Source organism: Candidatus Blastococcus massiliensis AP3, from assembly GCF_000582785.1.
Classification (GTDB): Bacteria; Actinomycetota; Actinomycetes; order Mycobacteriales; family Geodermatophilaceae; genus Blastococcus; species Blastococcus massiliensis.
Map to the genome: position 1 here is coordinate 1,646,719 of NZ_HG931173.1, position 55,421 is coordinate 1,702,139.

The 55,421-nt window shown below is 74.4% G+C and carries 55 protein-coding genes (2 of these 55 only partly in view); 34 read left to right on the forward strand and 21 right to left on the reverse strand.

Annotated features, from left to right (window positions below):
- The 4 genes in view from BN344_RS08115 to BN344_RS08130 are tightly spaced (at most 22 nt apart) and all read left to right on the forward strand, a layout consistent with a single transcriptional unit that may run on beyond the window.
- Window positions 1–624: the final stretch of a GuaB1 family IMP dehydrogenase-related protein gene (locus BN344_RS08115; protein WP_040338155.1), read on the forward strand. 804 nt of this gene lie to the left of the window's left edge; only the last 624 of its 1,428 coding nucleotides appear in the window; its start codon lies beyond the left edge, outside the window; it ends in the stop codon at window positions 622–624.
- The gene (locus BN344_RS08120; RefSeq protein WP_040337641.1) at window positions 621–968 is read left to right on the forward strand and encodes a metallopeptidase family protein; all 348 of its coding nucleotides are present in this window, start codon (window positions 621–623) and stop codon (window positions 966–968) included. The genes BN344_RS08115 and BN344_RS08120 overlap by 4 nt, the downstream gene beginning before the upstream one ends.
- Before the next feature lie 22 nt (window positions 969–990).
- Complete coding sequence (locus BN344_RS08125) at window positions 991–1,446, forward strand: rhodanese-like domain-containing protein (protein WP_051515641.1); 456 nt, start codon at window positions 991–993, stop codon at window positions 1,444–1,446.
- 11 nt (window positions 1,447–1,457) lie between these two features.
- Complete coding sequence (locus BN344_RS08130; protein ID WP_231486587.1) at window positions 1,458–1,793, forward strand: GroES family chaperonin; 336 nt, start codon at window positions 1,458–1,460, stop codon at window positions 1,791–1,793.
- 8 nt (window positions 1,794–1,801) lie between these two features.
- On the opposite strand, the gene BN344_RS08135 is transcribed toward BN344_RS08130, so the two are convergent.
- Complete coding sequence (locus BN344_RS08135; RefSeq protein ID WP_040337642.1) at window positions 1,802–2,278, reverse strand: MarR family winged helix-turn-helix transcriptional regulator; 477 nt, start codon at window positions 2,276–2,278, stop codon at window positions 1,802–1,804.
- Between the two features lie 76 nt (window positions 2,279–2,354).
- On the opposite strand from BN344_RS08135, the gene BN344_RS08140 reads away from it, so the two are divergent.
- A complete protein-coding gene (locus BN344_RS08140) occupies window positions 2,355–4,493 on the forward strand; it encodes an MMPL family transporter (RefSeq protein WP_040337643.1) in 2,139 nt (712 codons plus the stop codon).
- On the opposite strand, the gene BN344_RS08145 is transcribed toward BN344_RS08140, so the two are convergent.
- Window positions 4,494–4,919, reverse strand: a complete 426-nt coding sequence (locus BN344_RS08145; RefSeq protein ID WP_040337644.1) for a hypothetical protein — start codon at window positions 4,917–4,919, stop codon at window positions 4,494–4,496.
- 67 nt (window positions 4,920–4,986) lie between these two features.
- On the opposite strand from BN344_RS08145, the gene BN344_RS08150 reads away from it, so the two are divergent.
- A complete protein-coding gene (locus BN344_RS08150) occupies window positions 4,987–5,865 on the forward strand; it encodes a ketopantoate reductase family protein (protein WP_040337645.1) in 879 nt (292 codons plus the stop codon).
- Between the two features lie 4 nt (window positions 5,866–5,869).
- Here the strand turns inward: BN344_RS08150 and BN344_RS08155 are convergent, their stop codons facing one another.
- Complete coding sequence (locus BN344_RS08155; RefSeq protein ID WP_155858787.1) at window positions 5,870–6,232, reverse strand: hypothetical protein; 363 nt, start codon at window positions 6,230–6,232, stop codon at window positions 5,870–5,872.
- Window positions 6,233–6,322: 90 nt separating this feature from the next.
- A complete protein-coding gene (pheA, locus tag BN344_RS08160; protein ID WP_231486589.1) occupies window positions 6,323–7,270 on the reverse strand; it encodes a prephenate dehydratase in 948 nt (315 codons plus the stop codon).
- 112 nt (window positions 7,271–7,382) lie between these two features.
- Here pheA and BN344_RS08165 point away from each other — a divergent pair, with 112 nt between their 5' ends.
- From BN344_RS08165 to yczE, 3 genes are read left to right on the forward strand one after another with little or no spacing between them, the layout of a single operon-like run.
- Window positions 7,383–9,107 carry a GGDEF domain-containing protein gene (locus BN344_RS08165; RefSeq protein ID WP_231486591.1) on the forward strand — a complete coding sequence of 575 codons (1,725 nt, stop codon included), beginning with the start codon at window positions 7,383–7,385 and terminating at the stop codon, window positions 9,105–9,107.
- On the forward strand, window positions 9,104–11,860 hold the full coding sequence (locus BN344_RS08170; protein ID WP_040337647.1) for a diguanylate cyclase domain-containing protein: 2,757 nt from the start codon (window positions 9,104–9,106) through the stop codon (window positions 11,858–11,860). The genes BN344_RS08165 and BN344_RS08170 overlap by 4 nt, the downstream gene beginning before the upstream one ends.
- A 20-nt stretch (window positions 11,861–11,880) precedes the next feature.
- Window positions 11,881–12,528, forward strand: coding sequence for a membrane protein YczE (yczE, locus tag BN344_RS08175; protein ID WP_197022255.1), 648 nt, complete (start codon window positions 11,881–11,883; stop codon window positions 12,526–12,528).
- A 60-nt stretch (window positions 12,529–12,588) separates the two neighbouring features.
- Here yczE and BN344_RS08180 read toward each other — a convergent pair whose 3' ends face one another.
- Window positions 12,589–13,746: an MFS transporter gene (locus BN344_RS08180; protein ID WP_081788439.1), complete on the reverse strand. Its 1,158-nt coding sequence runs from the start codon at window positions 13,744–13,746 to the stop codon at window positions 12,589–12,591.
- Window positions 13,747–14,051: 305 nt separating this feature from the next.
- Between BN344_RS08180 and BN344_RS08185 the strand changes: the two genes are divergently transcribed.
- The gene (locus BN344_RS08185; RefSeq protein ID WP_040337648.1) at window positions 14,052–14,648 is read left to right on the forward strand and encodes a TMEM165/GDT1 family protein; all 597 of its coding nucleotides are present in this window, start codon (window positions 14,052–14,054) and stop codon (window positions 14,646–14,648) included.
- Window positions 14,649–14,651: 3 nt separating this feature from the next.
- Here the strand turns inward: BN344_RS08185 and BN344_RS08190 are convergent, their stop codons facing one another.
- On the reverse strand, window positions 14,652–15,533 hold the full coding sequence (locus tag BN344_RS08190; RefSeq protein ID WP_040337649.1) for a haloalkane dehalogenase: 882 nt from the start codon (window positions 15,531–15,533) through the stop codon (window positions 14,652–14,654).
- A gap of 163 nt (window positions 15,534–15,696) precedes the next feature.
- Between BN344_RS08190 and BN344_RS08195 the strand changes: the two genes are divergently transcribed.
- Window positions 15,697–16,791 (forward strand): FUSC family protein, encoded by a 1,095-nt coding sequence (locus BN344_RS08195; RefSeq protein ID WP_040337650.1) that lies wholly within the window; start codon window positions 15,697–15,699, stop codon window positions 16,789–16,791.
- A 12-nt stretch (window positions 16,792–16,803) separates the two neighbouring features.
- On the opposite strand, the gene BN344_RS08200 is transcribed toward BN344_RS08195, so the two are convergent.
- On the reverse strand, window positions 16,804–18,351 hold the full coding sequence (locus BN344_RS08200; protein WP_040337651.1) for a glycerol-3-phosphate dehydrogenase/oxidase: 1,548 nt from the start codon (window positions 18,349–18,351) through the stop codon (window positions 16,804–16,806).
- A gap of 26 nt (window positions 18,352–18,377) precedes the next feature.
- Between BN344_RS08200 and BN344_RS08205 the strand changes: the two genes are divergently transcribed.
- On the forward strand, window positions 18,378–20,051 hold the full coding sequence (locus tag BN344_RS08205) for an FAD-binding oxidoreductase (protein ID WP_040337652.1): 1,674 nt from the start codon (window positions 18,378–18,380) through the stop codon (window positions 20,049–20,051).
- Window positions 20,052–20,155: 104 nt separating this feature from the next.
- Here BN344_RS08205 and BN344_RS08210 read toward each other — a convergent pair whose 3' ends face one another.
- Window positions 20,156–20,920, reverse strand: a complete 765-nt coding sequence (locus BN344_RS08210; protein ID WP_040337653.1) for an SDR family oxidoreductase — start codon at window positions 20,918–20,920, stop codon at window positions 20,156–20,158.
- A 117-nt stretch (window positions 20,921–21,037) separates the two neighbouring features.
- Between BN344_RS08210 and BN344_RS08215 the strand changes: the two genes are divergently transcribed.
- A complete protein-coding gene (locus tag BN344_RS08215) occupies window positions 21,038–22,261 on the forward strand; it encodes an arginine deiminase (RefSeq protein ID WP_197022256.1) in 1,224 nt (407 codons plus the stop codon).
- Window positions 22,262–22,281: 20 nt separating this feature from the next.
- The gene (locus BN344_RS08220) at window positions 22,282–23,724 is read left to right on the forward strand and encodes a M20/M25/M40 family metallo-hydrolase (protein WP_155858788.1); all 1,443 of its coding nucleotides are present in this window, start codon (window positions 22,282–22,284) and stop codon (window positions 23,722–23,724) included.
- 73 nt (window positions 23,725–23,797) lie between these two features.
- Here the strand turns inward: BN344_RS08220 and BN344_RS08225 are convergent, their stop codons facing one another.
- On the reverse strand, window positions 23,798–24,730 hold the full coding sequence (locus BN344_RS08225) for a DUF5926 family protein (protein WP_040337655.1): 933 nt from the start codon (window positions 24,728–24,730) through the stop codon (window positions 23,798–23,800).
- 194 nt (window positions 24,731–24,924) lie between these two features.
- On the opposite strand from BN344_RS08225, the gene BN344_RS08230 reads away from it, so the two are divergent.
- Both BN344_RS08230 and BN344_RS08235 read left to right on the forward strand, forming a co-directional pair.
- Complete coding sequence (locus BN344_RS08230; protein WP_040337656.1) at window positions 24,925–26,541, forward strand: long-chain fatty acid--CoA ligase; 1,617 nt, start codon at window positions 24,925–24,927, stop codon at window positions 26,539–26,541.
- A gap of 78 nt (window positions 26,542–26,619) precedes the next feature.
- Entirely contained in the window at window positions 26,620–26,958 is a 339-nt protein-coding gene (locus tag BN344_RS08235) for a TFIIB-type zinc ribbon-containing protein (protein WP_040337657.1), read from the forward strand.
- A 41-nt stretch (window positions 26,959–26,999) separates the two neighbouring features.
- Here the strand turns inward: BN344_RS08235 and BN344_RS08240 are convergent, their stop codons facing one another.
- Window positions 27,000–27,329, reverse strand: coding sequence for a rhodanese-like domain-containing protein (locus BN344_RS08240; RefSeq protein ID WP_231486638.1), 330 nt, complete (start codon window positions 27,327–27,329; stop codon window positions 27,000–27,002).
- 59 nt (window positions 27,330–27,388) lie between these two features.
- Between BN344_RS08240 and BN344_RS08245 the strand changes: the two genes are divergently transcribed.
- Both BN344_RS08245 and BN344_RS08250 read left to right on the forward strand, forming a co-directional pair.
- The gene (locus tag BN344_RS08245; RefSeq protein WP_040337659.1) at window positions 27,389–27,895 is read left to right on the forward strand and encodes a PH domain-containing protein; all 507 of its coding nucleotides are present in this window, start codon (window positions 27,389–27,391) and stop codon (window positions 27,893–27,895) included.
- A complete protein-coding gene (locus BN344_RS08250) occupies window positions 27,892–29,454 on the forward strand; it encodes a PH domain-containing protein (protein WP_051515642.1) in 1,563 nt (520 codons plus the stop codon). The genes BN344_RS08245 and BN344_RS08250 overlap by 4 nt, the downstream gene beginning before the upstream one ends.
- A gap of 58 nt (window positions 29,455–29,512) precedes the next feature.
- Here the strand turns inward: BN344_RS08250 and BN344_RS08255 are convergent, their stop codons facing one another.
- Window positions 29,513–30,235, reverse strand: a complete 723-nt coding sequence (locus BN344_RS08255; RefSeq protein ID WP_051515643.1) for a response regulator — start codon at window positions 30,233–30,235, stop codon at window positions 29,513–29,515.
- Window positions 30,236–30,288: 53 nt separating this feature from the next.
- Here BN344_RS08255 and BN344_RS08260 point away from each other — a divergent pair, with 53 nt between their 5' ends.
- The 3 genes from BN344_RS08260 to BN344_RS08270 all read left to right on the forward strand — a co-directional run bounded on the left by BN344_RS08260 (window position 30,289) and on the right by BN344_RS08270 (window position 32,365).
- Window positions 30,289–31,026: a sensor histidine kinase gene (locus tag BN344_RS08260; RefSeq protein WP_231486592.1), complete on the forward strand. Its 738-nt coding sequence runs from the start codon at window positions 30,289–30,291 to the stop codon at window positions 31,024–31,026.
- 107 nt (window positions 31,027–31,133) lie between these two features.
- On the forward strand, window positions 31,134–31,994 hold the full coding sequence (locus BN344_RS08265) for a manganese catalase (protein WP_040337661.1): 861 nt from the start codon (window positions 31,134–31,136) through the stop codon (window positions 31,992–31,994).
- Window positions 31,995–32,101: 107 nt separating this feature from the next.
- On the forward strand, window positions 32,102–32,365 hold the full coding sequence (locus tag BN344_RS08270) for a hypothetical protein (protein ID WP_231486593.1): 264 nt from the start codon (window positions 32,102–32,104) through the stop codon (window positions 32,363–32,365).
- Between the two features lie 214 nt (window positions 32,366–32,579).
- Here BN344_RS08270 and BN344_RS08275 read toward each other — a convergent pair whose 3' ends face one another.
- The 7 genes from BN344_RS08275 to BN344_RS21015 form a co-directional block, all read right to left on the reverse strand.
- The gene (locus BN344_RS08275; RefSeq protein ID WP_040337662.1) at window positions 32,580–34,193 is read right to left on the reverse strand and encodes a solute symporter family protein; all 1,614 of its coding nucleotides are present in this window, start codon (window positions 34,191–34,193) and stop codon (window positions 32,580–32,582) included.
- Window positions 34,186–34,575, reverse strand: coding sequence for a DUF485 domain-containing protein (locus BN344_RS08280; protein ID WP_051515644.1), 390 nt, complete (start codon window positions 34,573–34,575; stop codon window positions 34,186–34,188). The genes BN344_RS08275 and BN344_RS08280 overlap by 8 nt, the downstream gene beginning before the upstream one ends.
- Window positions 34,576–34,760: 185 nt before the next feature.
- A complete protein-coding gene (locus tag BN344_RS08285) occupies window positions 34,761–36,281 on the reverse strand; it encodes a sodium/solute symporter (RefSeq protein ID WP_040337663.1) in 1,521 nt (506 codons plus the stop codon).
- A 13-nt stretch (window positions 36,282–36,294) separates the two neighbouring features.
- Entirely contained in the window at window positions 36,295–36,669 is a 375-nt protein-coding gene (locus BN344_RS08290) for a hypothetical protein (RefSeq protein WP_040337664.1), read from the reverse strand.
- A gap of 3 nt (window positions 36,670–36,672) precedes the next feature.
- Window positions 36,673–37,413: a LytR/AlgR family response regulator transcription factor gene (locus BN344_RS08295; RefSeq protein ID WP_040337665.1), complete on the reverse strand. Its 741-nt coding sequence runs from the start codon at window positions 37,411–37,413 to the stop codon at window positions 36,673–36,675.
- Window positions 37,410–38,534: a sensor histidine kinase gene (locus tag BN344_RS08300; protein WP_040337666.1), complete on the reverse strand. Its 1,125-nt coding sequence runs from the start codon at window positions 38,532–38,534 to the stop codon at window positions 37,410–37,412. The genes BN344_RS08295 and BN344_RS08300 overlap by 4 nt, the downstream gene beginning before the upstream one ends.
- Before the next feature lie 137 nt (window positions 38,535–38,671).
- A complete protein-coding gene (locus tag BN344_RS21015; RefSeq protein ID WP_269319885.1) occupies window positions 38,672–38,806 on the reverse strand; it encodes a hypothetical protein in 135 nt (44 codons plus the stop codon).
- Window positions 38,807–38,899: 93 nt separating this feature from the next.
- On the opposite strand from BN344_RS21015, the gene BN344_RS08305 reads away from it, so the two are divergent.
- The 7 genes from BN344_RS08305 to BN344_RS21020 all read left to right on the forward strand — a co-directional run bounded on the left by BN344_RS08305 (window position 38,900) and on the right by BN344_RS21020 (window position 47,951).
- On the forward strand, window positions 38,900–40,090 hold the full coding sequence (locus BN344_RS08305; RefSeq protein ID WP_040337667.1) for a sensor histidine kinase: 1,191 nt from the start codon (window positions 38,900–38,902) through the stop codon (window positions 40,088–40,090).
- The gene (locus BN344_RS08310) at window positions 40,087–40,785 is read left to right on the forward strand and encodes a response regulator (RefSeq protein ID WP_040337668.1); all 699 of its coding nucleotides are present in this window, start codon (window positions 40,087–40,089) and stop codon (window positions 40,783–40,785) included. The genes BN344_RS08305 and BN344_RS08310 overlap by 4 nt, the downstream gene beginning before the upstream one ends.
- Before the next feature lie 44 nt (window positions 40,786–40,829).
- A complete protein-coding gene (locus tag BN344_RS08315) occupies window positions 40,830–41,387 on the forward strand; it encodes a GIY-YIG nuclease family protein (RefSeq protein WP_040337669.1) in 558 nt (185 codons plus the stop codon).
- 226 nt (window positions 41,388–41,613) lie between these two features.
- The gene (locus BN344_RS08320) at window positions 41,614–42,384 is read left to right on the forward strand and encodes an ABC transporter ATP-binding protein (protein WP_231486594.1); all 771 of its coding nucleotides are present in this window, start codon (window positions 41,614–41,616) and stop codon (window positions 42,382–42,384) included.
- Window positions 42,385–42,388: 4 nt separating this feature from the next.
- Window positions 42,389–44,860, forward strand: a complete 2,472-nt coding sequence (locus tag BN344_RS08325) for an ABC transporter permease (RefSeq protein ID WP_040337670.1) — start codon at window positions 42,389–42,391, stop codon at window positions 44,858–44,860.
- Between the two features lie 155 nt (window positions 44,861–45,015).
- Complete coding sequence (locus BN344_RS08330; protein WP_040337671.1) at window positions 45,016–46,230, forward strand: MBL fold metallo-hydrolase; 1,215 nt, start codon at window positions 45,016–45,018, stop codon at window positions 46,228–46,230.
- A 170-nt stretch (window positions 46,231–46,400) separates the two neighbouring features.
- On the forward strand, window positions 46,401–47,951 hold the full coding sequence (locus BN344_RS21020; protein ID WP_040337672.1) for a GAF domain-containing protein: 1,551 nt from the start codon (window positions 46,401–46,403) through the stop codon (window positions 47,949–47,951).
- Here BN344_RS21020 and BN344_RS08340 read toward each other — a convergent pair.
- Window positions 47,948–48,802, reverse strand: a complete 855-nt coding sequence (locus BN344_RS08340) for an Fpg/Nei family DNA glycosylase (protein ID WP_040337673.1) — start codon at window positions 48,800–48,802, stop codon at window positions 47,948–47,950. The genes BN344_RS21020 and BN344_RS08340 overlap by 4 nt on opposite strands.
- A gap of 110 nt (window positions 48,803–48,912) precedes the next feature.
- On the opposite strand from BN344_RS08340, the gene BN344_RS08345 reads away from it, so the two are divergent.
- Window positions 48,913–50,274 (forward strand): cryptochrome/photolyase family protein, encoded by a 1,362-nt coding sequence (locus tag BN344_RS08345; protein WP_040337674.1) that lies wholly within the window; start codon window positions 48,913–48,915, stop codon window positions 50,272–50,274.
- On the opposite strand, the gene BN344_RS08350 is transcribed toward BN344_RS08345, so the two are convergent.
- Window positions 50,275–51,069, reverse strand: a complete 795-nt coding sequence (locus tag BN344_RS08350) for a hypothetical protein (protein WP_040337675.1) — start codon at window positions 51,067–51,069, stop codon at window positions 50,275–50,277.
- Window positions 51,070–51,112: 43 nt separating this feature from the next.
- Window positions 51,113–51,580: a DUF309 domain-containing protein gene (locus BN344_RS08355; protein ID WP_155858789.1), complete on the reverse strand. Its 468-nt coding sequence runs from the start codon at window positions 51,578–51,580 to the stop codon at window positions 51,113–51,115.
- A gap of 120 nt (window positions 51,581–51,700) precedes the next feature.
- Here BN344_RS08355 and BN344_RS08360 point away from each other — a divergent pair, with 120 nt between their 5' ends.
- The 5 genes from BN344_RS08360 to egtE form a co-directional block, all read left to right on the forward strand.
- The gene (locus BN344_RS08360; protein ID WP_040337676.1) at window positions 51,701–52,519 is read left to right on the forward strand and encodes a DUF4397 domain-containing protein; all 819 of its coding nucleotides are present in this window, start codon (window positions 51,701–51,703) and stop codon (window positions 52,517–52,519) included.
- A gap of 13 nt (window positions 52,520–52,532) precedes the next feature.
- A complete protein-coding gene (locus BN344_RS08365) occupies window positions 52,533–53,186 on the forward strand; it encodes a class F sortase (RefSeq protein ID WP_051515646.1) in 654 nt (217 codons plus the stop codon).
- A gap of 47 nt (window positions 53,187–53,233) precedes the next feature.
- Entirely contained in the window at window positions 53,234–53,830 is a 597-nt protein-coding gene (locus BN344_RS08370; protein WP_231486596.1) for an RNA polymerase sigma factor, read from the forward strand.
- Window positions 53,811–54,575 (forward strand): anti-sigma factor, encoded by a 765-nt coding sequence (locus BN344_RS08375; RefSeq protein ID WP_040337678.1) that lies wholly within the window; start codon window positions 53,811–53,813, stop codon window positions 54,573–54,575. Before BN344_RS08370 ends, BN344_RS08375 begins: the two co-directional genes overlap by 20 nt.
- A 61-nt stretch (window positions 54,576–54,636) precedes the next feature.
- Window positions 54,637–55,421 carry the 5' portion of an ergothioneine biosynthesis PLP-dependent enzyme EgtE gene (gene egtE, locus BN344_RS08380; protein ID WP_040337679.1) on the forward strand. It continues 331 nt past the right edge of the window, so the window shows 785 of its 1,116 coding nt (coding positions 1–785); it begins with the start codon at window positions 54,637–54,639; its stop codon lies beyond the right edge, outside the window.

Consider the following 55,421-nt stretch of genomic DNA (forward strand, 5'->3'; position numbering starts at 1 on the left):
GCCGGCAACGTGGTGACGGCGCAGGGCACCCGCGACCTGATCGAGGCCGGTGCCGACGTCGTCAAGGTCGGTGTGGGCCCCGGCGCCATGTGCACCACCCGCATGATGACCGGCGTCGGCCGGCCGCAGTTCTCCGCGGTGGAGGAGTGCGCCGCCGAGGCGCGCACGCACGGCAAGCACGTGTGGGCCGACGGTGGAGTGCGGCACCCGCGCGACATCGCGCTGGCCCTGGCCGCCGGCGCGGCGAACGTGATGGTCGGGTCCTGGTTCGCCGGCACGTACGAGTCGGCCGGCGACATCCACGACGACGGTTCGGGCCGGCTCTACAAGGAGTCGTTCGGCATGGCCTCGGCCCGCGCGGTCAAGGCCCGGACGGCGACCCAGAGCGGGTTCGAGCGGGCGCGCGCGGGACTGTTCGAGGAGGGCATCTCGTCGTCCCGGATGTACCTGGACCCGCAGCGGCCCGGCGTCGAGGACCTGATCGACCAGATCGTGGCGGGCGTGCGGTCGTCGTGCACCTACGCGGGCGCACGCACGGTCGACGAGCTGCACAAGCGAGCCGTCCTCGGCGTGCAGAGCACGGCCGGCTACGAGGAGGGTCGGCCCCTGCCGACCAGCTGGTGAAGCCGCTCCCGCAACCGGTCTTCGAGGCGCTGGTCGCCGACGCCCTCGACCAGGTGCCGGCCGAGCTGATGAAGCTGATGGACAACGTCGTCGTCCTGGTCGAGGACCGGAACCCCGACGAGCCGGAGCTGCTCGGTCTCTACGAGGGGTTCGCCCTGACCGAGCGCGGCTGGGACTACGGCGGGGCGCTGCCGGACCGGATCATGATCTACCGCGAGGCGATCTGCGACATCTGCGAGACGGCCGAGGAGATCGTCGAGGAGGTCACGATCACCGTCGTCCACGAGATCGCGCACCACTTCGGCATCGAGGAGGACCGCCTCCACGAGCTCGGCTGGGGCTGACCGGGGGGCCTACGCTCGGCAGGTGCCCCGGACGACGACGCGACGCGGAGCCCTCGTCCTGCTCGCCACGGCACTGCTCACCACCGGCTGCGCGGGCGGCGGGACGCGGAGCACCGAGGCCGCCCCGTCGTCCGCCGCCGCGGTCCTGCTGGAGCCGGCCGCGTTCGCCGACGTGGTCGCCGACGACGAGGCGTTCGTCATCAACGTGCACGTGCCCGACGAGGGGTCGATCGAGGGCACGGACGCCGCCATCCCCTTCGACCGGATCGAGCAGCAGCAGGCGGATCTGCCGGAGGACCGCCGCACGCCACTGGCCGTGTACTGCCGCTCCGGCAGCATGAGCGCCGAAGCCGTGGCCGCGCTGACCGAGCTCGGCTACGCCGACATCGTGGACCTCGAGGGCGGCATGCTGGCCTGGACGGCGGAGGGGCGGCCCCTGCTGCCGCCGGGCGCCGGACCCGGGAGCGACCCCGGGTAGCGTCCGACGACGTGCCCGAGAACATCGCCGCCACCGGCAAGCTGCCGATCAAGATGCTGCACGACCGCATCCTGGTCGCGCTCCGCAAGGAGGACGGCGACCGGCGCTCCAGCGGCGGCATCCTGATCCCCGCGACCGCGCAGGTGGCCAAGCGGCTGGTGTGGGGCGAGGCCAAGGGCGTGGGCCCGAACGTGCGCCAGATCAAGATCGGCGACCAGGTGCTGTTCTCCCCCGAGGACCAGCACGAGGTCGAGGTGCACGGCGAGGACCTGATCATCCTGCGCGAGCGGGACGTGCACGCCGTCGCCGCCGAGCGGATCGAGGAATCGACCGGCCTGTACCTCTGAGGAAGCACTCACGGTGGGGGCGGGTCCGTGCGGGCGTGCCGGGTGACGACGTCGGTCATGTCCAGCAGGAACCGGTGGACGACGGCGAGCTGCTCGGGGGTGTAGTCCGCCATGGCGGCGGCGAGGTCCCGCGCCAGCCCGCCGAAGTGCTCGGCCCCGGCGGCCATCGTGGAGTCCGACATCTCCAGCACCACCCGCCGGCGGTCCTCGTCGTCCCTCGTCCGGCGCAGATGTCCGACCTTCTCCAGCCGGTCGACCAGCGCCGTCACCGACGCCGAGCGCAGGTCGACCGCCTCACCCAGCCGGCCGGCGGTCAGCGCCTCCCCGCGGCGGGCGGCGTCCATGATCGCGACCAGCGCACGCACGTCGGTGCGGTTCAGGCCGTGCATCTGGGCGAATCGCTGGCCGACTGCATCCAGTTCCACGGTCAGCCGGCGAAGGAGCAACGCCAGCTCCTGGCGCTCGCGGGCGGCGTCCTCGGACATGTCACCTCCGTTCGCGCGCCGCAGGGATCCCACCTAATCTCTCGATGATCGAGATTATCGACCGCCGAAGGACATCATGGCCCGCCGTACCCGCATCCTCCGCTGGCTGATCCCGGCGCTCATCGCCATCGCGTGGCTGGCGCTCGCCGGCCCGCTGGGCTCGTTCAGCGGCAAGCTCGGCGAGGTCTCGGAGAACGACTCCGCCGCCTTCCTGCCCGACAGCGCGGAGTCCACGCGGGTCACCGAGCTGAGCCGGGAGTTCCAGAGCGAGCGCACGCTCCCGGTGATCCTGCTGTGGGAGAGCGACGACGGGCCCCTCGACCCGGCCGCCCTCGGCGAGGCGCAGGAGCGGATCGACGAGGCGGTCGGCATCGCCGAGGACGCCGGCGCGCTGAAGGGCGAGGCGTCGCCGGCGATCCCCTCGGAGGACGGCGAGGCGGTCCAGGCGGTCCTGCCGTTCGACCCCGACCTGGGCGACACGCTCGGCGAGATCGTCGGCGAACTGCGCGGACTGGACGGCATCGACGGCACCACCGCCTTCGTCACCGGCCCCGGCGCGATCTTCTCGGACTTCGCCGAGGGCTTCTCGGGCATCGACGGTCTGCTGCTGGTGGCGGCGTTCGGCGTCGTCCTGCTGATCCTGCTCGTCGTCTACCGCAGCCCGCTGCTGCCGTTGCTCGTCATCGGCACCGCCGGCATGGCGCTGGTCGTCTCGCTCGCGGTCGCGTACTTCCTGGCCAAGCAGGGCTGGATCGACGTCAACGGCCAGAGCCAGGGCATCGCCTCCATCCTGGTCGTCGGAGCGGCCACCGACTACGGCCTGCTGCTGGTCGCCCGCTACCGCGAGGAGCTCCGGCGGGAGCAGTCGAAGTACACCGCGATGCGGGTGGCCCTGAAGCAGTCGTGGGAGCCGATCCTGGCCTCGGGCGGCACGGTGATCCTCGGCGTCCTCTGCCTGCTCTTCTCCGACCTGGGCTCCAACCGCGGCCTCGGCCCGATCTCCGCGGTCTGCATCGCGTTCGCCATGCTCGCCGCGCTCACCTTCCTGCCCGCCGTCCTGGTGCTGTTCGGCCGGGCCGCGTTCTGGCCCTTCCGCCCGAAGCACGGCCAGGAGACCGCACAGGGCAGGGGCTGGGAGCGGATCGCCACCTCCGTCGGCCGTCGGCCCCGCCGCTACCTGCTCGTCAGCGGCGGCGCGCTCGTCGCCCTCGCGCTGTTCGTGCCGGCCTTCGACTCCGACGGCATCCCGCTGTCCGAGGGGGTGCGCGGCGGCTCCGAGTCCGGCGAGGGCCAGGAGGCCATCGCCCGGCACTTCGAGGCCGGCGCCGCCAGCCCGGCGATCATCATCACCCCCGCCGACGGCTGGCAGGACGTCGCCGATGCCGCCGCCGGGACCGACGGCGTCGCCGAGGTGGAACCGTTCACCGGCGAGCAGGCCGGCCCGCCCGGGGCCGGGAACGGTGAACCGCTCGAGGTCGACGGCCTGGTGCGGCTGGAGGCGACCCTGGACGACGCCCCCGACAGCGAGGCCGCGCAGGGCACCGTCGAGGCGCTGCGGACGACGGTGAGCGGCGTCGACCCCGACGCGCTGGTCGGCGGCACGTCCGCACAGGACCTCGACACCCAGGACACCGCGGCTCGCGACCTGCTGGTCATCGTGCCGCTGGTGCTGCTGGTGATCACCGTCGTGCTGGCGCTGCTGCTGCGCGCGATCGTGGCCCCGATCCTGCTGGTCGCCACCACCGCGCTGAGCACCGCGGCGACCGTCGGCGTCGCCGCGCTGGTGTTCGACCACCTGTTCCAGTTCCCCGGCAGCGACCCGCAGGTGCTCCTGATCGGGTTCGTGTTCCTGGTGGCGCTGGGGATCGACTACAACATCTTCCTGATGACCCGTGCCCGGGAGGAGTCGATCCGGCTCGGGGCGAGGGAGGGCGTGCTGCGGTCGCTGGCGGTGACCGGCGGGGTGATCACGAGCGCCGGCCTGGTGCTGGCGGCCACCTTCGGCGCGCTGACCGTGCTACCGCTGGTCATCCTCATCCAGCTGGGCTTCCTGGTCGGCTTCGGCGTCCTGCTCGACACCTTCGTCGTCCGCACCCTGCTCGTGCCGGCCGCCGTCCACCTCATCGGCGACAAGGTCTGGTGGCCCAGCGTGCTGGCGGACGGGCCGACGGCGCCGGCGGAGGAACGGGAGCTCAGCGGGGCTTCGGCGAGGTGATCAGCACTCCACGCCGTCCTCGGTGACGCCCACGTGGATGCAGTCGAGCACCGAGACGAAGTCCAGCCGCTGGTCAGCGGTGAGGGCGCCGGGCTCGAACCGAACCACGATCCAGCCCGACTTGTAGGCCTCGCCGGCGAACCGGCGGGCGGCGGCGACGGCGTCGGCGTGGTCGGCGAAGCGGTACATGGTGAGGGTCTCGGACGTGACGGCCTGGTCGCAGGGCAGGTCGTCGGTGCACAGCTCGTCGGTGGCCCAGCGGGCGCCAGGCATCATCTCCCGGTCCCAGGCGTGGCGGGTCTCCGCCCAGCCGGCCAGGTCGATCCGCTGCCGGCCGTCGTAGGTGGCCACCTGCCCGGCGGCCCACACGATCCCCGCGCCGACCAGGGCGCCGACCAGCAGCGAGAAGGGGCGCGCGCGGGTCATGCGGCGAAGCATCCGGTCCGGCACCCGGCAGGACAAGCACCGCCCCGCAAGGGGGAAGGATGCGGTCATGACCTCTCTGCGGATCGCCGTGCTCGGACCCGGCGGCGTCGGCGGGCTGCTCGCCGTCCTCCTCGCCCGGCAGGGGCACGCGGTCACCTGCCTCGCCCGACCGGAGACGGCGGAGCATCTCACCGAGCACGGCCTGCGGCTCACCAGCGACCGGTTCGGCGAGGTCACGGCCGAGGTCCGGGGCGCCGAGCGCCTGACCGAACCGGTCGACGTCCTGCTCGTCACCACCAAGGCCACCTCGCTGGCCGAGGCGCTGGAGCGCGTGCCGGCCGACGTGCTGGGCGACGCGGTCGTGGTCCCGCTGCTCAACGGCGTGGAGCACCTGGCGCTGCTCCGGGAGCGCTACCCCGCGGCGCGCGTGGTCGCCGGCACGATCCGGGTGTTCGCCTCGCGCCCCGCGCCCGGCATGATCCGGCACGACGGGCAGCTGGTCGCCGTCCAGCTGGCGCCCGGGGCCGAGCAGCTGGCCGACGCCCTCACCGCGGCCGGGATCGACGCGGGCGTCCGCCCCGACGAGGCCGGCCTGCTGTGGGACAAGCTCTGCTTCCTCGCGCCGATGGCGTTGCTGACCACCCGGGGCGGGACGCCGCTCGGCACGGTGCGCGACGAGCACGGCGACGAGCTCACCGCCGTCATCGCCGAGGTGGCCGCGGTCGCGGAGGCCGAGGGCGCAGCGCCGGACCCGGCCGCCACCCGCGACTTCGCCTGGTCGCTGCCCGACGGGATGCGCTCGTCGATGGAGCGGGACGCCGACGAGGGCAACCCGACCGAGCTCGAGGCGATCGGCGGCGCGGTGCTGCGCGCCGCGGACCGGCACGGCATCGAGGTGCCCGTCACCCGGCGGATCGTCGACGAGCTCCGCGCGCGCTCAGGCTGACTCCTCAGCCGGCGACGGCGATCCAGGCCAGCAGCACGACGCCGACCAGGACCCACACGAGCGGGACGCGGTTCACCCATCGGGCGGCGCCGAGCCGGCGGACGCCGAAGAGCACCCACGCCACGACCGACGTGACGACGGCGACCAGCGGATAGCTCCACCAGGCCAGGATCACGAAGGCCGCGAGGATCGACTCCCAGTTCGCCAGCCCCATGGTTCCGCCGATGGCCAGGAAGAACCACGGCACGAGGAACAGCACGAAGGCACCCTGGAGGACCCCCAGCTCGATCGCCGTCGGACGGCGCGGTGCGGGAGCCGGCCCGGTCGTCGTCGCGGGGTACGGGCTCCACGGCGTGGGGTGCGTCACGGCGCCGGAGCGTAGCCGCGGGACCGGCGAGATCTGCACATTCGCCCGCATCAGGCACCTGAACGGGGCGAGTGTGCAGATCTCGTCGAGTCAGGGGCGGCCGGAGCGCGCGCGGGCCAGCCAGTCGGTCGCCTCGCCGAACGCGGGGTCGTCCGACCCGGCCGGGACGGGACGGTTCTCCCGCCCGTCGGCCCGGGGGTAGGAGCCCAGGAAACGGACGTCGTCGCACACCCGGTGCAGGGCGGCCAGCGCCTCGCCCACCCGGGCGTCGGCGATGTGGCCCTCGCAGTCCAGAGAGAACGAGTAGACGCCCAGCCGCTGCCGGGTCGGCCGCGACTCGATGCGGGTCAGCGAGATGCCGCGGCTGGCGAACTCGCGCAGCAGGTCCAGCAGCGCGCCGGTGCGGTCGCCGACGACGGCGACCAGCGACGTCTTGTCGTTGCCGGTGGGCTCGGGCAGCGGGCCGGGGCGGCTGACCAGCACGAACCGGGTCACCGCGCCGGCGTGGTCGGCGATGTCGTCGGCCAGCGAGTCGAGGCCGTAGCGCTCCGCAGCGATCGCCGCGCAGACCGCCGCGTCGAACTCCCCCGCGGCGACGGCGGCGGCGGCTCCGGCTGTGGAGCTGGTGGGCAGCGGCGTCACCCCCGGGAGATGAGCCTCCAGCCACCGGCCGGTCTGCGCCAGCGCGTGCGGATGGCTGGCCACCGAGCGCACGTCCGCCAGCGTCGTCCCGGGGCGGACGGCGAGGGTGAAGGCGACCGGCAGGAACACCTCGCGGGTGATCAGGAGCGGGTCGCCGTCGGCCAGCCCGTCCATGGTGGCGGGCACCGAGCCCTCGACGGAGTTCTCCAGCGGGACCAGCGCGGCGTCGACGTCCCCCGATCGGACGGCGGCGAGCGCGGCGGGGACACTCGGGCGGGGGGTCCGCGTTCCCTCGCTGGTGGCAACTGCGCTGCTCAGGGCCGCTTCGGCGAAGGTACCCTCGGGCCCGAGATAGGCGAACCTCGTCGGAGACGTGCCTGCTTGCATCCCGGGCATCCGACGAGGGTAGTGCGGGCGGGGCGGCTGGTGCGCGACCCGGGGGAAGCTGCCTCGCTGACCGGCAGCTCCGGTTCAGGTGACCGGACGACGACCCGCGACTGGAGGTGGCGTGTCCCCCGCCTCCTCCGCCGCGCCCTCCGCAGGCCCGTCGCCGGCCGAGACCGCTCGGCTGCAGGCCGCGCTCTGGCGGCTGCTGGCCCCCGGCGACCGGGACGGCGACGACATCCGCGCCGTGCTCGACGAGGTCGGCGCGGTCCTGGCGCACAGCGACGAGCCGTACTGGAGCGCGTGGCGCTCGGCGGTGGCCGCCCGCGCCGCCCTGGTCGACGGCGAGCCCGACGCCGTCGGCGAGGCGGGGACGGCGGCCCGCACGGCCCTGCACGAGTGCCTGCCCTCGGCGTGGACGGCGCTGGCGCTGGCCTACCTGGCGCACGTGGAGGTGACCGCCGACCACGTCGACGCGGCCATGCTCATGGCGGTCGACGCGAGCCTGCTCACCGAGGAGCCCTCCGCCCAGGAGCCCAGCCGCGCGCTGCTCCAGGCGCACCGGTGGCTGTCGCTGACGCTGGCGGGGCTGGACCTGGAGGAGCTGGCGGTCGCGCACGCCGGCCGCGCGCACCGGGTGGCCGGCCAGCTCCCCGACGTCGACGACCAGTGGCACACCCTGCTGCTCAGCGCCCAGCAGCACGTCGAGCTCGCCCAGACCCTGCGCCGCCGCGGTGACGAGCAGCGCGCGGCCGAGCTCGCCGAGGAGGCGATCGGCTGCGCCGGCGTGGCCCGCGAGCTCGACCGCGAGCCCGAGCCGGCCGAGGCCGACCTGCTCGACGTCGTCCAGGCCTGGGCGCTGACCTGCACCGACGACCTCGACGGCGCCCTGGGTCCGCTGCGCCGGGTGCACCGGCACGTCCGGGCCGACGGCGGCGTCTGGCTGCGCGGCTACACCGAGCTCGTCCTCGCCCGGTTGCTGGTCCGGCTGGCTGCCCGCGACTCCGATCCCCTGCACGGCGAGGAGGCCGTGCAGCTGCTGGTCGACGCCGCCGGCGCCTTCGCCTCCTCCGGCGACCGCCGCCGCTACCGGCAGTGCCTGCTGGAGCTGGGCCGCAACAGCGCCGACCTGGGCCGCACCGCCGACGCCCTGCACTGGCTGGAGGCCTACCGCGCCGACACCGGCCGTGCGCACGCGCGGGGCCGCCAGCTCTGGGCGGAGATGTTCGTGCGCCGCAGCAGGCTGCGCGAGGCGGAGCGGCAGGCGGCGGTTTTGCGCCGGCACGCCCTCGAGGACCCGCTCACCGGCCTGGGCAACCGGCGCAGCGCCGAGCGCCGGTTGGCCGGCCTGCGGCTCGGCGAGGAGCCGCTGTCGCTGGCCGTCGTCGACGTCGACAGGTTCAAGCAGGTCAACGACGGCGCCTCGCACACCCAGGGCGACGTCGTGCTGCGCCGCGTGGCCGACCTCCTCCGCGAGCACAGCCGCACCAACGACGAGGTGTACCGCTGGGCCGGCGACGAGTTCCTGGTCCTCCTACCCACCGCCACCGAGGGGCAGGCCGTCGCGGTGATGGAGCGGCTGCGCTCGGCGGTCGCCTCGGCGGACTGGTCGGAGCTGAGGCTGACCGAGCCGGTCACCGTCAGCGTCGGCGTCGCGACCGCACCCGAGGTCGCCGAGGGGCACCCCGAGCCGGTGGTCGGGTGGCGGACCCTGTTCGAGAGCGCCGACCTGCTGCTGTTCTCCGCCAAGCGGAGCGGGCGCAACCGGGTCCGGGCGCCGGGCGGGGCGCCGCCCGCCGACGCGAGCAGCGGGCCCGCAGCCGGTTCCGACGACCGGCCGGGAGCATGAGCTCGGCGCGCGGCTGGGACACGTGGGGCACGACGGACGGGGGACGGCGCGTTCCCGACGACGTGCTCGACACCGACGGGGGTGCGGTGCACAGTGCGCTCGTGCCACCCGGAGCCCTGCACCAACGGGTGACCGCTGCCCTGGCCAACTGGCGGCTGGACGACGCGGAGCAACTGCTCTCCGGCGTCGACTCCGAGCCCTCCCCCTACCAGGCGGCGGAGCCCGACCCGGTCGCGTCCGGAGGCGCCGCCGATCTGGGCCGCGCCTGGGCCGACACCCTGCGGGCCGAGCTGCTCGTCCGCCGGCTCCGCGTCGCCGGGTTCACGCTCGTGGGCGAGCCGGTGGGCTCCGGCGGGACCGAGGGCGCGGCCGAGGAGGCGCTCGACCTGCACGCGGGCGTCGCCGGGCTGATCGACGGACACGGCTCCCCCGCGCACCCGGACGCCGATCCGCGCTCGGAGTCCGCCTCGCACGCCGCGCTGGCCATCGCCCTCGTCCGCTCGGCCAAGGCGGCCTTCGACGCCACCGACGACGACCTCCAGCGGGCGGCCGGCCTGGCCCGGCACGCCCGCATCGAGCTGCTGTCCCGGCGGATCGACGCCGCCATGGACGAGGCGGTGGAGGCGGCCAGCCTGCTCGACCCGCTGCTGCCCCCGAGCCGGCTGCTCGTGGACACCCTCGGCACGCTGGCCGGCGTCCTGGCCGACCTGGAACTGATGCCCCTCGCGCTGGACTTCCAGCGCCGGGCGCACGAGGCCGCCCGCTCGGCCGCCGCGGAGCCCGAGGCGCTGGGCGCGGGTGACGGCGACCCCGACGTGCTCGTCGCCGTCGCGGCCACCCGGCTCGGCGAGCTGTGCGCCGAGCTGGGGGAAGGACTGCTCGACGACGGCCTGCCCGAGACGGCGGGCCCGCACTTCGCCGAGGCCCGCGCGCTGGCCGAGGAGGCGCTGCAGCTGCTGCCGCCGGACGCCCCCGGGCTGGTCGCGGCGCAGATCGTGCACGGCTGGGCGCTGGTGGGCCTGGGCGAGCACACCGCCGCGGTGAGCCAGCTGCGGGCCGCCGTCCGCGTCACCTCCGCCTCCGACGACCGCGCGCAGCGGGCCGCCGCCCAGCTCGCACTGGGCCGGGCGCTGCGCCGGCAGGGCGACTCGACCGGCGCCGACGAGCACCTGGTCTCCACCCTGCACCTGGCCACCGAGCACGGCCTCCCCCGGCTGCGCCGGGCCGCCCTGCGAGAGCTGTGCACCCTGCACGCCGAGCTCGACGACGCCGGCCGGGCCCTGCCCTACCTGCAGGCCTACCTGTCCGACGAGCTGGACCGGGTCGACGAACGGCGGACCCGCTGGGTGGAGCTGTTCGGCCGGCGCAAGAGCCTGCTGGAGACCGAGCGGGCCGCCGGGCAGCTGCGCCGGCAGGCCTACGAGGACCCGCTCACGCACCTGCCCAACCGCCGCTACGCCGAGGCGCGCCTGGACGGGCTGCTCGCCGGCGGTGGCGTCCCGGCTCTGGCCGTCGTCGACATCGACCGGTTCAAGTCGATCAACGACGCGATCGGCCACCCCGGTGGGGACGCCGTCCTGCGGGCGGTCGCCGAGCTGCTCATCGCCGGTGTCCGCGACTCCGACGAGGTGTGCCGGTGGGCCGGCGACGAGTTCGTCGTCCTGCTGCCGGACACCACCGCCGAGCAGGCCGAGCGCGCCCTGGAGCGCACGCGCGGCAAGGTGGCCGGCTACGACTGGGCCTCGCTCGGACTCGACCAGCCGGTGACGATCAGCGTCGGCATCGCCTCGGCGGCCCGCGGGGACGACCGGCGCACCCTCTTCGCCGCCGCCGACGGCGTCCTCTACGACGCCAAGCGCAGCGGCCGCAACCGCGTGGTGCGGCTGTCCGGGGTGACGCAGAAGCGCGCCGCCGGGAGCCCGCTCGACGGCCCGGGCACGGAACCCGCGCCCGCCGACGATGCCGTCGCTCCGGCGCCGGCCGGGTTCCCGCTCGCCGCGGACGACGAGGGCTTCGCACTGCTGCTCGGGTCGACTCCGCCGGCCGACCCGCCGCTGGGCGTCGACCGGCCCGATGAGCCGCTGCTCGGACCGCTGCCGACCCCCGTTCCCGTGACCCCGCGCGAGGCCGAGCCGGTCGCCGGACCCGAGGTCGTCCGGGCGACCGGACGCACGACGGAGCAGGTGCTGGCGCTGGTCCGCGAGGCCCGCCGCGAGCACCCCGACCGTCCGGCACTGGTCCTGCGCGCGACGGCGGAGACCCTGGTGGCCCTCGCCGGCGAGCACGACGGGGCGACCACCCTGGACGCCGCCGCCATGGCTGCCGCCGTCGGGCCGCTGCCCGAACCGGCCGGGCGGGTGGGCGTGCTGTGCGCCGGCGCGGCCGACACCGCGGTCGCGGCCGAGGCCGCGTTCGTCGCCCGCGTCACCGGCACGCACGTCGTGCGGCACGACGACGTCGCGGGAGCCGGGTTCCGGGCACTGCTGGCCGAGCCGTCGCAGCTCGCGGAGGCCGACTGCCTGGTCGTCGTCGCCGGGCTGGACGCCGGCGTGGCGGCCACGCTGGCGGAGCGGACCGACGTCCCGGTGGTCGCGGTGCCGACCTCGACCGGCCAGCCGCAGGCCCTCGGTGGTCTGGGCGCGCTGATGACCATGCTCCACTCGACCGTGCCCGGGGTGGCGGTCAGCACCATCGACAGCGGGTACTCGGCCGGCGTCCTCGCCGCCCGGATCGCCCGCCGCTCGGCCCGCTGACCCACGAGCCCCCGCCGCTGGTGATCGACGCGCTCTCCGGGCGGCGCATGCCGCGGCGGCTCGTCCAGCTCTACGTGGGGCTGGCGCTCTACGGCGTCTCGATCGCGGCGCTGGTGCTCGCCGACCTCGGCGTCATGCCCTGGGACGTGCTGCACCAGGGGCTGGCGCGGCTGCTCGGCTGGTCGCTCGGCACGGTGATCATCGCCGTCGGGGTGCTCGTGCTGCTGGCCTGGATCCCGCTGCGCGAGCGTCCGGGTATCGGCACGGTCAGCAACGTCGTCGTCGTCGGGCTGGTGGCCGACGCCGTCCTCGCGGTGGTCGATCCTCCGTCGTCGCTGGTGCTGCGGATCGCGCTCGTCGCCGTCGGCATCCTCTGCAACGCCGTCGCCACTGCCGCCTACGTGGGTGTGCGTCTGGGCCCCGGCCCGCGGGACGGGCTCATGACCGGCCTCGTGCGGCGCACCGGCCGGAAGGTCGGGCCGGTGCGCACCTCGATCGAGGTCCTCGTGGTGGTGTCCGGCTGGCTGCTCGGCGGCACCGTGGGCATCGCCACGGTCCTGTACGCGCTGGCCATCGGCCCGCTGGTGCAGCCGCTGCTCCCTCGGCTGACGGTCAGCCCTGCTGCGCCGCCCACTCCGCCAGCCGACGCTCCTGCTCCTGCGGGCTGACGTCCTCGACCTTGGTCATGACCGCTCATCGGTGGCCGAACGGGTCGCGGGTCGTCGGCATCACCCCGTCGGCGTACCTGCAGCGGGCGCGGTCGGCGCCCTGGCGCTCGGGTCACTGGTGCCCGGCTCCCTGGTGCGCAGGCCGGCCCGGACCACCGGGACGACGGCGACCACCAGCACCGCCACCGCGAGCGGCCCGGCCAGCGCCCAGGCAGCGAACACCAGCAGCGAAGCCACCTCGATGCCGAGGCCCGCGACCGAGGTGATCGTGGCCCGGTGCGTGCTCGCGATGCCCTCCTGCAGCCGCGCCTCGGCGACGACGAGCACGGCGAGGTACAGGGCGTAGAAGACCGCGACCGAGCCCAGCGCGGCCGGCCGGGCCCACAGCGCGGCTCCTGCCAGGCACCCCGCCGCGAGGACGAGGAGCACCAGCAGCGTGCCGCTCCGCAGCCGGTCGGCGCGGCCACCCAGGGCGGCACCGGCCGCGCCGGCCAGGGCGATGACCAGCACGGCGACCGGGACCGCCGTCGTCGGTACGCCCCAGTCGCCGGCGAGCACCGGGAAGTACTCCTCGATCGCGTCGAGACCGCCGATCAGCGCGACCGCGAGCACCAGGACCCGGAGCGCCGGGGAGCGCAGCGACTCCCGGACCCCCTGGCGCAGCGGCTGCTCCTCGTCGTCGTCCTCGGTCCGCGGCGTCTCGGGGAACCGGAGCGCGAGGGCGGCCGCGGCGAGGCAGACGACGACGCTCGCCCAGCCGACCAGCGGATAACCGCCGGCGGCGAACAGGGCGGCCGCCGCGAACGCGGTCGGGATCTGCACGAGGAGCTCGGCGGCGGTCATCCAGCCGTTGACCCGCGCGTAGCTCCCTCCGGCGCCCTCGGCGACCAGGCCGTCGTAGACCAGCGCCTCGGCGGCCCCGGAGACGAGCGCGCCCGACAGTCCCCAGATCACGAAGCCGGCGGTGAAGGCCCAGGTCTCGGGCGCCGCCGTCCACACCGCGAAGGCGGCCGCCTGCAGCACCCCGCCGAGGACGACGACCCCGCGGCGGGACCACCGGTCGGCGAGCACCCCGGCGGGGACCTCGGCGACGAAGGAGGTGATCGACCAGACCGCGAACAGCATCGAGATCTGCGCGCCGGACAGTCCGGTGTCGAGGAACAGCAGCGCGTAGAGCGGGTACAGCGGCACCAGCTCGGACAGCGCTGCCCAGCCCACCGCCAGCCGGGCGAGCGGCCGGGCGGCGGGCGGAAGTGCGTTCGGTGGAACGGGTCAACGGAACGGCATGTGCGGAGGCTAACCCCGGTGCCCGTCCTCCGCAGCCGGTTTCACCCGCTAGGCTCGGCGGCCGAAGGGGAGTAGCCCCCCGTCCGCTGGTCGACATGCTGGCGCCTCCCGAGGCCGCCCGGTCAGCGGGTCCACGTCCCGCGTGGATGGGCGAGACCTTCGACCAGCAGCCCTGTGCTGCCCGGTCGGAGGCATTCCCGGCTCCGCCAGGCGGCGCCTCGCGGAGGAGAAGTCTCGTGGTCCTGTCGGTCGTCGCGGCCGCGTTCTTCCTGGTGCTCCCCGTCGAGCTCCCGGACAAGACGCTGTTCGCCAGCCTGGTACTGGCCACCCGCTTCCCGCCGTTGCCGGTCTTCGTCGGCGTCGGGACGGCGTTCGGGCTGCAGGTCGCCATCGCGGTCACCGCCGGCTCGCTGCTGTCGCTGCTGCCGGGGGCGCTGGTGAGCGGCGTCGTCGCGGCGCTGTTCCTGATCGGTGCCGTCATCCTGTGGCGCAGCGCGACCAGCGGGCCGGAGGACGCCGACGACGCCGGCGAGGGACGCGAGGGCACGTCCTTCCTCCGGGTCGCGGCCATCTCCTTCGGCGTGCTGTTCGCCGCCGAGTGGGGCGACCTCTCCCAGCTGGCCACCGCGGGGCTGGCGGCGCGCTACGACGAGCCGCTGTCGGTGTTCGTCGGGGCGTGGGCCGCGCTGCTGGTGGTCTCCGCGCTCGCGGTCTTCCTCGGCAAGAACCTCGCCGACCGGCTGCCGATCGCGCTCATCCGGCGGGTCGCGGCCGGGCTCTTCCTGGTGTTCGCGGTGGTCGCCGCCGCCGAGACGGTCCGCGCCCTCGTCTGACGCTCACTCCAGGGCGGCGAGCCAGTCGGCCACCGCGCGGCCGAGCTCGTGCGGCGAGTCCTCGGGGACGAAGTGGCTGCCGGGGACGGTCACCTCCGTCAGGGCCGGCCAGCTGCGCACCCGCTCGCGCTGCCGGCCGATGAGGATCGCGCCGGGGTCGGCGTCGACGAACAGCTTCGGCACGTCGCTGCGGCCCAGCCAGGTGCTGTAGGCCGCCACCCGCTCCACCACGTCAGCGGGCGTTCCCTCGATCGGGAGCTGCCGGGGCCACTCGAGAGTGGGCCAGCGGGACTCGCGCTCCCGGAACGGCTCGCGGTAGCGGTCGAAGGCCTCGGGCGTGAGCCCGCGGGCCACGCCGCCGGCCAGGAGCAGCTCCACGAACAGGTTCTCGTCCAGCACCGCGGCTTCGCCGTCCGGGCCGCGCATGCGCAGGAAGACGTCGGGCGCCGGCCACTCGTCCCACTCGATGGGCGCGACGATCGCCTCGGTGAACGCGATGCCGCGGACGGCGTCGGGATGGGTGGCGGCCCAGTCGAACCCGAGCCCCGACCCCCAGTCGTGCAGGACCAGCGTCACCCGCTCGGTGGCCCCCACCGTCACCAGGAACTCCGCCAGGTACTCGGCGTGCGTCGCGAACGAGTACGTGCCGGGTCCGGGCGCGGGCAGCTTGTCCGACTGCCCGAAGCCGATCAGGTCGGGCGCCACGCAGCGGCCGAGGTGCTGCACGTGCGGGATGACGTTGCGCCACAGGTAGGACGACGTCGGGTTGCCGTGCAGGAAGACGATCGGGTCCCCCTCGCCCACGTCGACGTACGCCATCTCCGCGTCGCGCACCCGCACGCGCCGGCGGGGGAAGGGGTCCTCGGGGGAGAGCTCGTCGGCCATGACGCGATCGTCACACGGGACCGTCGCAGCTGAGCGTCGAGATCTGCACACTCGTCCCCATCAGGGCGTCCGACGGGGCGAGTGTGCAGATCTCGTCCATGCCCGCGTGACGCTCGCCACCTCTGCGGCGATCACGGCTCCCCGCCCGTCATCCTGGGAGGGGATGGACCGCTTCCTGGCGCTGCTGCGTCATCCCGGCGCGCAGCGCGGCGTGCGGGCCGCCGTCGCCGCCGGCCTGGCCTGGCAGGTGGCGGTGCTGCTGCCGCCGTGGTTGTCGGACTACGCCTACTACGCCCCGCTGGGCGCGGTGATCGCCGTCCTGCCGACGATCGCCGACTCGGCCAGCGCCGCCTGGCGCAGCGTGCTGGCGATCCTCACCGGCTTCACGCTGGCCGTGCTCGTCTACGAGCTCACCCGGGCGGTGCCCAACGCGCTGACCGTCGCCGCGATCGTGGCGCTGGCGGTCGTCGTCGAGCAGTGGAAGCTGTGGCGCGAGCAGGCCAGCTGGGTGAGCTTCGCCGCCGTCCTCATGCTCACCGTCGGCCTGGACGACCCCGACACGTACGTGCTGCGCTACGCCGGGCTCACGATGCTCGGGGCGGCCATCGGCGTGCTGGTCACCACGGTGCTCTTCCCGCCGCTGCAGCTCACCCGTGCCGTCGAGCAGATCACCGCCACCCGCGGCCTGCTCGCCCGGCACCTGACCGACATCGCCGCCATGCTGCGCGACGGCCAGGTGCCGGACGTCTCGCACTGGACCGAGCGCAACCGCCGGCTCGACCGCGCGCTCGACCGGATGCGCAGCGCCGCGACCCGGGTCGAACGCGCCCGACGGGCCAACCCGCGCGCCCGGAAGTGGCAGGGGCGCGCCACGGAGATCCGCGAGGAGGCCCGCGCCGTCGACCGTGTCGCCGTCCTCGTCGACGACCTCACCTCGCTGGTCGTCGAGTTCCACCCGCACCGCCGGGGCATCGACCAGGTGGACGCGGGGACCGGCTGGGTGCTCGCCGACACCCTCGAGAGCCTGGCCGGCGTCGTCTGCACGCCGTACCACACCAGCGACGGGTCGACCCCCGACGAGCGCGACGAGCAGATCGCCCGGGCGGGAGCCGCGCTGGGGCGGCTGGTCAGCCTCCTGCGCACCTCCTCCCTGGAGGACGACGAGGGGTTCTTCGCGCTGGGCGCGGTGGCGGTCGGTGTCCGGCGCAGCCTGACGGCGCTCCAGGCCGACGAGCCACGCGCGGTCGTCGCGGCCTGAGGGCTCGTCCCCTCAGGCGGGACGCAGCTCCTCGGCCAGCACCCGCTCCGCCACCGGCACCGCCCGCGCGCGGTCCTCGGGCACCAGGCCGATGCGGGTGCGCCGGTCCAGCAGGTCGGAGACCGTGCGGGCCCCCTCGTGGCGGACGCCGAAGCGCAGCTCCCCCACCGTCTCGGGACGGCCGGCCGCCACGACGTCGGGGCCCAGCGACTCCACCTCGGTCGCCTCGGTGCCGTACCGCGCCACCAGGCGGGCCGGCGCGGACAGGCGCTCCAGCGCGGGCCGCGGCGCCGCCCCGATCAGGGCCAGGCGCGGCGTGGTGGACCGGGCGTTCCCGCCCAGCCGGGCGACGACGGCGTCGACCGTCTCCTCCGCCATCGCGCGGTAGGTCGTGAGCTTGCCGCCGACCACGGTGAGGACCGGTCCGTCCCAGCTCAGCAGGTGCTTGCGGGAGAGGTCGGCGGTCGCGTCACCCGGCCCCGTCCCCGCGGACTCCGGCAGGACCAGCGGGCGGTACCCGGCGTAGCGGCCGACGACGTCGTCGCTGGTGAGCGGGTCGCTGAGCACCTGGTTGACGGTGTCGAGCAGCTGCTGCACCTCGCCGTCCGAGGGCTGCGGGTCGTCGTCGGGGACGGGCCCCTCGACCGGTTCGTCGGTGATGCCCAGGTAGACCAGGCCGTCGGCCTGCGGCAGCGCGAAGACGTACCTCGACCGGGAGCCGGGCAGCGGCACGGTGAGCGCCGCCGACGGGGAGCCCAGCCGGTCGGCCCGCAGCACCAGGTGCGAGCCGCGGGAGGGCACCAGCCGGATGCCCGGAGCCAGCCGCTGCGCCCATACGCCCGCCGCGTTGACGACGACCCGCGCGCGCAGCGTGAACGCCTCGCCGTCGAGGTCGGCGTGCACCTCGGCGGAGCCGAGCGGGGGCGTGGTGGCGCCGTCGACGGCGGTCACCGTGGCGCCGGTGAGGATCCGGGCGCCGTACGCCGCGGCGGTGCGCGCCAGCGCCACGACCAGCCGGGCGTCGTCGACGAGCTGACCGTCCCAGAACACCACCCCGCCGCGCCCCGGGCGGACCCCGGGCACCAGCCGCCCGACCTCGTCGGCGCCCACCCGCCGGGTGGAGGGCAGCGACCCGCGGCCGCCCATGACCGACAGCCGGACGAGGTCACCGAGCCGGCCACCGACCGCACCCAGCGCGCTGACGTCGCGCCCCGCGGCATCGGGGATGAGGAACGGCAACCGGCGCACCAGGTGCGGCGCCGTGGTGCCCATGAGGACGGCGCGCTCCCGGGCGCTCTCCCGCGCCAGCCCGATCTCCCCGTGGGCCAGGTAGCGCAGCCCGCCGTGCACCAGCTTGGACGACCAGCGGCTGGTGCCCGCGGCCAGGTCGGTGCGCTCCAGCAGGACCACCGACAACCCGCGGGCAGCAGCGTCCAGGGCGACGCCCGCGCCGGTCACCCCGCCGCCCACCACGACGACGTCGACCAGCGATCCCGCGGTGTCGGCCAGGTCGCGCGAACGCTGCCCGGCCGACAGGGAACCGATCACCGTGATCCGCATCGCATCGGCACCGGCAGACTGTAGCCGTGCCCGAACAGCCGGAACTGACGATCCAGGGCTGGGGTCCCCACCCCGCCGACGGCTCCACCGACTCCACGGGGGACCGCGCGCCCGCTCTCGAGGCGACCTTGCCCAAGGCCGCCCGCCGCCATCTGGCCCGCGAACTGGGCTGGACGCCGCGGCGCACGCCGCCGGTCGCGGTGGACGACATCCGGCTCACGCCGTCCCGGCTGCCCGACGCCGCCCGGGCCGCCCTGGCCGGCGTGGTGGGCGAGGAGAACGTGCGCACCGACCGGGAGTCGAGGCTGCGCCGGGCCGGCGGCAAGAGCTACCTGGACCTGCTGCGCCGCCGGGAAGGGGACGCCTCGGACGCCCCGGACGCCGTGGTGCTGCCCGGAACGACCGACGAGACCGCCGCCCTGCTCGCGGTGTGCAGCGAGCACGACGTCGTCGTCGTCCCGTTCGGCGGTGGGACGAGCGTGGTCGGCGGGCTGGCCGGCGTGGATCCCGACGACCGCCCGGCGGTGGTCCTCGACCTGGGCCGGATGGCGTCGGTGCAGGACCTCGACGTGCCCTCGTCGCTGGTGACGGTCGGGCCGGGGATGCGCGGGCCGGCGCTGGAGGAGGCCCTGGGACGGGAAGGGCTGACGTTCGGCCACCTGCCGCAGAGCTGGGAGTTCGCCACCATCGGCGGCTACGCGGCGACCCGCAGCTCCGGGCAGGCCTCCACCGGCGTGGGCCGGTTCGACGAGCTGGTCGCCGGGCTCACGCTGGCGACGCCGTCCGGGGTCCTCGAGCTCGGGCACCCGCCGGCGTCGGCCGCGGGCCCGGACCTGCTGGGCCTCGCGCTCGGATCGGAGGGGACGCTCGGGGTGATCACCGAGGTGACGCTGCGGGTCCGCCCGAAGCCCACGACGACGGCCTACGAGGGGTGGTCGTTCCGCACCTGGGCCGCCGGGCTGGCCGCGCTGCAGCGGCTCGCGCGGCACGACCTGCTGCCCGACGTCGTCCGGCTCTCCGACGGCGACGAGACGCGGGCCAACCTGCTCAACGCCGGCGGCGCGGGCGCCCGGATGCTGCGCCGGATGCTGCGCGCACGGGGGCACGGCGAGGGCTGCCTGCTCGTCGTCGGCTGGGAGGGGCTGCCGGAGATCGTGCGAGCGCGCAAGCGGGCGGGCTCCGCGCTGCTGCGCGAGGGCGGCGCGATCCGGGTGGGCCGCACCGTCGGGGAGTCGTGGCGCCGGCACCGGTTCGGGGCGCCCTACGTGCGCGACTCCCTGCTGGACGCCGGCCTGCTGGTCGAGACGCTGGAGACGGCGGCCACCTGGTCGGCGCTGCCCACGGTCTACGACGCCGTCCGGCGGGCGCTGCGCGAGTCGCTGACCGTCTCGGGACGCCGTCCGCTGGTGATGACGCATCTCTCGCACGGCTACCCGACCGGCGCCTCGCTGTACTTCACCGTGCTCGCCGACCGCGACGACGCGCTGCCGATCCAGCAGTGGCTGGGCGCCAAGCGGGCCGCGACCGACGCGATGCTCGCCGCGGGGGGAACGCTCACCCACCACCACGCCGTCGGCGCCGACCACCGGCCGTGGCTGGAGCGGGAGATCGGGCGGCTGGGCGTGGAGGTGCTGCGTGCGGTCAAGGCGCGGCTGGACCCGAAGGGCATCTGCAACCCCGGCGTCCTGCTCCCCGACTGAGGGGCGGCCACGATCAGGTGACCTGATCGTGCAGCGTCCTCCCTCACGGTGGGCGGTGAGGGAGGACGCCCGATGATCAGGTCACCTGATCATCGCGGGCAGCCTCAGGTGGCGATGCCGCCGTCGACGGGGATGATCGTGCCGGTCAGGTACGAGCCGGCCCGCGAGGACAGGAAGACGGCGATACCGGCCATGTCGTCGGGGCGCCCGATGCGGCCGAGCGGAACCCGCTTGTTCATCTCGTCGCCGGCGGCGGCGAGCGTGGCGGCCATCATCTTCGACTCGAACGGTCCCGGGGCGACGGCGTTGACCGTGATCCGGCGGGGTGCCAGCTCCTTGGACAGGTTGCGGGTGAGCTGGTGCACCGCGGCCTTGGACGTCGAGTACGAGTACGTGCGTGCCGCGGAGGGCTGCAGGCCCGCGATGCTGCCGATGTTGATCACCCGGGCCGGGTCCTCGTGCGAGGCGGCCTTCTCCAGCAGCGGCAGGAACGCGCGGGTGACGAAGAACGGCGCCTTGAGGTTGAGGTCGAGCACCTTGTCCCACGCCGACTCGGGGAACTTCTCCAGGTCCTCGCCCCAGGTGGCGCCGGCGTTGTTGACCAGGATGTGCACCTGCTCCTCGCGCTTGCCGACCTCCTCGGCCAGCCGGATGCACTCCGCCTCCTTCGAGACGTCGGCCGGGATGGAGATGGCCGTGCCGAACTCGGCCAGCTCGGCGACGGCGGCCTCGCCGGCGTCGGCCTTGCGGGAGCTGATGTAGACGCGCGCCGCTCCGGCCTGAAGCAGACCGCGGGCGATCATCATGCCGATGCCGCGGGTCCCCCCGGTCACCACGGCCACCTTGCCGGTCAGGTCGAACAGGTCCACGTCGCACCTCCGCTTGACGGGTCCCGGCAGCGCTGCCGGCCCGGATACGCACACTAACCAGCGGGTCGCGGCCGCCCCGCGGTACTCCGGCGCACCGGCTGTGCCAGCCTTCTGATCATGACCCCGTCCCCGGCCATGGGCGCCAGCAGCGAGGTCGGCACGCTGCGGACGGTGCTGCTGCACCGGCCCGGCAACGAGCTGCGACGACTGACGCCGCGCAACAACGACGAGCTGCTCTTCGACGGCGTCCCGTGGGTGGATCGCGCCCAGGAGGAGCACGACGCCTTCGCCGCGGCGCTGACCGCCCGGGGCGTCGAGGTCCTCTACCTCGACCGGCTGCTCACCGAGGTCCTCTCGTTCCCCTCCGCGCGGGCCGAGCTCATCGGCGCGGCGGTCGACGACCCGCGCCTCGGCGCCACCCTGCAGCGGGCCGCCACCCGGCACCTGGCCTGGCTCGATCCCGAGGCGCTGGCCGCCACGCTCATCGGCGGGCTCGCCCACGACGAGCTGCGCGGCGGGCGGGGACTGGCGTACGAGGTCATGGACCGCGCGGACTTCGTCGTCCCCCCGCTGCCCAACCTGCTGTTCACCCGCGACTCGTCGGTGTGGATCGGCGACGAGGTCGCGGTCACGTCGCTGGCCATGCCGGCGCGGCACCGCGAGAGCACGATCACCGCCGCCGTCTACACCCACCACCCGCGCTTCGCCGGCGCCGAGCAGCTCTACGCCGCGAACCTCGAGCACCTCGAGGGCGGCGACGTCCTGCTGCTGGCACCGGGCGTGCTGGCGGTCGGGGTCGGCGAGCGGACGACGCCGGGCGGCGCCGAACGGCTGGCGCGGCGGGTGTTCGCCCGCGGGCTGGCGCACACGGTGCTCGTCGTCCCGATCGCCCAGGAGCGGGCCACCATGCACCTGGACACCATCGCCACGATGGTCGACGTCGACGCGCTGGTCATGTACCCCGCGGTCGCCGACTCGCTGAGCGCGTGGACGGTCACGGCCCCGGACGGGGTGGCCGACGACGCCGATCCGGTGGAGCTGACCGTGACCGGGCCGCAGCCGTTCGTGGAGGCGGCCGCCGCCGCGATGGGCATCGACAAGCTGCGGGTCATCGACACCGGCCTGGACCCCGTCACCGCCGAGCGCGAGCAGTGGGACGACGGCAACAACACCCTCGCGCTCGCCCCGCGCCTGACGGTCGGCTACGAGCGCAACACGGTCACCAACGCAGCACTCGAGGCGGCCGGCATCGAGGTCATCCGGATCGCGGGCTCCGAGCTCGGCAGCGGCCGGGGCGGCCCGCGGTGCATGTCCTGCCCCGTCTCCCGCGACCCCCTGTGAGACGAACCCGAGGAGCCAGCATGCGTCGTCCCCTCGTCCTGGCCGGTGCGGCAGCGGCCGCCGCTGCCGCGGGCGCCACCGCCCGGCGGGTGTCCCGCTTCCGCCCCGCGGAAGCCTCCGGCGCCCCGGTCGACCTCAGCGGGCTGGACGCCGACGGCGCGGCCGCCCGCCTGGCCGAGCTCATCCGCATCCCCACCGTCTCCTACCGGGACCGCGCACAGATCGACGAGGCGGCGTTCGCCGAGTACCGCGCCCGGCTGGCCGAGCTGTACCCCCGGACGCACGCCACGCTGGAGCGCGAGCAGCTGGGCGACGGCGCGCTGCTGTACCGCTGGCGCGGGACCACCGACGAGCCGCCGCTGGTGCTCATGGCGCACTACGACGTCGTCCCCGTGGAGGGCCAGGCCTGGAGCCGCGACCCGTTCTCCGGGCTGATCGAGGACGGCGTCGTGCACGGCCGCGGGGCCATCGACGACAAGGGCTCGATGGTCGCCATCCTCGAGGCGGTCGAGGCGCTCGTGACCGAGGGCTGCACGCCCCGGCGCGACGTCTGGCTCTCCTTCGGCAACGACGAGGAGGTCACCGGCGTCGGCGCCCAGCTCGCGGTCGCGGCGTTCACCGAGCGCGGCATCACGCCGTGGGCCGTGCTCGACGAGGGCGGCGCGGTGGTGACCGGGATGTTCCCGGGCGTCCCCGGGCAGATCGCCGTCGTGGGACTGGCCGAGAAGGGCAGCCTCAACGTCGAGCTGGTCACCACCGACCCGGGCGGGCACGCGGCCTCCCCCCTCCCCGGCGGCGCACCGGCGCGGCTGGCGAAGGCCATCCTCGCCGTCGACGCGCAGCCGTTCCCCGCCCGCCTCAACGACGTCGTCCTCGGCATGGTCGACGCCGCCGGCCGGCACGCGCCCGGCCCGCTGCGCGCGGTGTTCGCGAACGCGCGTGCGCTGGGCCCGGTGCTGGCGACGGTCCTCTCCCGCGCCGGGCGCGAGGCCAACGCCCTCGTGCGGACGACGGTGGCGGTGACCCGGCTGGAGGGCAGCAAGGCCTCCAACGTGCTGGCGACCCGGGCGTCGGCGCACCTGAACATCCGGATCGCGCTCGGCGAGACCGTGCAGTCGACCGTGGACCGGCTGCGCCAAGTGATCGGCGACGAGTCGGTGGAGCTGCGCGTGCTGACCGGCAACGACCCCTCGCCGGTCTCGCGGACCGACAACGACGCCTGGGCGCTGGTCGCCGCGGCCGCGCAGGCGGCCTACCCCGACGCGGTGGTGGCGCCGTACCTGATGGTGCAGGCCAGCGACTCGCGGCACTTCAGCCAGATCTGCGACAGCGTCTACCGGTTCATGCCGTTCGACGTGACCCGCGAGGAACTGGCGGCCCTGCACGCCGCCGACGAGCGGATCTCGATCGCGGCGCTGCACCGTGGCGCCGGCTTCGTCCGCCACCTGATCCGCAGCATCTGAAGCACCCCAGGGACTTTCGGCGCCGAAAGTCCCCGGGCTTCGGGGGACTTTCGGCGCCGAAAGTCCCCAGCGGTTAGCGGATGGTGATCTGGCGGGACAGCAGGCCGGCGCGGGCGCGGCGCTCGTCGGCGTCGAGCGGCTCGGTGACGGTGAGCGCCTGCTCCAGGCGCGCCTGCCACTGGGTGGCCGGCTCGATCCAGTCCTCGGCGGGTGCGTCGGCGGGCAGGTCCCACACCGGCACGACGAGCCCGTGGGCCCGGAAGGCGCCGGCGTAGCGGATCCCCTCGCCCAGCAGCATCGGCTCCCCGGCCGCGCGCAGCCGGGCCAGCGCGTCGAGCAGCTGCTCCTCGCGCTCCGGACGCACCCAGCGCAGATGGGCGCGCTCGGAGCCGGGCCGCACCCAGTAGGCGGCCTCGAGCCCGGCCAGGCGGACGGTGGGCAGGATCGACTCGTTGGCGTGCTGGAGCCCGGCCTGCGCGGCCGCACCGGCGTCGGTGCCCTCGAGCCAGAACCCGAAGTCCTCGTGCACGGTCACCTCGAAGGGCGCCGTGAGGTCCAGCAGCTCCTGCAGGCGCGGCCCGGCCGAGCCCGCGCCACCGATCGGGCCCGGGTCGACCGGCGCACCGGCCGGCGCCTCGAGCGCGGCGGCCAGGGCGGTGCCGATGTCGCGGCTGACGTCGTCGGACGAGGCCTGGAGCTGGACCCCCAGGAGGATCTCACCGCTCTCCCGCACCAGCGCCGGCGTTCCACCGGGCAGCACGCTCGCGAGCGTGACGTCGCGGCCGTCCGTCGTCCGCAGCGCCGCCGTCGCCGCCGGCACCAGCTCGCGCAGCGCCACCCAGTCCGCCTCGCCGGGCAGGCCCTCGAAGGAGCGGATCACCGGGGGCGCGTAGCCGGAGCCGTGGCAGTGCTTGTAGCGGCGGCCCGACCCGCACGGGCACGGAGCCTTGGGGTTGACGCCTTCGGGCGCGGCAGCGGGAGCGGTGGTGCGCTTGCGGGAAGCCATGCGCGCCAGCGTAGGTGGGTCGGAGCGGCCCCCGGACAGGCGCTCGGCCGGTGCCCTGCCCCGAGACATGCGAACTCGTGGCCATCAGCGGCCGATCACCACGAGTTCGCATGACTCGGCGGCCGCAGGGAGCCACCGGCGTCCCTGGGGGCCGGCACTGGAAGGTGAGCCGGGTCACTGGCAGGATCCGGACCATGCGCGGCCTGATGCAGGACAGCCCCCTCACCATCGACACGATCTTCCGCCACGCCGAGCAGCACTACGGCGACGTCCCGATCGTCACGAACGGGCCGAAGGGGGTCACCCGCAGCACCTATCGCGAGTGGGCGGACCGGACCCGCCGGCTCGGCGGCGTGCTCGACACCCTCGGCATCAGCGCCGACGGGCGGGTGGCGACCTTCGGCTGGAACAGCCAGCGGCACCTCGAGCTCTACTTCGCCGCGCCCTGCACCGGCCGCGTGCTGCACACCCTCAACATCCGGCTGTTCCCCGAGCAGCTCACCTACATCGCCAACCACGCCGAGGACGAGGTCGTCTTCGTCGACCGCTCGGTCTTCGGCCTGTTCTGGCCGCTCGTGGACACGATGACGACGGTCCGGCACGTCGTCGTCATGGAGGACGGCGGCGACGCCGAGCTGCCCGACGACCCGCGGATCAGCGACTACGAGACGCTCCTGGCCGCGGCTGAGCCGGTCGAGTTCGACGTCCGGGACGAGAACCTGGCCGCCTCGATGTGCTACACGAGCGGCACCACCGGCAACCCCAAGGGCGTCGTCTACTCGCACCGCTCGACGGTGCTGCACACCATGGCGGCGCTCTCCCCCAACGCCTTCGGGCTCAGCGTCCGCGACGTCGCGATGCCCGTCGTCCCGATGTTCCACGCGAACGCCTGGGGCATCGCGCAGGCCGCCCCGGCCGCGGGCGCGGCGCTGGTCTTCCCCGGCCCGATGATGCAGCCGGAGAACCTCGCCAAGCTGATCGTCGACGAGGGCGTCACCTTCACCGCCGGCGTCCCCACCATCTGGCAGGGCGTGCTCCCCCACCTCGCCGGGCAGCCGCACAAGCTGCGCGAGATCGGCTGCGGCGGGTCGGCGGTGCCCAAGGCACTGAGCGAGGCCTACCGCGAGCAGGTCGGCCTGCCGATCCTCCAGGCCTGGGGCATGACCGAGACCTCACCGGTCGCGTCGTCGGGCATCCTGCCCAAGCGGTACGAGGACGCCGACGACGAGACCAAGGCGAACGTGCGCGCCCGGGCCGGCGTCCCGCTGTTCGGTGTCGAGGCGCGGATCGTCGACGCCGACACCCTCGAGCCGCAGGCCTGGGACGACGCCGCCACCGGTGAGCTGCAGGTGCGCGGGAACTGGTGCGCCAAGGAGTACTACAACCCCGACGCCGGCACCGTGCTCGCCACCGACGACGGCTGGATGAAGACCGGTGACGTCGCGGCCATGGACGAGTACGGCTCGATCCGCATCGCCGACCGCACCAAGGACCTCATCAAGTCCGGCGGCGAGTGGATCAGCTCGGTCGACCTGGAGAACGCGATCATGAGCCACCCGGCCGTGGCCGAGGCCGCGGTGGTCGGCGTGAAGCACCCGAAGTGGGACGAACGACCGCTGGCCTGCGTCGTCCTCAAGCAGGGCGAGACGGTGACGGAGGAGGAGATCCTCGAGCACCTCAAGCCGCTGGTGGCCAAGTGGTGGCTGCCCGACGCCGTGGAGTTCATCGACGAGGTGCCCAAGACCAGCGTCGGCAAGTTCTCCAAGAAGGACCTGCGCGCGAAGTTCGCCGAGTACGAACTGAAGGCCTGACCTGCTCGTCCGCGGTACAGCGGTCCGCTCCACCGCGGACGAGCAGGTGGATCGTGGGGCGCAGGTAGCCTGACGTCCATGCAGCTCCTGTGCCCGAAGTGCCACAACGTGATGGCGCAGTACGAGCGCAACCGCGTCCTGGTCGACCAGTGCACCGAGTGCAAGGGCCTGTTCCTCGACCGCGGTGAGCTGGAGAACCTCATCGCCGCCGAGCGCGCGTACCTCGACGCCGAGGAGGGCCGCCCCGTCGCGCCTCCGCAGGCGCCGCGCCCGCCGGTGCCGGACCCGTACGACCGGGACCCTCGGAACTACGGCCAGCACCGCTACGACGAGCGCTACTACGGCCGCGGCTACGACGAGAAGTACGCCAAGAAGAAGCGCCGCAAGAGCATCCTCGAGGAGCTCCTCGACTTCTGAGCGACTCTCACGGGACTTTCGGCGCCGAAAGTCCCGTGGGGTCAGCGCACGAAGGGGGGCTCGCCGGTCTCGCTGACCATGGGCTTGCCGGCGGCCTCCCACTCCCCCATGCCGCCCGCGACGTTCACCGCGTCGAAGCCGTTCTGGTTCAGCCAGGCGGCCACCCGCGCGGAGCGGCCGCCGCTGCGGCAGGTCACGTAGAGCGGGTCGCCCTCCGGCAGGTCGTCCAGCCGGCTCGGGACGTCGCCCATCGGGATGTGCGTCGCGCCCTCGATGTGGCCGTGCACCCACTCGTCGTCCTCGCGGACGTCGAGGACCACGGCGTCCTGGGGCAGTTCGCTGACGGACACGGTCGGGACCTGCTGCGGCATCACGCCCTCCATCGTGGCACGACCCGCCGGAGCGGCGCGGGCTGCGAGGATGACTCCCGATGACCACCGCCCACGTCCGCGAACCCGCGTGGTCGCTGCCCCGCTCGGCGATCGGGCTGTGGGTGACCGAGAGCCTGATCAGCGCGGCCGTCACCGCGGTCGTCGTCATCGCGCTGCTCGTCTGGGTGCCGGGCGACCTCGGTGGGCCGGTCCCCTTCCTGCGCTGGGCGGTCCCGGTCGTCGCCGTCCTGGAGGCGCTGGTCAGCATCGTCGTGCGCCCGTGGCTCAAGCACCGGGTCTACCGCTGGGAGGTCACCGGGGACGCCGTCTTCACCCGCACCGGCTGGCTCAGCCAGACCTGGACGCTGGTGCCGGTCTCCCGCATCCAGACCGTCGACGTCACCCGCGGCCTGCTCCAGCAGATGTTCGGGCTGGCGACGGTCGCCGTGTTCACCGCCTCCAGCCAGGGCACGGTGCACATCTGGCACCTCGAGCACGGGGTCGCCCAGCGGGTCGCCGCCGACCTCGCCGAGCGCGCCGAACGGACCCGGGACCAGGCGACATGACCTGGCCGGCCCCGGTTCCGCCGCCGCTCCCGCCGCCGGCCCGCCGGACGTCGCCGCGGGTCGTCCTGGTCCACACCGTCACGTTCCGCCAGGCCCGAAGGTTCGTCCCGTACGCGATCCCGGCGCTGGCAGCGGTCGGGCTGGGCGGTGGCCGCTGGACCGTCGTCGGACTCGTCGCGGCCGTCACGCTGGTCTCCCTGGGGACGGCGGCGCTGACCTGGTGGCGGTTCAGCTATCTCGACGGGCCCGGCGCCGTCGTCGTCACGCGCGGGCTGGTGTCGCGGTCCGTGCGCACCGTCCCGAACGACCGGATCCGCGGGGTGGAGATCGAGGCCCCTCCGGTGCACCGGCTGCTGGGGCTGGTGCGGGTGCGCATCGACGCCGCTGCCGGTGGTACGAGCAGCGCGGGGCGCGGTGCGGGTGCCGACGAGGAACTCCTGATCGACGGCGTCCCCCGCGACGAGGGCGACCGGCTGCGGACGGCGGTGCTCACCAAGCGCAGTCGCCTTCCGGCGGCCGGTCCCGAGGACCCGGGCCGCATGCCGGAAGGAGCCCCGGCCGAGCAACCCGAGGAGCCCGAGGAGGAGTTCGCCCGCTTCAGCAACCGCTGGCTGCTCTACGCGCCCCTGGTCGGTGGCTACCTCGCCGTGCCGCTGGCCGCCGTCGGCGCGCTGTCCCGGGTCGTCGACGAGGTGCCCGACAGCGTGCTGCCCGACCTGGACGGGCCGTCGCTGGACTCGCCCCTCGTCGCGCTGGCGCTCGCGGCGGTCGCCATAGCCCTGCTGGCGGGAGGCGCGGTGATCGGCGCCGCCGTCGTCAACTGGCGGTTCCGGCTGGTCCGGCGCGGCGGATCGCTGGTGGCCGTGCGCGGGCTGCTCACCCGGCGGCACACCGAATTGGAGATCGACCGCATCCGCGGCGTCGCCGTGGCCGACGGGGCCGGGATGCGGCTGGTCGGCGCGGCCCGGGTCAACGGCCTGGTCACCGGCCTCGGGGACGCCCAGCGCCGCGGGCAGCTGCTCCCTCTCGGACCACGCGCGGAGGCCGAGCGGCTCGCCCGGCGGCTAGTCGACGACCCCGGCCCGCTCACCCGCCATCCCGCCGCCGCCCGGCGCCGGCGGATCGTCCGCGCCATGGGCGGCGGACTGCTGGTCACCGCCGCCGGAGCGGTGCTGACCGTGACCGCCGGCTGGTGGCCGCTGCTGCTGGCCGGCGTCGTCCTCACCGTGCTGGGCGTGCCGCTGGGCCTGGGGCGTTTTGCCTCCCTGGGGCACGCCGCCGGCGCACGGTCCTTCGCCGTCCGCGTCGGCTGGCTGGTGCGCGAGCGGGCGGTCCTGGAGCGGCGGGCGGTCGTCGGCTGGCAGGTGCAGCAGTCGTGGTTCCAGCGCCGGGCGGGGCTGGCCTCCGTCGTCGCCTGCGTGGGAGCCGGGCGCGGCGGCTACATCGCCCTCGACATGTCCGCCGACGACGTCGCCCCCTTCGCGGTGGCGGCGTCGGAGCCGTGGGCCGAGCAGCTCCTGCCCCGCACCTCCGGCGAAGTCGAGACGAACCGTTCCTGATCGAGGCGTGACGATCACCCGGGCGGGTAGCTGCGCCCGCGATGAGGTCCTGTCCGGCTCACCCGGCCCAGCCGCCGGCCGGGCGGGCGCGCGCGCCGGAGTCCTTGCCGAGCCCGACGCGGCCGGCCAGCGCGGCGGCCTCGACCCGCGTGGTCACGTCCAGCCGCCGCAGCAGGTGGGCGACCAGCCGCTTCGTGGTCCGCTCCGACACGTGCAGCGTCGTCGCGATGTCCACGGTGCTGGTGCCGTCCGCGATCAGCCGCCACAGCCGGCGCTCATCGGCGGTGAGCTGGTCGGCGATGCCCTGCTCGCCGGTCGGGGTGGCCTCCTCCAGCAGCTGCCGCAGCAGCGCCTCGGGCAGCACCGACCAGCCGTCCAGGACGGCGAGCAACGGCCGCACGAGGGATTCCGGGTCGGCAGTCTTCGGCAGGAAGCCCGCCGCACCCGCCCGCAGCGCCTCGATCGCGGCGTCGGCCTCCGCCAGGCCTGAGAGCGCCACGACCCGCACCATCGGGTCTGCCCGGCGGATCGCGGCGATCGCCCTGGTTCCCCCCGGTGGGGGCATGTGCAGGTCGACGATCGCCACGTCGGCGTGGTGCCGGCGCACCAGCGCGGCCGCGGCCGAGGCGTCGTCCGTCGTCCCCACGACCCGCACCCTGCCGCCGCTCAGGCCCGGCAGGAGCAGGCCCAGCCCCCGGGTGAACAGGGGGTGGTCGTCGACCACCACCACGTCCACCGGGCCACCGCGTTCAGCAGCGAGCGCGCCGTCGATCTCCGACATCACCCTCCTGTCGGCCGTCGTCCCCCGGCGTCGCTGACCGGCTCCACCCTGGAATGCCCGTGACCCTCGCTGCTGACGCACCGATTCCGCACCCCGCCCGCGGGTTGCTCGCCGATCTGGCGCGGGTCCTGCGCGCCCACCTGCCCCGGCGCTCGTCGCGCGTCGACGCGGCGGACGAGCCCACTCCCGAGGACGCCGTCCTGCGCGCCCTGTGTCACGACATGCGCAGCCCGCTCGCCTCGCTGGAGGCGGCGCTCGGCTCGCTGGACGGGCCGCCGGACCGCGCGCGGGAACTGCTCGAGCTCGCCCGCGCCCAGACCGCGCAGCTCTCCTCCATGCTGCGCACCGCCGACGCCGCCGGAGGAGCGCTGCGCCGCACCGGTCCGCGACTGCTCCGCGACGTCGTCGCCGCCTCCGTGGGGGCCGCCGGGCTGCCGCGGAGGCTGCTCACGGTCGAGGTGCGCGACGGGGCAGGTGAGGTCCCCGTCGCCGACGCCCGCGTGCAGCGCATCCTCACGAACCTGCTGGAGAACGCCCACCGGCACGGGGAGGGCCGGCCGGTGCGCCTGGAGATCGGCCGGCGGACCGGATGGGTGCACCTCGCCCTGTCGCAGGCCGGCGTCCCCGTCGACCGGGTGGTGGGCCACCTCCGGCAGACCCGTCCGCCGCTGGACCTGACCGGGCTGGGGCTGTGGTCGGTGCAGCGGCAGACCCGCGAGCTCGGCGGCCGGCTGTCCTGGGTGGACGACGGGTCGGAGTTCACGCTCACCGTGTTCCTCCGGGATCGCTGAGGTTGGCACGCCTGGGCCAGGGGACGGCACGGGCGGGCCACGGTGCCCGGGCAGTTCCCCGGTGTCACCGCACCGGCGGTGGCGCGACGACGACCTGGGGAGAGCCCGTGTTCACGCACACCCACGCCCTGCAGTACGAGGCCAAGCCCGACGGTCCCGACCCGGACTTCGCCCGCAAGATGCAGGAGGTCCTCGGCGGTCAGTGGGGCGAGATGACCGTCGCCACCCAGTACCTGCTGCAGGGCTGGAACTGCCGCCTGCCCGGCAAGTACAAGGACCTGCTCCTCGCGATCGGCACCGAGGAGCTCGCCCACGTCGAGATGATCGTGACGATGATCGACCGGCTCCTCGACCACATCCCGCTCAAGCCGGACGCCGCCGACCGGAGCAAGGAAGCCGCCGCGGGCTACGGACAGCACAACCCGCAGCACGCGATCGTCAACGGAGCCGGCGCCTCCTACATCGACAGCATGGGCAACCCCTGGACCGGCGCCTACGTGACCGCCAGCGGCAACCTGTACGCCGACTTCATGTACAACGCCACGGCCGAGATGCAGGGTCGGCTGCAGGTGGCCCGGCTCTACAACATGACCGACGACCCGGGCGTGAAGGACATGCTGCGGTTCCTCGTCACCCGCGACCACTACCACCAGCAGCAGTGGCTGCACGCGCTCGAGGAGCTGAAGGAGGACGGCCTCGAAGGTGTGCCGGTGCCCGAGGCGTTCCCGCTCGAGGAGGAGGTCGGCGACCTGGGCTACACGTTCATCGACGCCTCCGACGGCCCCGACGCCGCATCCGGTCGCTGGGCCAGCGGCCCCTCGTACGACGGCCGTGCCACCTACGCGGCCCGCCCCATCGAGGCGACCGCCGATGCGCCGATCCTGCCCCCGGGCGACCCGCGGCTGTACCCGACGCCGCAGACCGACACGAAGAACATGCTCCAGAAGGCCAAGGACATGCTCACGTAGGCCTTCCGGGTCTGCTCCTCGTCCCACCGCGCCGTCGCCGCGCCGGCGACCGGACCGCCAGCCTTCCGGTCGCCGGCCGGCGGGGCGCCTCCCCCGGAGGTCCTGCCGTGCCCCTGCACCTTCCGCGCCTGCCCGTCCCGACGCTGCTGCTCTCCGTCGTCTATGCCGCGGCGATCGCCGTCGCGCTCGCGCATCCCGGGCAGCACGCCGTCGCCGGCCTCGTCGTCCTGGCCGGGCTGGTCGCCCGCTGGGCCGTGCGCAGCCGGCACTCCACGACCGCCCCGGTGGCGCTCGCCGTGCCCGACAGCGCGGAGACCGTCGACGCCGTCCGCACGCCGGAGACCGCCCCGGCTCCCGCAGCCGCCGCCTGACCCGCACCTCCCGTCGTCCACCGCGCGGCACACCACCACACCGCGAGGTCGGCCCCGCACGCGCGAGGCGCGCCGCCGTGCGGTGACGGCAGCCGTGCTGCAACGCGGCTTCGACGACGACACCGTGGCTCCGACGGCACGCCGCGGGGTACCGACGCCCAGAAGCGCACGAGGCGCGCGCCCCGCAGGGGACGCGCGCCTCGGCAGTGCCACCTCAGTGCTTGACGGCCTTCTCCGCCCCGATGCCGGTGAAGGCACGCACCTCGAGCTCGGCCCACTTGGCCTCGTCGGGCACGTCCTTCGAGATCTGCGTACCGAGCCAGCCCAGGAAGAACGAGGCCGGGATGGACACCAGGCCCGGGTTCTTCAACGGGAACCAGGCGAAGTCCACGCCGGGGAACATGGCCCCCTCCGCGCCGGAGACGACCGGCGAGAAGATGATCAGCCCGATGCAGATGATCAGCCCGCCGTAGATCGACCAGAGCGCGCCCTGGGTGGTGAACTTCTTCCAGAACAGCGTGTAGAGGATCGTCGGCAGGTTCGCCGAGGCGGCGACAGCGAAGGCGAGCGCCACCAGGAAGGCGATGTTGAGACCCGCCTGCAGCGCCAGGATGCCGCCGCCGATCGCCACCGCGCCGATCACGATGGCGGTGATCCGGGCGACCTTGACCTCTCCGTTGGGCGGGACGTTCCCCTTCTTGATCACCGAGGCGTAGACGTCGTGCGCGAACGAGGCCGACGCGGTGATCGTGAGACCGGCGACGACGGCGAGGATCGTGGCGAACGCGACGCCGGCGATGATGCCGAGCAGCACGGTGCCACCCAGTTCGAACGCGAGCAGCGGTGCCGCGGCGTTCTCACCCCCCGGTGCGGCCAGGATCGCCTCCGAACCCACCAGGGCGCCGGCGCCGTAGCCGATGACCAGGCTGAACAGGTAGAAGATGCCGATCAGCCAGATGGCCCAGACGACCGACTTGCGAGCGTCCTTCGCCGTGGGGACCGTGTAGAAGCGCATCAGCACGTGGGGCAGCCCGGCCGTGCCGAGGACGAGTGCCAGCCCGAGGCTGATGAAGTCCAGCTTCGTCGTCTCGCTGGCGCCGTACCGCCCGCCCGGGTTGAGCACCGACTCGCTGCCGGCGCTGTCGACGGCGCCGCCGAGCAGGGACGACAGGTTGAAGCCGTACTTGCCCAGCACCCAGACCGTCATGACAAAGGCGCCGGCGATGAGCAGCGTCGCCTTGATCATCTGCACGTAGGTGGTGCCCCGCATGCCACCGACGAGCACGTAGAAGATCATCAGCGCGCCCACCAGCGTCACCACCAGCGCCTCGGCCAGGTCACCGCTGACGCCCAGCAGCAGCGCGACGAGACCGCCGGCGCCGGCCATCTGCGCCAGCAGGTAGAACAGCGACACCGCCAGCGTGGAGAGAGCCGCGGCCGTACGCACCGGACCCTGGCGCATCCGGAACGCCAGGACGTCGGCCATCGTGAACCGAGCCGTGTTGCGCATCAGCTCGGCGACCAGAAGCAGCGCCACCAGCCAGGCCACGAGGAACCCGATGGAGTAGAGGAACCCGTCGTACCCGGCGACGGCGATGACGCCGGCGATGCCCAGGAAGGATGCGGCCGACAGGTAGTCGCCGGCGATCGCCAGGCCGTTCTGCGTGCCGGTGATGCTCCGACCGGCCGCGTAGAAGTCGGCGGCGCTCTTGTTGGTGCGGCTGGCCCGGAACGTGATGAACAACGTCACCACGACGAAGGCGCCGAAGATCGAGATGTTGATCGCCGGGCTGCCGACCGTGTCGTCGGCAGCGAGAAGGTCAACCACGCGTGGCTCCCCGGGTCGTGTCGGTGCCGGTGTGCCCCGGCGCGAAGTCGTGGGCCTCGAGGCGCTCGCGCATCTCATCGGCGATGGGGTCGGTGCGCCTGTTGGCGTGCGCCACGTACAGGTGCGTGATCACGAAGGTCGTCACGAACTGGGCCAGGCCCAGCAGGATGCCGACGTTGACGTCACCGAAGACCTTCGTGGACATGAAGTCGACCGCGTACGTGGAGAGCAGCACGTAGAGCAGGTACCAGGCCAGGAACGCGACCGTCATCGGGAAGGCGAAGCTGCGGAACCGCTTCTTGAGCTCGACGAACTCCGGTGAATCCTGGGCGGCGCGATATTCCTCGGGCGTCAGCAGACGCCGTTCCGTGGGATCGGTCAACGGGTGACCTCCTGGTCAGAGTGGGCAGGCTGTCCACGCGGAAATGTGAGCCCTGTCACGGTAGGAGTGGGCCCACGCCTCCACAGGAGGCCGAGCGGCTGCTGCGCCGAGCGGTCACCGGCAGTCGCCGTACGGCGGGTCCGGCGGGACGAGCGGTCGCCGCGCGAACCGTCGCGCCGGCCGGTTCAGCGGGGCGGGTTCCCGCGGTCGAGCTGCACCGACTCGGGGGTGTGCAGCCGCACCATCGTCCGGGCGGCGTGCCGCGGCACCCGCCGGGCCGTGGCCAGTGATCCGCCCACCATCGTGAGGAACGCCAGGGGGACCGTCCAGGCGGCGGGCTGGGCGAGCAGCGCGCCCGCCCAGCCCCCGGGGCCGAGACCCAGCAGGGTCGCCAGGACCGCACCCCCGGCGCAGCCCCCACCGACGAGCATCCCGGCGATCGCGCCCACGTCGGTGAGCCGGCGCCACCAGATCCCCAGCACCAGCAGGGGGCAGAGGGTGGAGGCGGCGAAGGCGAACGCCAGCCCGACGGCCTGGGCCACCCCCACCCCCTCGGTGAGGACGGCGAGGCCCAGCGGGACGAGCACGGCGACGACGGCGCCGGCCTGGAAGGCGCGCACCCCGCCGAACCGGCGGCCCATCACGTCCTGGCTGATCACCCCCGCCACGGCGACGGTCAGCCCGGAGGACGTGGAGAGGAACGCCGCGAACGCCCCCGCCGTCGTCAGCGCGGAGAGGAGCTCGCCACCGGTTCCGGCCAGCATCCGCGACGGCAGCTCCAGCACCACCGACTCCGCCCGGCCGCTCGCGACGAGGTCCGGCGCGTAGAGCCGGCCCAGGCCCCCGTACACCGGCGGCAGGAGGTAGAAGAGGCCGAGCAGGGCCAGGACGAACAGCGTCGTCCGGCGGGCCGCCGCCCCGTCGGGGTTGGTGTAGAAGCGGACCACGACGTGCGGCAGGCCCATCGTGCCGAGGAACGTCGCGATGATGATCGAGTAGGTCGTGTAGACCTCGTGCTCGGCGCCCGCGAGGGGGGACACCCACGAGTCCCCGCTCCCGCCCACGTCGGCCGAGGCAGGGGACACCGCGCCGTCGCCGAGCCAGATCGCGGCCATGAACAGCAGCGGGAACAGCAGCGCCGTCAGCTTCAGCCAGTACTGGAAGGCCTGGACGAAGGTGATGCTGCGCATGCCGCCGAACAGGACGTTGACGAGGACGACGGTGGCGACCAGCACGCCCCCCAGCCACGGCCCGGTACCGGTGGTCGAGGCCAGGGCCAGGCCGGCGCCCTGGAACTGCGGCATCAGGTAGAGCCAGCCGATGGCCACGACCAGCAGCGCGGACAGCCGGCGCACCCCGCGCGACTCCAGCCGGCTCTCCGCGAAGTCGGGCAGCGTGTAGGCCCCGGACCGGCGCAGCGGCGCGGCGACGAGGACCAGCAGCACGAGGTAGCCCGCCGTCCAGCCGACCGGGTACCACAGCATCTCCGTGCCGAAGGCGAGCACGAGACCCGCGACGCCGAGGAAGGACGCCGCGGAGAGGTACTCCCCGCCGATCGCCGACGCGTTGAGCCCCGGCCGCACCGTGCGCGAGGCGACGAAGAAGTCGCTGGTCGTGCGGGAGAACCGCCAGCCGTACGCGCCGACCGCCAGGGTGGCGACGAAGACCGCCGTGATGCCGAGGACGCTGTACCCGGCGGCGGTCATGCGCAGGCGGGGATCACGATCGGTCCAGCACGTCGGTGAAGGCACGCTCGTTGCGCTCGGCCGCGCGGACGTAGAGCCACCCCACGAGGAGCAGGAACGGGTAGACGGCGAACGCCAGCAGCAACCACGGGAGCGGTACGGCCAGCACCTCGATGTCGGAGAGGTCCGGGAAGAGCCAGAACACCAGCGGGATCCCGCCGACGAACACCGTCAGGGCCGTGAGCGCGAGCAGGGCGAGCCGGAGCTGCGAGCGCACCAGCGAGGACATGTACACCTCGCCGAGGCGGGTCTGGGCGTCGATCTCCCGGGCGGCGGGCACCCGCTGGGCCCGGGCGGCGCTCGTGCGGGGGCTGGTGACCCGCACCCGGCGGGGGGTGCTCTCCGACACCGGTCAGCCCCTGCCCGAGGTGCCCGGCCGCGCGCGGCGCACGAGGAGGTCACGCAACTCCCGGGTGTGCCGCCGGCTCACGCCGAGCTGCGTACCACCCACGACCACCGTGCACCGGCCGGCGTCCATCCGGACCTCCTGCACGTGCTGGAGGGCCACCAGCAGGGACCGGTGGATCCGCACGAAACCGGCGTCCTTCCACTCCTCCTCGAGGGTGGTCAGCGGCACGCGCACCAGATGGCTGCCCGACGCGGTGTGCAGCCTCGCGTAGTCACCCTGCGCCTCGACGTAGCCCACGCTGGACCGGGGCACGAAGCGGGTCACCCCGCCCAGCTCGACGGCGATGTCGTCGGCTGCCGACGGAGTGGCACCGGTCCGCGCCCCGACCACCCGGCGGACCGCCTCGGCCAGCCGGTCGTCGCGGACCGGCTTGAGGACGTAGTCCACGGCCCCGAGCTCGAAGGCGTCGACGGCGTGGTCGTCGTGGGCGGTCACGAAGACCACCGGCGGTGGCGTCCTGAACCGGGACAGCACCCGCGCCAGGTCGACCCCGCTGAGCCCCGGCATCCGGATGTCCAGGAAGACCGCGTCCACGCCCCGCTCCTGCAGGAGACGCAGCGCCTCGGTGGCCGAGTCGCAGGTCAGCACCGCCTCGATCCGCTCGTCCCGCTCGAGGAGCCAGCGCAGCTCCTCGAGGGCGGGTCGTTCGTCGTCGACCACGAGGACGGTCAGCCGGTCGGTCATGGGCGCACCCCCGGCGCGAACTTCGGAACCCGCACGAGAACCTTCGTACCCGCCGCCGGCGCCGTCTCGACGACGAGCCCGTAGTCGTCCCCGAAAGCGGTGCGCAGCCGGGCGTCGACGTTGCCCAGCCCCACCGAGTCCACCGAGACGTCGCCGGCCAGCGCCCGCCGGACCTTCTCCGGGTCCTCGCCCACGCCGTCGTCCTCCACCGAGATCAGGCACTCGCCAGCCTGGTCCGCGGCGATGATGGTCACCGTCCCGACGCCCGGCTTCCGCTCCAGCCCGTGCCGCACCGCGTTCTCCACCAGCGGCTGGAGGCAGAGGAACGGGACGGCGACCGGCAGGACCTCCTGCGCCACCCGGAGCGTGACCTGCAGCCGGTCGCCGAAGCGCGCCTTCTCCAGGACGAGGTACCGCTCGATGGACCGCAGCTCCTCTGCCAGCGTCGTGTACTCCCCGTGCCGGCTGAACGAGTACCGCGTGAAGTCGGCGAACTCCAGCAGCAGCTCGCGGGCCTGCTCGGGATCGGTGCGCACGAACGAGGCGATCGCGGTCAGCGAGTTGTAGATGAAGTGGGGGCTGATCTGCGCCCGCAGCGCCCTGACCTCGGCCTCCATCAGGCGGGTGCGCGACGCGTCGAGCTCGGCCAGCTCCAGGTTCCCCGACACCCAGTGCGCGACCTCCGTCACGGCCCGGACGAGACCGGCGGACGCCGACGAGGTGAAGGCCTGGAGCGTGCCGACCACCCGGTCCTCCACGACGAGCGGGCCGACCACGACCTGGCGCAGCCCGCAGCCGGGGTCCGAGCAGGGGAAGTCCTTGCGGTCGCGGACGACGGTGGTCCCGGACTCCAGGACGATGGCCGCCAGGGCCGCGGTGTCCCGCTCGTGGTGGCCGGACCGGCCGTCCCAGGCGAGGGTCGCCACGGTGTCGGTGAGCGCGACCGCCGGTACCCCGAGCAGGTCGCGCAGGTGCCGGCTCGCGCGCTCCGCCGACTCACTGGTCAGGCCCTGGCGCAGCTCGGGCGCGGTGAGGGACGCCGAGTGGAGGGTCCGGAAGGTCGCGTGCTCGGCCTCGGTCCCGAGGTGGCCGCGGCGCAGCCAGCGCAGTGCATCCCGCATCGACGGTCGGGGCGGCGCCCCAGCCTCCCTCCGCGCATCGCGCCCACCGTCCTCGCAGGAGGGTGAGCCAGCGCACCGTAGATCCTGGGAGCAGCCACACACCAGCCGGCACGACGACCCCCACCGCTCGAGTCCGGTCAGTTCGCCGGCAGCTGCGCTCCGCACTCCGCGCAGCGGGTGGGCGGGTCCTCCTCTGCCAGCCGACCGCACTCCGGGCACACCCGGCGCAGCCAGCAGGCCGGGTCGCCGCCCTCGTCGTCCCGCTCGGTCATGGGACCAGTCTCGCCCCGTCAGACCAGGGGCGGACACGGAGTTCCCCCCTGAGGACGACGAGAACCGCCGCGATCCTCCCTAGGCTCGACGCCGTGGAGAACCCCCTCGACCGCTCGAGCGGGCGGCTGCGTCGGCACCCGTTCGCCGTCGACGCGGTCCTGGCCGTCGGCGTCTGGTTCTTCACCGTCCTGCTGCCCGTGGACACCTACTGGCCGAACGAGGCGGCCGCGTTCCTGCTCGGCACGCTGCTCATCGTGCCGCTGGCCTGGCGGCGGCGCGCGCCGGTCGCCGCCGGCGCCGCGGTCGTAGCGGCGGGCCTGCTGGAACTCGTCTTCGCCCCCGACTTCCTGGTCGCGAACGTCGCGGTGCTGATGATGGTCTACGCGCTGGCCGCCTACGGCCCGCAGTGGGCGAGCCGGGGCGGCGTGGCGCTCGGGCTGGTCGGCGCGCTGCTCGCCGGGGCGGCGTTCTTCGGCTACGGCGCCGGCTTCCTCCCCACCTCGCTGGCCATCGGCGTCTCGGTCGTCGCCGCGTGGGCGCTGGGCGACCTGCGCCGGACCCGGGTGCAGCGGCTGACCGACCTCGAGGAGCGGGCCCGGTTGCTCGAGCTGGAGCGGGAGCAGGAGATGCGACTGGCCGCGTCCACGGAGCGGGCCCGCATCGCCCGCGAACTGCACGACGTCGTCGCCCATTCGCTGTCGGTGGTGATCGCGCAGGCCGACGGCGGGAGGTATGCCGGGAAGGCCGATCCGGAGGCGGCGACCGGTGCCCTGGAGGCGATCGCCACGACCGGCCGGCAGGCCCTGACCGACATGCGCTCGCTGCTGGGTGTCCTGCGCGAGGGCGGCGGCGAGGAGTACGCCCCTCAGCCCGACGTCGCCGCGATCCCGGCGCTGGTCGAGGACGTGCGGGCCAGCGGCCTGGACGTCGACCTCATCGTCGAGGGCCAGCCGCAGCCGCTCCCCGCGGGTCCGCAGCTGGCGGCCTACCGGATCGTGCAGGAGTCGCTGACGAACGTGCTCAAGCACGCCGGTCCGGCGTCGCGGGCGTGGGTGCGGCTGCAGTGGCGGCCGGACGCGCTGGAGCTGTCGGTGCTCGACGACGGCCGCGGCGCGTCGGCGGCCCTGGCCGCCCCGCACGGGGCCTCCCCGGACGGCGACGGCCAGGGGCTGCGCGGCATGCACGAGCGCGCCGTGTTGCACGGCGGGCGGCTCGAGGCCGGACCCCGCCATGGTGGCGGGTTCGGCGTGCACGCCGCCCTGCCCTACGGTTCGCGGCGATGAGCGAGCCGATCAGGGTGGTGCTGGTCGACGACCAGCAGATGGTGCGGGCCGGTTTCCGCATGGTCATCGACTCCCAGCCCGACCTGACCGTGGTGGGGGAGGCCGGCGACGGCGCGTCGGCCGTCCAGCTGCTGCGCGGCACCCCGGCCGACGTCGTCCTCATGGACATCCGCATGCCCGGCACCGACGGCATCGAGGCCACCCGGCAGGTCACCGCGCTGCCGGAGGCGCCGCGCGTGGTCGTGCTGACCACCTTCGACCTCGACGAGTACGTCGTCGCCGCCATCGGCGCCGGGGCCAGCGGCTTCCTGCTCAAGGACGCCCCGCCGGAGGAGATGCTCGCGGCCGTCCGCACCGTGCACGCCGGCGACTCGGTGATCGCGGCGTCCTCCACCCGGCGGCTGCTGCAGCACGTCGCCCCGATGCTGCGGGGCGCGCCGGCGTCGGCCCTCGGCGGTGGGGACGACGCCGCGCTGGCCGAGCTCACCCCGCGGGAGCGCGAGGTGCTGGTGCAGATGGCGCTCGGTGCCTCGAACACCGAGATCGCGCAGGCCTTCGTCGTCAGCGAGGCCACCGTGAAGACCCACGTCGGGCGGGTCCTGGCCAAGACCGGTTCCCGCGACCGCGTGCAGGCCGTCGTCCTCGCCTACCGGACCGGCCTGGTGCAGCCGGCCGACCTGCTCCGCGACGCCTAGCCAGCCGGTCCTGGATCCAGAGCCGACGCACATAGGGTTGCCATATGTCGACCGAGGGGCCGTTGGGTGATCTGGAGCCGCTGACGATACAACTGCAGGCCACGCTCACCGGCTATTTCGACCTCCGGGATGCTCGGTTCCGCGTGCGCCCCCCGTCCCCGAAACAACAGGTGGCGCCCGAGGTCCTGTCATTCCAGGACGATGATGGCGAAGCCGTTCCGGGCGTATATCTGATTGCATTGAACGCCATCGGCGAATACTACGTAGGGCAGACGAAGGCCCTTGGTCGTCGCATGCGAGAGCATGCCAGCAAGGCATTGAAGGTTCGAGATGCGCTGACGCGCGAGCGAGACGCCCAGAAATCGCAGGAGTACGCAGGAGCTGAACTCATCACCTTCATGGGTTCGTACTCCCTGCACACGCAGCACTCCTTCGATCAGGGCTCACGCAGGCCATTCCGACCGCTGGACCTCCATGATTTGCACGACCGACTCGCGCTGGAAGGCGCCGCACTGCGCGTCATGCGCAGCACGTTTTCGGGTGGCGCCGTATTGAACGCTCTGGACGACCGCGACGACGACGCCTGGCCCGTTGATTCCTGAGGGGGCGTTCACGCGTGTCGTGGTCGGAGTGCCCAGGTAGGCGCTTCGACTCCTCGCCACGATCGGGAACCCTGCCGCGGTTCTCCGACTGTGGGGGGACGGCGGGGTCCGACCGGGGGCGCACGGACGGCGTCGACGAGATCGCCTCCTGCTCCGACGCGGGAGGACGGGCCAGGGCGGGAGCGTGATCACCGTTGCCGCATCCCCCCTGCACCGGAGGTCCGAAGTGTCCGTCCCCGTCATGACCGTCCCCGGCGAGCCGCCCGCGCTCGCCACCGCCGCCGTCCGCGCCGCCGGGCTGCGCAAGACCTACGGCACCGGGGAGACGGCCGTCCACGCCCTCGCCGGCGTGGACGTCGCCTTCGCCGCCGGTGAGTTCACCGCGATCATGGGCCCCTCCGGCTCGGGCAAGTCCACGCTCATGCACTGCCTGGCCGGTCTCGACACCGCCACCGCGGGGGAGGTGTGGCTGGGCGACACCCCGCTCACCAGCCTCCGCGACGACCAGCTCACCACGCTGCGCCGCAAGCGGATCGGCTTCGTCTTCCAGGCGTTCAACCTGCTGCCGGTGCTCGACGCCCGCGAGAACATCGTGCTGCCCATGCAGCTGGGCGGCCTGCGCCCCGACCCGGCCTGGTTCGACGCCGTCATCGCCCGGCTCGGCCTGCGCGAGCGCCTGGGCCACCGCCCGCACGAGCTCTCCGGCGGCCAGCAGCAGCGCGTGGCCATCGCCCGCGCCCTGCTCCCCCGGCCCGACGTCGTCTTCGCCGACGAGCCCACCGGCAACCTGGACTCCCGCTCGGGCGCCGAGGTGCTGGGCCTGCTCCGCTCCAGCGTCAAGGAGACCGGGCAGACCGTCGTCATGGTCACCCACGACCCGTCCGCGGCCGCCTACGCCGACCGCGTCGTGCTGCTCGCCGACGGCCGGCTGGCCGGCGACCTGGCGAACCCGACCGCCGAGTCGGTGCTCGACGCGCTGCGCGGGCTGGGGGCCTGACCGGATGCGCACCGTCGTGCTCGCCCAGCTCCGCACCCACGCGGCGCGGCTGATCGCCTCCACCCTGGCCGTCGTCATCGCCGTGGGCTTCGTCGTCGCCACGCTCGTGCTCAACGCGACCTCCCGCACCACGGTCCTGGACACGGTCGGCGCCCGCTTCGTGGACGCCGCCGCCGTCGCCAGCACCACCTACGACCAGCCCTTCACCGACGACGACGTCGCCGCGCTCGCCGGCCTCGGGTCCGTCGGCGCCGTCGCCCCCTCCTACGAGACCGGCGTCCAGGCGTCGGTGCCCGGGCGTCCCGGGTCCCAGTACCTGATGGTCGAGTCGGTGGCCGGCGCGCCACAGCTGCGCTGGCAGGAGCTCTCCGCCGGCCGGCTCCCGCACGGTCCCGGGGAGGTCGCCGTCAGCGACCGCACCCGGGCCGAGGTGGGCGACGTCCTCAGCATCTCGAGCTACGACGACGAGGGCGAGGAGACGACGACGGAGGCCACCGTCACCGGCATCGTCGACCTGCGCGGCGACCCCGAGGCCGGCCTCTACGGCCGGGGCTTCGTCACCGAGGACCAGGCGCGCGCCTGGGGCGCCGTCGACCCGCTCCAGGTGCGGATCGCCGCCGGCCCCGGCTTCTCGGCCGAGCAGGTGCTCGGAGACGTCGGGGCCACGGTGAGCGGCGACGCCGTCGTGCGCACCGGCGAGGAGCAGGCCGAGAAGGCCGCCGCGGACCTGATGGGGAATGCCACCGCTCTGGCCGCGATCCTGCTGGTGTTCGGCACGGTCGCCGTCGTCGTCGCCGGGCTCGTCATCGCCAACACCTTCGCGGTCCTGCTCGCGCAGCGCACTCGCGAGCTGGCGCTGCTGCGCTGCGTCGGCGCCACCGCCCGGCAGGTCCGCCGCAGCGTGCTCGGCGAGGCGCTGGTCACCGGCCTGGTCTCCTCCGCCGTCGGCATCGCCGCCGGCATCGGGCTGGCGGCGCTGATCTCCGCGCTCGTGGGCGACAACTCCGCCATTCCGCTGTCCGGTGTCGCCGTACCGCTGTACAGCGTGCTGGTCGGGATGCTCGTGGGCACCGTCGTCACGGTGCTCGCGGCGCTGGCCCCGGCGCGGGCCGCCACCCGGGTCGCGCCCCTGGCCGCGCTGCGGCCGGTCGACGCCCCCCCGCTGCGCTCACGCCCGGGCCTGCTGCGCCTGGTCGCCGGGCTGCTGCTCGTGGTGCCCGGCGTCGCCCTGCTCGCCGCCGGCGTCCTCATGCCGGACGTGCTCGTCGCACTGCCCGGCGGGGTGCTCAGCTTCCTCGGCGTCGTGCTGCTCGCCCAGCGGGCGGTGCCGCCGGTCGTGGCGGGTGCGGGCCGGGTGGCCGGCCGCTTCGGTGGCGTCCCGGCCCGGCTGGCCGCGGGGAACGCCACTCGCAATCCGCGGCGCACCGCGGCGACGGCGACCGCGTTGCTCATCGGCGTGACCTTGACCAGCGCCTTCGTCGTCGGTGCCGCCTCGACCAAGGCCACCGCCCAGGAGGCGCTCGAGGCCGAGTTCCCCACCGACGTGCTCGTGCGCAACTACGACGCCCGACTCCCCACTGCGGTGAGCGGCGCCCTCCGCGAGGTCGACGGGGTGCAGCGCAGCGCCACCGTGCTCGGGGGCGACGTGACCGGTCCCGACGGCGAACCGGTGTTCGTGCACGGTGTCGACGTCGCCGAGGCCACGGCCGTGCTGCGGTCCACCGACCAGATCGACCTCCCCGGGACCGGCGTGGCCGTGCTGCCGGAGTGGATCGCCGACTCGTGGTCGGTGCAGGACGGCGGGTCGGTGACCCTGGCCGCCGACGACGGAGCGACGGTCACCCTGCAGGCGCAGGTCACCGGGCTCGAGCAGCCGCTGACGGTGGAGGCCGACGCGCTGCGCGCCCTGGTTCCCGACGCCGGAACCGCGGAGCTGTGGCTGCTGCTCGACGACGCCGCCCCGGACGCCCAGGTGGGCGTCGTCGACGAGATCACCGACGTCGTGGCCGAGGGGGATCCCGAGGCGCAGGTCACCGGCGTGGTCACCATGCGCGACCAGCTGAACGAGGTGCTCGACATCCTGCTGCTCGTCGTCACCGGGCTGCTCGCCGTGGCCGTCGTCATCGCCCTGATCGGCGTCGGCAACACCCTGGCCCTGTCGGTGGTGGAGCGGCGCCAGGAGAACGGGCTGCTGCGGGCGCTGGGCCTCACCCGGGGTCAGCTGCGCGGGCTGCTGGCCTGGGAGGCGGTGCTCGTCGCCGGTGTCGCCGCGGTGCTCGGAGTCCTGATCGGCGGCGCCTACGGACTGACCGGCGTGGCGTCGCTGCTCGGCAACGAGGCGGAGATCGTGCTCGACGTCCCGTGGCTGCAGGTGGGCGCGATCGTCGTCGTCGCCACCGTGGCGGGGCTGCTCGCCTCGGTGCTCCCCGCCCGCCGCGCCGCCCGCACCTCCCCGGTGGCCGCCATCGCCGCCTGACCCCTCCGCCACGATCAGGTCCCCTGATCCCCGAGCGTCCTCCCTCAGGTCCCACGGTGAGGGAGGACGCTCCACGATCAGGGAGCCTGATCCCAGCCGGGGGAGCGTCGTCCGGCTCACAGCGGTTCCCCACCGCCTGCTGGGATGCTGGAGCCGTGCCGTCCCGTCCGACCCGCCGTGCCACCGTCGCCGCCGCCGTCCTCGCCGGACCCGTGAGCTGGCTGACCGCTGCGGCCTGGGGCCTGCCGACGGCGGTCGGCGCGCACCGCCGCCGGTTGCGACCGGTGGTCGCCGGCTCGCCGCACTTCTCGGACGGCGCTTTCCACAACACGCTGCCCACCCCGGCGCTGGCCCCGGCCAACACCCGCGACGGCCTGCTCCGGCAGTGGCACGAGGAGCGGCACGTCGGCCTGCCGGGTGGGCCCATCCCGCTGGCGCGCACCGAGCTCCCGGCCGAGGCGGCCGAGCTGGCGGTCACCTGGTTCGGGCACGCCAGCGCGCTGCTGGAGGTCGACGGACGGCGGGTGCTGGTGGACCCGGTCTGGGGCCACCGCGTCTCCCCGTCGCCGGTGTTCGGACCCACCCGCCTGCACGAGCCGCCGATGCCGATCGAGGACCTGCCGCCGGTCGACGCCGTCCTCATCTCCCACGACCACTACGACCACCTCGACCTGCCGACGGTCCGCGCCCTGGTCAGGACGCAGGCGGCGCCGTTCGTCGTGCCCCTCGGCATCGGCGAGCACCTGCGCAAGTGGCGCGTGCCCGAGGAGCGCATCGTCGAACTGGACTGGGACGGCGAGCACACCGTCGACGGCCTCACGCTGACCTGCACCGAGGCACGGCACTTCTCCGGCCGCTACCTGCACCGCAACACCACGCTGTGGGCCTCGTGGGCGGTCACCGGTCCGCGGCACCGCGTGTACTTCGGCGGGGACACCGGCTACACCCCTGCGTTCGCCGGGATCGGGGCACGGCTGGGCCCGTTCGACCTGACCCTCCTGCCGATCGGCGCGTACAACGACGCGTGGCATGCGATCCACATGGACCCCGAGGAGGCGGTCCGCGCGCACGGCGACCTCGGCGGGGCGGTCCTGCTGCCCATCCACTGGGCGACGTTCAACCTCGCCTTCCACCGCTGGGCCGAGCCCGTGCAGCGGTTGCTGGCCGCCGCCGAGCAGCGGGGCAGGACGGTGGTCGTGCCGCAGCCGGGGGAACGGGTCGACGTCCTGGACCCGCCGCCGCTGCGGGACTGGTGGACGGCGGTCGGCTCGGCCGCGGACGGGCCTCCCGGAACCTCGTCGGCCGGGCTCGGCACCTCGGTGTTCACCCGGGTCCTGACCCGCCTGACCGCCCTGCTGCCGGGCGCCTGAGCGCCTGAGTGCGTGACGCACTTCACGCGGATCGAGGTGTGAAGCGGTCTTCTCTCACCGCAACTGCGTGCCGCACAACCACTACGGGTGTAGTCACGCCACTCTCGGCTCGTTCGCGCTGGTCAGCGCGCCGATGGGACAGCACTGACCACGAATCGAGGAGTCGCGCAATGCTGCAGTTCGGGCGTCGTACCGCTGTCGCGGAACCCACCGACGCGGCGCTGGAGGCGCAGGCCAACGCCGCTGCCGTCACCGCCGTCGTCACGGTGCTGGCGGAGGCACGGACCTCGGCAGAGGCCATCACCGGTGTCCTCGATCTGGTCCGCGAGCGCTTCGGCTGGGCCTACGGCTCCTACTGGCGGGTGGAGGACGACCGGGCGCTGCACTTCGTGCAGGAGTCCGGCGACGCCGGCCCGGAATTCCGGCAGGTCACGCTCGCCGCGTCCTTCCAGGAGGGCGTGGGCCTGTCCGGACGCGCGTGGCGGGCGCGGGACCTCGTCTTCGTCCCCGACATCGGTCAGGTGACCGACTGCGTGCGCGCACCGGTGGCCCAGCGCGTGGGCGTGCGCAGCGGCATCTGCTTCCTGCTCCTCGAGGACGGCCAGGTCACCGGGACCATGGACTTCTTCACCACCGAGACCCTGCAGCCCTCGGCCCAACGGCTGGAGACCCTCCGGGCGATCGGCCGGCTGGTGTCGCAGGCGCTGGAGCGGGTCCTCGTGTCCGAGCGCCAGGCCGAGACGGCCCAGGACATGGCGGCGGTCAACCAGGTCCTGCGGCAGGTCTCGACGGCGACCTCCCGCGAGGCGGCGATGACCGGGGCGCTGGACACCATCCGGGAGGGCTTCGGCTGGGCGTACGGCTCGTACTGGGCCGTCTCGGACGAGGACCGCACGCTGCGCTTCGTGCAGGAGTCGGGCACCGCCGGCCAGGAGTTCCGCGAGGTGACGCTCGCCGCCTCCTTCGCCGAGGGCGTGGGCCTGTCCGGACGCGCCTGGCGGGCCCGCGACCTGGTCTTCGTCGAGGACCTCGCCCAGGTGACCGACTGCGTGCGGGCACCCGCGGCGCAGCGCGCCGGCGTGAAGTCCGGCGTGTGCCTGCCGATCGTGGTCGGCGGCGAGGTCGTGGGCACCATGGACTTCTTCGCCACCACCGCCCTCACCCTCACACCGGGGCGGGAGGACGCACTGCGCAACACCGCCTTCCTCCTCGGCCAGGCGATGGAGCGGTTCGCGGCCGCCGACCGGCTGGAGCGGGCCGGCCGCGAACTGCTGGAGTCCATCACCGAGGTGGAGCGCAACGTGCTGTCGGCGACGTCGGTGGCCGGCGACGGCGAGCGGCTGGCCCAGGAGGCCAACGCCGAGGTCGCCGGGCCGGGCGAGTCCAGCGCCGACATCGGCAAGGTGGTCAAGACCATCCGGGGCATCGCCGACCAGACCAACCTGCTGGCGCTCAACGCCACCATCGAGGCCGCCCGCGCAGGTGAGGCGGGGCGTGGCTTCGCGGTCGTGGCCAACGAGGTCAAGGAACTCGCCGCGGAGACCGCGCGGGTCACGACGGACGTCGACGCCAAGGTCTCCGCGATCCAGGCGCAGGTGGACCGCGTGGTCTCGGCGCTGGCGGCGATCAGCGAGGCGGTGTCGAGCATCAATGCGACCCAGACGGTGATCAGCGGCGTGCTGACCGAGCAGGCCGCCGTGACCAGGGCGATCCTCGACTAGCGCAGGAGCTTGCTCATCCGCCGGTCGGCCAGGGGCTTGCCGCCGGTCTGGCAGGTCGCGCAGTACTGCAGCGAGGTGTCGGCGAAGCTGACCTCCCGGACGGTGTCGCCGCAGACGGGGCACGGCAGCCCGGTGCGCGCGTGCACCTGCAGGCCCGAGCGCTTCTCGCCCTTCATGGTGGCGGCCTTCTGGCCGAGCTGACGGTCCAGCGCCTCGGCCAGCGTCGTGCGCATCGCCTCGTAGAGACGGACCAGTTCGTCGTCGGAGAGCTTGTCGGCCATCTTGAACGGAGAGAGCCGCGCGGCGTGCAGGATCTCGTCCGAGTAGGCGTTGCCGACCCCGGCGAGCAGCGTCTGGTCGGTGAGCGCCCCCTTGAGCTGGCCGGAGCGGCCGGCCATCAGCCGGGCGAACGTGTCGCGGTCCACCTGCAGGGCGTCCGGTCCGAGCCGCGCGATCCCCGGCACCTCGGCCGGCGAGCGGACGACGTAGACGGCGAGCCCCTTGCGGGTCCCCTGCTCGGTGAGGTCGAACCCGTTGCCGTCATCCAGGTGCACCCGCAGCGCCAGTGGCCCCTTGCCCGGCTTCGGCGGGGCGGCGGGCAGGTTCTCCCGCCAGTGCAGCCACCCGGCCCGGGCCAGGTGGACGACGAGGTGCACGCCGGAGACGTCGAGGTCGAGGAACTTGCCGTGCCGGCCGGCCCCGGTGATCTCCAGACCGCCGAGCGCGGACAGCGGCGGGTCGAAGGTCTTGATCGCCTGCACGGAGGCGAGGTCGGCGCGGGTCAGCACGCGGCCGACGGCGTTCTCCCGCAGGAACCCCGCCAGCGCCTCCACCTCGGGCAACTCCGGCATCCGACCATGATCGCGCGGTTCGGCGCGCTACGCCGTCCCCGATCAGGGGACTTTCGGCGCCGAAAGTCCGTCAGGGGGCGGGCGGCGACGGACCTGCCTACGGTCGACCGGTGCCGACGTCGTTGCTCTGGTTCCGGCGCGACCTGCGGCTGCACGACCACCCGGCGCTGCTCGCCGCCCGCGACGCCGCGGGCCCGGACGGCGACGTCGTCCCGGTGTTCGTGTTGGACGAGCGGCTGTGGGGCCCCTCGGGCGAGCCGCGCCGGCGCTTCCTGCTCGGCTGCCTGGCCGCGCTCGACGCCGACCTCGACGGCGCGCTGGTGCTCCGCTCCGGCGCCCCGGCCCGCGTGATCCCCCAGCTGGCGCGGGAGGTGGGCGCGACCACCGTGCACGTCAGTGCCGACGCCGGCCCCTACGGACGACGCCGCGACGACGCCGTCGAGCGGGCACTGGACGACGTCCCCCTGGTGCGCACCGGCTCGCCGTACCTGGTGACGCCCGGGCGGGTGACCACGCGCACCGGCACCCCGTTCCAGGTCTTCTCCCCCTTCGCCCGTGCCTGGCGGGAGCACGGCTGGCGGGCACCGGCCGGCCCGCCGGACGGCGTCCGCTGGCGGACCGGTGTCCGCTCCGAGGAGCCGCCACCCGCGCCCGAGGTCGCCGCCGACCTCCCGCCCGCCGGTGAGCAGGCCGCCCGGACCGCCTGGGCCCGGTTCCGCGACGAGCGGCTGCCCGCCTACGCCGAGGGCCGCGACCTGCCCGGCACGGCCGGGACCAGCCGGCTGTCGGCCTACCTGAAGTACGGCTGCATCCATCCGCGCACGCTCGCGGCCGACCTGGCGGGGGAGCGGTCCGAGGCCGCGCGCCGCTACACCGACGAGCTGGCCTGGCGGGACTTCTACGCCGACGTCCTGTGGCACCGCCCCGAGTCGGCCCGCGAGTACCTCAAGCCCGAGCTGCGCGGCATGGGCTACGACAGCGGTCCCGACGCCGAGGCGCTGGTGCGCGCCTGGGAGACCGGCCGCACCGGCTTCCCGATCGTCGACGCCGGCATGCGCCAGCTGCTCGGCGAGGCCTACGTGCACAACCGGGTGCGGATGATCGTCGCGTCGTTCCTGGTGAAGGACCTGCACCAGGAGTGGACCCGCGGCGCCCGGTTCTTCATGCGGCACCTCGTCGACGGCGACCTGGCCAGCAACCAGCACGGCTGGCAGTGGGTGGCCGGCACCGGCACCGACGCCTCGCCGTACTACCGGGTCTTCAACCCGATCACCCAGGGGAAGAAGTTCGACCCCGAGGGCGCCTACGTGAAGCAGTGGGTCCCCGAGCTGCGCGACCTCGACCCGAAGCACGTGCACGAACCGTGGACGGCGCCCGGCGGCCTCCCGACCGGATATCCCGAGCCGATCGTGGACCACGCGCACGAGCGCCGGGTCGCCCTGGACCGCTACGCCCGCGTCCGCGCCGGCTGATCAGCCGACCAGCAGCTCCACCGGTTCCCGCCGGGCCACGGTGCGGACGACCAGCGCGACCGTCACCGCCGCGGCGGCCCCGAGCGCGGCCACGACGACGAGGGTCGGCGCCACGTCCACGGCGACGGCCACCAGCCCCCACACCGCGGCGAGCGCGAACGGACCGGCGGCGACGCGGGCGGCCAGCACCAGGCCCGAGGCGATCAGCCCGACGGCGACGAGGGCGGCCACCGCCCACCACTCGGCCGCCGTCCCGGTCGGCTCGGCGCCGAGGGCGACACCGGCCTGGCCGGTGTTCACGGTGGCGGCGATGGTCACCCAGCCGAGCAGCAGCCCCGCGAGCGCGGCCGGCAGCAGCCGGCCCAGCCCGTCGGGGGAGAGGTCCTGCAGCCGGGCCCAGGCGACCGCCGTGGCGGCGACGATCCCGAAGATGACGACGACCGGGAGCAGCGGCTGGGAGATGCCGATCAGCGGGAAGAGGATCTCCCACACCGCGTTCCCGGCGAACGCCAGGGCCAGCGGCCATCCGGTGCGCCGGTGCAGCTCGCGGCCGCGCTGCGACGGGAGTGCCTGGTGAACCGCCCACGCCAGCGCGCCGGCGAAGATGACGCCCCAGATCGAGAAGGCGTAGCCGGCGGGGGTGATCAGCGAGCCGGTCTCGTCGCTGACGTCCCCCACGCTGCGGTCGGAGACGGCGGAGCCGAGCGGGCTGCCGACCACCTGCGCGACCGCGGCGACCACCACCGCCGCGGCCCTGATCCCGTCCCGCCGGTCCACGTCGTCCGCCTGATCCATGCAGAGCCCCTGCCCGGTGCGGGACGACGGGCAAACCCGGAGGTCAGCCGCGGAGCCGGGGCGCGGACCGGGCGGCGTCCCGGACCGAGGCCGGATCGGACGCCAGCGCCCGCCCCCATGCCACCAGCCCCTCGACGTCGATCCGGTGCGGCGGCCCGGCAGCGTAGGGGACGACGTTGCCGACACCGCGCTCCAGCAGCGTCGAGGCGCCCGACAGATTGCCGCGGGCGGCATGGGTGAGACCGACGGCGAGCTGCGCGAGCCCCCGCCACAGCTGTCGCTCCTCCGGCGGCGACGACTTCCACGCGTCCTCGAGCACCTCGTGCGCGTGGAACGGCCGACCGGCGTCGAGCAGCTGCTGCGCCTCGGCCAGCGCGACGGCCGGCTCCCGCACGATCCCCTCCGGCGCCCGCGGCTCGCCCACGGCACCGTGCGGCAGCGGCCGGCCGAGCGCGTCCCGCGGCCGGGCGTTGCGGGCCCGGCCCTCGGCATCCCGGTCGCGGCTGGTCACGACCCCATCCTGCACCCGACCGACGGTGGACAAGAAAGTTCTGCTTTCAACTGCATCCGTATCCCGAGCGGCCCAGGAAGAGGGGATGACAGGCACCACCACCTTCTGGAAGGACGTTCCATGAGCACCCTGCGCACCCTCGGCAGCGCCGCCGGCGCGGCTGCCGTCGTCGGCGGTCTGGTCCTCGTCGCCACCCCGGCGAACGCGGCCGACACCGCCACCGTCTCCGTCCTGCACGCCGTCCCGAACACCCCGGTCGACGTCTACGCCAACGGGGAGCGGCTGATCGACGACTTCCAGCCGGGCACCCTCACCGACCCGCTCACGCTCCCCGCGGGCACCTACGACCTGGCGATCTTCCCGGCCGACGCCCCTGACGGCTCCGGCGAGCCGCTGCTCTCGGCGATGGACGTCGCCGTGCCCGCCGGCGCCGACGCCACCGTGGTCGCGCACCTCCAGGAGGACGGCAGCCCCACCCTGACGCCGTTCGTCAACGACACCTCCGCCGTCCCGGCCGGTCAGGCGCGCGTGACGGTCCGGCACACCGCCGCGGCACCTGCCGTCGACGTGCGCGCCGGGGGCACCCCGGTCGTCCAGGGGCTGACCAACCCGAACGAGGAGACCCTCACCGTGCCGGCCGGCACGGTCAGCGCCGACGTCGTCCTCGCGGGCACCGACACCGTGGCCATCGGCCCGGCCGACCTGACCCTGGCCGAGGGCACCTCGACCATCGTCTACGCCTGGGGCGACGGCGAGTCGGGCTACGACCTCGCCGTCCAGACGATCAGCGGCATGCACTCGATGCCCACCGGCGTCCCCGGTGGATCGGCCGGCCTGGCCGACGAGGGCAGCACGCTGCCGATGGTCGCCGCGTTCTCGGTCGCCGGTCTCGCCGTGGCCGGCGCCGGCGCCCTCCGCGTCGCCCGCAACCGCGGCTGACCGGAGCGGAACCGTGCGACCCGCCGCCGCCTCCGCCGTCCTGGGCCTCGCCCTGGCCGTCGGCGCCCCGACCGCCTGGGTGCTGACCCGGCCGGAGGCGGCGGCGGGCATCCCGGTGGAGCAGGCGCTCCCCGCGCCGGCTCCCGAGGCCGGTGCGGGGCCCCTGCCCGCCATCCCCTCGGTCACCACCCTGGACGCCGCCCCCGCGGCGGTCCGCCCGGCCCCCGCGCCGGCCCGCATCAGCGTGCCGGCCCTGGGCGTGGACGCCCCCGTCGATCCCGTCGGCATCGCAGCCGACGGCCAGATGGAGCTCCCCGAGGACGTCTCCCGCGTCGGCTGGTACCGCTTCGGCCCCGCACCCGGAGCCGATGGATCGGCCGTCGTCGCCGGCCACGTCGACGACCGGGAACAAGGCCCCGGCGCCCTGTTCCCTCTGCAGGACGCCGGCGTCGGCGAGGAGATCACCGTCACCGACGCCGAGGGGACGACGACCCGCTGGCGGGTGGTCTCCCGCGAGGTGATCACCAAGCAGGTGCTCCCGCTGGAGCGGCTCTTCGCCCGGGACGGAGCGCCGCGGCTGACGGTCATCACCTGCGGGGGCCCGTTCCTGCCGGAGTACCGCAGCTACCGCGACAACGTCGTCGTGGTGGCGGAACCGGCGCCATGAGCGGGGCACTGGCCATCCGTCGCCCCGAACTCGGTAGCGTCTCGACCGTGGATCACGTGCCGGGGATGCGCAGCGTCCCCGACCCGGACGACGCCGAGGTCGGCCGCCGGTTCGCCGCGGGCGAGGAGCAGGCACTGGCCTGGGCCTACGAGCGCTGGGCCGGGCAGGTGCACGGCATGGCCGTGCGCGCCTTCGGGCCGGGGCCCGACGCCGAGGACATCACCCAACAAGTCTTCGTCGCCGCCTGGACCGGCCGGGCCCGATTCCGCCCCGAAGCCTCCCCCCTGCCGGCCTGGCTGGTCGGCATCTGCCGACACAAGATCGCCGACGCCTGGGGCCGCCGCGACAAGCAGCGCCGGGAGTCCGAGGCCGCGATGACCGAGGCCCGGTCGCGGCCGGGCGGCCCGGTCACCGCCGGCGTCGACGCCGCCGCGACCGACCGGGTGCTGCTGCTCGACGAGCTGGACCACCTCGGCCAGCCGCAGCGCGGCATCATCGAACTCGCATTCTTCGAAGACCTCACCCACGCGCAGATCGCCGAACGAACCGGCCTGCCGCTGGGCACGATCAAGAGCCACATCCGGCGCACACTGGAGCGCCTGCGAACCCGGTTGGAGGTGGACGGTGCAGCACTGCACGCCTGAGCAGCTCGCCCTCGCGGCCCTGCAGGAGCCCCTGCCTGCGGACGACGAGGCGCATCTCGCCGCCTGCGGCACCTGCCGCACCGAGGTCACCGCCCTGCGCCGCGCCCCCGAACTCCTCTCGGTGCCGCAGCTGGCCGCTCCCGGCCCTGCCGTCGAGCCCCCGCCGGCCGTCTGGGCGGCGATCGCGGCTGCCACCGGGGTCAGCGCCTCCCCCCGGTCGGAGCCGACGGCGCCGGCCGGCGTCCCGCAGCCTGCTGCCCAGCCGGTCGACCGGCCGCGACCCGAGGGCGGCACCGTGGTGCCGTTCCGCTCCCGCCGCCGACCGCTCCTGCTGGCCGCTGCCGCGGTGGTGGCGGGTGCGGTCGTCGGGGCCGGAGCGGTCGCCGTCCTCCAGGACTCGGACCCCGGCGGCGAGTCGGTCACCGCGGTCGCGCTCGACCCGCTCCCGGACGCCGACGCGTCCGGCCGGGCCGAGGTCGTCCTCCGGAAGGACGGGTCGCGCGTGCTCCAGGTCGACCTCGACGCCCCCGAGCTGGAGGACAGCTACTACGAGGTGTGGCTGATCGACCGCTCCGTCGAAGGCATGTACCCGCTCGGGGTGGTCACGCCGGGCACCCAGACCGTGGAGCTGCCCGCCAACCTCGACCTCGCCGAGTTCCCCCTGGTCGACGTCTCGGTCGAGCCGCTGGACGGCGACCCCACGCACTCCGGCGTCTCGGTGGCCCGCGGGGAGATCGAGAGCTGATCACGGACCCCGTGCCCCCCACCTCTCGCATGCCCGCGGCGGGCCCCTGCACGGAGCCGTCATGAACCTTGTGCACGAGGACCTGGCCGCCGCCTGGCGGCAGGCCCGTCCCCGCCCGGCCGGGCGGCACCTCGACAGCGCGGCCAGCAGCCGGCAGAGCTCCCGCGCGCTGGAGGCGGCCGCCCACCACGCGCGGCACGAGGCGGAGCTCGGCGGGTACGTCGCGGAGGCGGCCGCCGAGGGGCTGCTGCAGCAGGGCCGCTCGGTCCTCGCCGGCCTGGTCGGGATGGCGGCGGCCGACCTCGCGTTCGTCGAGTCGGCCCAGGCGGCGTTCGTCGCACTGCTGACCGGATGGCAGCTGCCGGCCGGCTCGCGGGTGGCCTGCCTGCCCGGCGAGTACGCGCCGAACATCGCCCAGCTGGGCGCCCACGGCCTGCGGCCCGAGCCGCTCCCGGTGGACGGCATCGGACGGGCCGACGTCGACGGCGTGGCCAGGCTGCTGGCGAAGGACCCACCCAGGTTCGTGCACCTGACCCACGTCCCCAGCCATCGCGGGGTGCTGCAGCCGGCGGCGGAGATCGCTGCCCTCTGCCGTGCGGCGGGTGTGCCCCTGGTGCTGGACGCCGCGCAGTCCCTGGGCCACGTCGACACCGACGTCGGCGCGGACGTCGTCTACGGCACGTCCCGCAAGTGGCTGACCGGGCCGCGTGGCGTGGGCCTGCTCGTGGTCCGGCCGGCGATCGCTGCGCAGCTCCGCCCCGTGCTGCCCGACCGGGACGACGTGCCGCCGATGCGGGCGTTCGAGAGCGGCGAGGCGCACGTCGCCGGCCGCATCGGCCTGACCGT

What these genes read in the sequence shown, in the direction of transcription:
- BN344_RS08135 (WP_040337642.1), bottom strand. Translation starts at nt 2,278, where the DNA reads ATGTCCGAGGACGCCGCCCGCGAGCGCCAGGAGCTGGCGTTGCTCCTT.
- BN344_RS08140 (WP_040337643.1), top strand. Translation starts at nt 2,355, where the DNA reads ATGGCCCGCCGTACCCGCATCCTCCGCTGGCTGATCCCGGCGCTCATC.
- BN344_RS08145 (WP_040337644.1), bottom strand. Translation starts at nt 4,919, where the DNA reads ATGACCCGCGCGCGCCCCTTCTCGCTGCTGGTCGGCGCCCTGGTCGGC.
- BN344_RS08150 (WP_040337645.1), top strand. Translation starts at nt 4,987, where the DNA reads ATGACCTCTCTGCGGATCGCCGTGCTCGGACCCGGCGGCGTCGGCGGG.
- pheA (WP_231486589.1), bottom strand. Translation starts at nt 7,270, where the DNA reads ATGCCCGGGATGCAAGCAGGCACGTCTCCGACGAGGTTCGCCTATCTC.
- BN344_RS08170 (WP_040337647.1), top strand. Translation starts at nt 9,104, where the DNA reads ATGAGCTCGGCGCGCGGCTGGGACACGTGGGGCACGACGGACGGGGGA.
- BN344_RS08190 (WP_040337649.1), bottom strand. Translation starts at nt 15,533, where the DNA reads ATGGCCGACGAGCTCTCCCCCGAGGACCCCTTCCCCCGCCGGCGCGTG.
- BN344_RS08195 (WP_040337650.1), top strand. Translation starts at nt 15,697, where the DNA reads ATGGACCGCTTCCTGGCGCTGCTGCGTCATCCCGGCGCGCAGCGCGGC.
- BN344_RS08200 (WP_040337651.1), bottom strand. Translation starts at nt 18,351, where the DNA reads ATGCGGATCACGGTGATCGGTTCCCTGTCGGCCGGGCAGCGTTCGCGC.
- BN344_RS08215 (WP_197022256.1), top strand. Translation starts at nt 21,038, where the DNA reads ATGACCCCGTCCCCGGCCATGGGCGCCAGCAGCGAGGTCGGCACGCTG.
- BN344_RS08220 (WP_155858788.1), top strand. Translation starts at nt 22,282, where the DNA reads ATGCGTCGTCCCCTCGTCCTGGCCGGTGCGGCAGCGGCCGCCGCTGCC.
- BN344_RS08225 (WP_040337655.1), bottom strand. Translation starts at nt 24,730, where the DNA reads ATGGCTTCCCGCAAGCGCACCACCGCTCCCGCTGCCGCGCCCGAAGGC.
- BN344_RS08230 (WP_040337656.1), top strand. Translation starts at nt 24,925, where the DNA reads ATGCGCGGCCTGATGCAGGACAGCCCCCTCACCATCGACACGATCTTC.
- BN344_RS08235 (WP_040337657.1), top strand. Translation starts at nt 26,620, where the DNA reads ATGCAGCTCCTGTGCCCGAAGTGCCACAACGTGATGGCGCAGTACGAG.
- BN344_RS08240 (WP_231486638.1), bottom strand. Translation starts at nt 27,329, where the DNA reads ATGCCGCAGCAGGTCCCGACCGTGTCCGTCAGCGAACTGCCCCAGGAC.
- BN344_RS08245 (WP_040337659.1), top strand. Translation starts at nt 27,389, where the DNA reads ATGACCACCGCCCACGTCCGCGAACCCGCGTGGTCGCTGCCCCGCTCG.
- BN344_RS08250 (WP_051515642.1), top strand. Translation starts at nt 27,892, where the DNA reads ATGACCTGGCCGGCCCCGGTTCCGCCGCCGCTCCCGCCGCCGGCCCGC.
- BN344_RS08255 (WP_051515643.1), bottom strand. Translation starts at nt 30,235, where the DNA reads ATGTCGGAGATCGACGGCGCGCTCGCTGCTGAACGCGGTGGCCCGGTG.
- BN344_RS08260 (WP_231486592.1), top strand. Translation starts at nt 30,289, where the DNA reads ATGCCCGTGACCCTCGCTGCTGACGCACCGATTCCGCACCCCGCCCGC.
- BN344_RS08285 (WP_040337663.1), bottom strand. Translation starts at nt 36,281, where the DNA reads ATGACCGCCGCCGGGTACAGCGTCCTCGGCATCACGGCGGTCTTCGTC.
- BN344_RS08295 (WP_040337665.1), bottom strand. Translation starts at nt 37,413, where the DNA reads ATGACCGACCGGCTGACCGTCCTCGTGGTCGACGACGAACGACCCGCC.
- BN344_RS08300 (WP_040337666.1), bottom strand. Translation starts at nt 38,534, where the DNA reads ATGCGGGATGCACTGCGCTGGCTGCGCCGCGGCCACCTCGGGACCGAG.
- BN344_RS21015 (WP_269319885.1), bottom strand. Translation starts at nt 38,806, where the DNA reads ATGACCGAGCGGGACGACGAGGGCGGCGACCCGGCCTGCTGGCTGCGC.
- BN344_RS08310 (WP_040337668.1), top strand. Translation starts at nt 40,087, where the DNA reads ATGAGCGAGCCGATCAGGGTGGTGCTGGTCGACGACCAGCAGATGGTG.
- BN344_RS08315 (WP_040337669.1), top strand. Translation starts at nt 40,830, where the DNA reads ATGTCGACCGAGGGGCCGTTGGGTGATCTGGAGCCGCTGACGATACAA.
- BN344_RS08325 (WP_040337670.1), top strand. Translation starts at nt 42,389, where the DNA reads ATGCGCACCGTCGTGCTCGCCCAGCTCCGCACCCACGCGGCGCGGCTG.
- BN344_RS21020 (WP_040337672.1), top strand. Translation starts at nt 46,401, where the DNA reads ATGCTGCAGTTCGGGCGTCGTACCGCTGTCGCGGAACCCACCGACGCG.
- BN344_RS08340 (WP_040337673.1), bottom strand. Translation starts at nt 48,802, where the DNA reads ATGCCGGAGTTGCCCGAGGTGGAGGCGCTGGCGGGGTTCCTGCGGGAG.
- BN344_RS08350 (WP_040337675.1), bottom strand. Translation starts at nt 51,069, where the DNA reads ATGGATCAGGCGGACGACGTGGACCGGCGGGACGGGATCAGGGCCGCG.
- BN344_RS08360 (WP_040337676.1), top strand. Translation starts at nt 51,701, where the DNA reads ATGAGCACCCTGCGCACCCTCGGCAGCGCCGCCGGCGCGGCTGCCGTC.